We start from the raw sequence: 57,487 nt of genomic DNA on the forward strand, positions 1-57,487 counted from the left end.
GGGGCGATCAGCCCGGTCAGCCCGGTCAGCCCGACCGGCGCGGTCGATACACAGACGGACGAAAGCGGGAGGACCGTACGGTGAGGATCTGGCTCGACGGAGCACTGCGGGACGCGGACGAAGCGAAGGTGTCCGTGTTCGACCACGGCCTCACCGTCGGCGACGGGGTCTTCGAGACGCTCAAGGCGGAGCGCGGGACGACCTTCGCACTCACCCGGCACCTGGAGCGGCTGACCCGCTCGGCCCGCGGCCTCGGCCTGCCGGACCCCGACCTGGACGAGGTGCGCCGCGCCTGCGCCGCCGTCCTGGAGGCCAACCCGCTGCCGCTCGGCCGGCTGCGCGTCACTTACACCGGGGGCGTCTCCCCGCTCGGCTCCGACCGCGGCGAGGCCGGCCCGACGCTGATCGTCGCCCTCGCCGGGACCACCCGCCGCCCCGACACCACCGCCGTGGTCACCGTGCCGTGGGTGCGCAACGAGCGGTCCGCCGTGGTGGGCCTGAAGACCACCTCGTACGCCGAGAACGTGGTCGCGCTCGCCGCCGCCCACCGGGAGGGCGCCTCCGAGGCCCTCTTCGCCAACACCGTCGGGCGGCTCTGCGAGGGCACCGGATCCAACGTGTTCGTCGTCCTCGACGGTGAGCTGCACACCCCGCCCGTGGCCTCCGGCTGCCTCGCGGGCATAACCCGGGCCCTCGTCGCCGAATGGTGCGGGGCCAAGGAGACCGACCTGCCCTTCGAAGCGCTGGAACAGGCGCAAGAGGTCTTCCTGACCTCCTCCCTGCGCGACGTCCAGGCCGTCGTACGGATCGACGGGCGCGACCTGGGCTCCGCCCCCGGCCCCGTCACGGCCGAGGCCATGCGGATCTTCGACGCCCGCTCCGCCGGGGACACCGACCCCCGCTCCTGACCGGGACCGGACAAATCTGCTGTGCTTCGGGCCGCAGGGCGGGTAGAACTCGACTGATGACCACCACCCTGCGGCCGAGCGGGCCGCTTCAGCAGAGCACCGGCGGGGCGCGCTCGCGCCCGTACGAGATCCGAGTCAACAGCAGGCGCGTCGGCGCCCTGCTGCTCGCCGCCGACACCCCCTTCGGGCCGACGGTCGCCGAGATCCGCGAACTCGCCGTCGACGAGCCCGACCGGCGGCGCGGCCGCGCCACGGTCGCCGCGCTCGCCGCCGAGGAAGTGCTGCGCGGCTGGGGCTGCCGGCGGGTCCGCGCCTCGGTCCCGGCCGGTTCGGCGGGCGGCCTGCGCCTGGCCGCCGCCCTCGGGTACGCCGAGTACAGCCGCAACATGGCCAAGGAACTCCCCGCCGGGCCGCCCGACCTGTCCGAGGGGGTGGCCGGCCGCCCGATGACGCAGGCCGAGTTCGAGACCTGGCACGCCGCGGGACTGGAGCAGTACGCGCAGAACTGGATCAGCCGAGGCATGCCGGCCGACGCCGCGCACGTGAAGTCGGCGAATGACCACGCCTCCCTGCTGCCCCTGGGGTCGGCCACCCCCGGCGTCAGCTTCTCGGTGCTGGAGGCGGCAGGCGTCCCCGTGGGCACCGTATGGGTCGCGCCGAAGGGCGGGGATTCCTACGTCTACGACGTCGCGGTGGCCGAGGAGCACCGCGGCCGCGGCTACGGCCGGGACCTGATGCTCCTCGCGGAACGCACCGCCCTCGCGGCCGGCCACCGGGTGCTCGCGCTGCACGTCTTCACCGACAACGTCCCGGCCCTGCGGCTCTACGAGTCCCTCGGCTACCGGACGACCGACTTCAACTACGCCAAGGATTTGACCTAAGACTTGATCCGTTGTTCCCGCAGGGATGACGGATTGCAGCCGGGGCGGTTCCTGGGCTGTCCGGCGTGGTCGCCCGGGGGCGGCTCATCCGGGGTCGCTCAGGGCGCTGGTCCGGCATTCGGGGAGCAGAGGCACAGATCAGACGTTGTGCTGCCGCGTGATCCGTTCCGGCAAGCGGGAGACGGACACGGTGCGGTTGACTCCCACAGGGCGTCTTCTCGCCCTATCCCTTGCGGGACTTGGGCATCGTAGCGGAATTACGGAACGCCTCTCAGGCTTCCGCGGCGAGCAGCCGGTCGGCGATCTCCTCGATGCGCTCGCGCAGGCCCTCCTGGCTCTTGCCGCCGTCGAGGCGCTGTCCGTCGATCACGTACGTCGGGGTGCCGGTCACGCCGATCGCCTTGCCCTCGGCCTGGTCGGCGTCCACGATCAGGATGTGCCGGCCGTCGATCAGGGCGGTGTCGAACTCCTCGGCGTCCAGGCCCAGTTCACGCGCGACCTCGACGAGTACCGATTCGCCGGCCTTGCCGAGTTCCGCGGTGCGGGCCAGGACGGCCTCCACGTAGGGCCAGCCCTGCCCCTGCTCGGCGGCCTCCTCGGCGGCCTGCGCGGCGGCGAAGGAGTGCTTGTGCTTCTCCAGCGGGAAGTGGCGCAGCCGGATGTCCAGCCGGTCGCCGTAGCGGGCCCGCAGGGCGCGCACGTCGTCCAGAGCGCTGTGGCAGTCCGGGCACTGAAGTTCGCACCAGACGTCGAGGATCACGGAATCGGTCATGCGGACAGTCTCCCAGCCCGCGGGGAGGAGCACGGACCGGGACCTCGGGAGGAGACCGGACCCCGAGATGTCCCGGAGATCCGCCCGCGAGGGGCTCCGGCCGTGGCCAGGGCGAGGGTCGCCGGTGCAGGATGGATGGGGACAGAACGCCCGGCCCGCCGGCCGGGTCCGACCGACCGATCCGCCCCTGGAGGCCCCGCATGCTCGCCGAGACCATTTGTTCCGCGGTGTCCGCGGCGGGCCTGGGCATCGCCGCGCTGACCGCCTACCGCAAGCGCTTCCTCGCGGCCACCCGGATCGCGGCGTACTCGCTGGTGCCCGTCGGCCTGGTGATGACGGGCGTCGTGGCCTGGGCGACCGGAATCGTCTTCAAGCCGACCGTCTGGGCCGGGTTCGCCGTGCTGGGACTGGCCTGGCTGCTCTTCACGACCACCCGCGCGATAGAGCGGCGCGGGCAGGGCGCGGGAGAGGGTGAAGGGCCGGGGAAGCAGAAGAAGCCGAAGGCCGCCAAGGGTCGCCCGGCCCGGGAGGCCGTCGCCCCGGCAGCCTCCGCGCCCTCGCTGGGTGACGGTGCCCGCCCGCGGCCCACTCCGGCCGCCGCCCCCGCCGAGGACTTCTCCGACATCGAGGCGATCCTCAAGAAGCACGGCATCTGACCGGGAACCACCTGATCTGACGGGATCCGGTGAACTCGCGCGTTCCGTCTGGCGTGTTGAGCGGCGCGCGCGGGTCCGCTGGGCCATCATCGCCCCGACATGCTCGACACATCATCGGGTGAGCCGGCCGTTCCCGCGCCGGCCACCGTCCCCGTCGCCGAGGAGCCGAGAGGCTGCCTCTTCGCGCTCTCCCAGCCACCCCTGATGATCTTCCTAGCCGTGATCGGGGGCTTGCTGCTGCTCGCCGCCCTGCACGATCTCTTCCTGCTCTGAGCCCGGCTCCGTGCCCAGCTCCGATTTGCGCCGGGCCCGGTACGCCGCCACGTGCAGCCGGTTCCCGCAGGTACGGCTGTCGCAGTAGCGCCGGGAGCGGTTGCGGGACAGGTCGACGAAGGCCCGCCTGCAGTCCGGGGCCTCGCAGCGGCGCAGCCGCTCCTGCTCGCCCGAGACCACGATGAAGGCCAGCGCCATGCCGCCGTCGGCCGCCAGGTGGTCGCCCACCGAGGCGCCCGGGGCGAAGTAGTGCACGTGCCAGTCGTAGCCGTCGTGGTTGGTCAGCTGCGGGGTGGTGCCGGCCGTCGCGACCAGCTCGTTGATCAGCACGGAGGCGATGCGGGAGTTCGGCGCCGCGAAGACCTGGGCGAATTTGCCGCGCACCGCGCGCACGCCGGCGAGGTCGCGGGCGCTGAGCTCGCCGACGTCGCTGATCGCGTACTCGTGAACGAAGGCGCGCAGGGCGTTCACGTCCGCCAGCCCGTCGGGCTGCTCCGTCTCGGCCGAGGTGTTCACCAGCGCGACGACGACGTCGAGCGCGCGACGGGTGTCGTGGGGGATCTGCACGGGGTCTCCCTGGAGGGCCGGGCCTGCGGTGACGGTCTGCTGCCGCCGCCGCTGGCCGACTCTAGCGGGTCGCCCCCAAAGCGCACCGGCGCCGTCCGCGCGGGTGGCTTCCGCGTGAACAGCGCCGGCACTTCCGTATGTGGTTGTCCGCCGTGCACCGTCGCCCCGAGTCGGACGGTGTCGTGCGGCCCCCGGGCTCAGCCGGGGGAGGGTTCCCTCTGTGGGCCTGGCTCAGGATTCGGCCAGGATGTGGGAGAGCTCCTTGTCGAGGTCGAAGTGCCTGTGTTCGGTTCCTGGTGGAACCGCGGCGTCCGTCCGCTTGAGGAACGACTCCAGTGCTCGGGCGGGTGCTTCGAGCAGCGCTTCTCCCTCCGGTGAGCTCAGGGCGATGCAGACGACTCCCTGACCGTGACTGCGGGACGGCCAGACACGGACGTCGCCGGTACCGGTGGGCCGGTGAAGACCCTCGGCGAGGAGGTCGCGGGCGAATACCCATTCGACCGTCTCCTCGGCGCCGGTGTGGAAGGTGGCGTGCACGGCGTAGGGATCGGCCGTGTCATACCGCAGGCCCGCGGGAACAGGCAGTGAGGACTCGCTCGACACAACGAGGCGCAGGTGCAGCTCGCAGCTGACCGTGGTGTTCATAAGCGCCAGGGCCTTTCGCTCAGTGTGCGCTCGGGGATTCGCACGTCGGCGAAATCGACATGCCACCTACGGTGCCGTTGTAAACCCCTCTGACCGTTTTGCGGACCTCTGGGTCCCTCGGACGGCGGATCCAAACGCGCATTCACGTGTGCTGGGACCTCCGGTAGATTCGACCCCATGAACACGGGGAGTGACCGCGAGGCCAACGAGTCCGCAGCCGAGTCCGCAGCCGAATCCACCACCGGGGCGGCGTCCGAATCCGCGCCCGGGCCCACCGCCGCCGAGGAGGCGCCGCACGTCTCCAAGGCGCCTGCCTTCATCAAGGCCCGCCGGAGCCTGCACCTGAGCTGGCAGGTCGGCGTCTTCGTCGTCGGCCTCGCCGTCATCGGCGCCGGTGTCGCCATGCTGGTCCTGCCCGGACCGGGCTGGGTGGCGATCTTCGCGGGCCTCGCGATCTGGGCCACGGAATTCGCCTGGGCCCACTTCGCCCTGCGCTGGACCAAGCGCAAGGTCAGTGAAGCCGCCCAGAAGGCCCTGGACCCGAAGGTCCGCCGCCGCAACATCATCCTGACCAGCGTCGGGCTCGTGATCGCGGGCGTCCTGATCGGCTTCTACCTGTGGAAGTACGGGCTCGTGCTGCCCTGGAACCGCGAGGTGGAGTGAGCCCGCCAGACCATGGCGGAGGGCACCGCTGACATGCGGTAATGTTTGCGGTGCGTCCGGGCGATTAGCTCAGTGGGAGAGCACTTCGTTCACACCGAAGGGGTCACTGGTTCGAACCCAGTATCGCCCACCCGGACCAGAGGCCCGGAGACTTTCACAGTCTCCGGGCCTCTGGCGTTTCCCGGCCTTTTTCACCCGTCCGGCCCCCGGGTTCCGACCCCGGGCTCCGCCCCCGGGATTCCGGCCCCGAGTTCCGCCGGGCTACCTCAGCCGGCCGATGGCCTCCCGCAGCCGTCGGGCGTCGCGCAGCCGCTTCTCGTAGGTGGCCCCCACCACCAGCAGCAGCACCCCCGCCAGGGCCGGCGGCAGCCAGCGCGGCAGCGCATCCACCACCTGGACGACGTACGGGGTCAACTCGTGCAGGGCCACCGCCGCCAGCGTCGCCCCGCCCAGCAGCAGCGGCGCCCGGAGCCGGCCGCGGGCACCGGCCAGGGTCACCCCGAGCGCGGCCGTCCCCAGCAGCAGCGGCCGCAGCCAGTGCGGATCGCCCCACACCGCGAGGGTGCTCGGCAGCAGGGTCGCCGCCAGACCCGGCCCGTACGCCGTCCAGGACCCGGCCAGCGGATCACGGCGCCGCCGCAGGAATCCCACGGCCAGCGCCGCCGCCGTCACCGGCAGGGTGTACGCCTCGGGCACCGTCACCTCCGAGGCCGCGAGCCGTACCCAGGTCGCCGCGAGGAACAGCGCCCCGGCCGGCCAGCCCGCCGCCGACCGGCGCTCGGGCCGCACGGCCGCCGCCGCGCACACCACCCCGGCCAGCGCCAGGACCAGGGAAAGCACCGGAGCGTCCCCGGTGGCCAGGGCCACCGCGAGGAGGCCCGCCGCGGCCGCCGCGACCTCCGCCGGGACCCTGAGGGGGCCCAGCCGCGGCCCGAGCGCCGCCACCGCCGCCGGGACCACCAGCACCGCCGGCGCCCACCAGGCCACCGGCCGCTCCAGCAGTGCGCCCAGCGCCACCGCGAGCAGCGCCGCGTACCCGACGGTGAGCGCCGCCGCCCCCGCGCGGGCCCACGCCGGAGCGGGCCGGTACGCCGCCCCCGCCGCGCAGGCGGCCCCCAGCAGGCCGAGCACCCCGAAGGTGGCCAGTCGGCCGTCCAGGGCCGCCACGGACACGCTCAGGGCCCCTGCCAGCGCGCAGGCGCCCGCAGCGATCCCCGCGAGGCCGCGACCGGCGCCCGCGGGGGTGCCGTCGCCGGCGGGCGTGGTGCCCGCCGGGCTGCCGCCGGCCGCCGCCGTGGCCTCCTCGGGTGCACCGGCGGAAGCCGTCGCCCCGGACCGCAGCGCGAGCGCCCCCGCCGCCAGCGTCACCGCGAGCTGGGCCGCGAAGACCGCGCCCGGGGCCGGGGCCGGGTCCAGCACCACGGGCGCCGTGAACAGCGCCGCCCAGCCCAGGACCACCGCCGCCACCCCCGGCTCCCGGCGCCCCGGGAGCACCCGGACCAGCCACCACGCGGCCCCGGCCGTCAGCAGCAGCGCCACCAGCGGAGCGAGCCCCGGGCCGTTCCCGGCCGCCGCAGCGGGAGTCGCGGCGGGCGTCGTCACCGACCAGACCTCCTCCAGCACCCGCAGCCGCCCGAGCAGCACCGTCGCCACCCATGTCAGGGCGGTCACCGCCTCCAGGACGGCCACCCCCGCACCGGCCAGGGCGAGGCCGCGCCGGACCGGCTCCGGGAGCGCGGAGACCCGTAGCGTCCCCAGCAGGGGCAGGGCCACCACCAGGTACCCGACCGCGGCCCAGGGCGGGCGCAGCTCCGGGGCGGCCAGGCCACCCACCGCCGCCACCGCCGCGAGGGCGCCCGCCACGGCGAACGCCACCGGCATCAGGGAGGTGCGCCACGCCACCGCCACCGCCAGGACGGCGACCGCCGCCAGCAGCGCCGAGGGGCCCAGCGCGGCGCCCGCCGACTCCGCCGCCACCGACTCCGCCAGGCCCGTCAGCAGCGCCGCCCCGCCCGCCACCGAGCCCGCCGCCCCCGCCCAGGAGGACCAGCGCCCCGGCCGGAGCAGCGCGAGCCCCGCGTCCAGGGCCGCCGTCGCCAGCAGCGCCCAGCCCAGCTCCGGCCCGGTCGCCCCGCCGGCCAGCGCCGCGAGCGGCAACGGGAGCTGCGCCGTCAGCAGCGCCGCGGGCAGGGGGGCCCGCAGCGCCCGCGCGGCCGGCGTCCAGCCGTACGCGGCCCAGCCCGCGGCCAGTACCGCCGCCGCGCCCGCCGCGTACGCCGTGCCGTCCACCTCCGGCATGCCGACGGCATGCAGCGCGTACGCGTCGAGCACCGTCAGCAGCAGGCCGACGGCGGCCACCGCCTCGGCGGTCGAGCGCAGCCCCCGGCGCAGCAGCGCCACCGGGGCGCCCAGCGCGGCCGCCGTCACCGCGGCGAGCACCGCGCTGCGCCCGGCGATCCCGAGGGAGCCCCAGCTGACCAGCGTGAACGCCAGCGCCGCGACCGCCAGCAGCACCGCGCCAAGGGCCAGCAGCACGTTCTGCGCACCGGGAGCGGAGGCCTCCGTCCCCTGCGCGGGCGCCGACGGCCGGGCCGGCGCACCCCACGCATGGGGGGCCTGAGCGCCCAGCAGCCACGCGCGCCGACTCAGCAGGAAGTGACGCCGGGCGTCGAGTTGGATCAGTTCGCGGTCGATGAGCACGAGCTCCTCGGCCGGCGGCAGGGGGTTGTTCATGGTTCGGAGTGTGGTGCCCGTCACCCCGTCAGGACATGGGTGCGCGTACTCATCTCCGGGTGAGCTGCGGCTGAGTACCCGGTGTGCGCCCCCGCCGCGCGCAAGACTGGAGACATGAACCGAAGCAGCCGCAGCGGTCCGCCCGGCAGCGGTCGTGCCGCCCGCGCCAACCCCGGTGACCGGTGGACCCGTTACCGCTTCCGCAGCGTGTGGGACCTCGACGCGGAGCCCGACCGCGTCTACGCCGCCCTGGAACGCCCCGAGTCCTACCCCCTGTGGTGGCCCCAGATCCGCGCCGTCGCCCCCGCCGCCGACGGGAGCAGCGGCACCGCCTTCATCCGCTCCGCCCTCCCGTACACCCTGCGCGTGAGCGCGGCCGAACTCCTGCGGGACCCCGTGCGCGGCATCCTGGAGGTCGCCCTGCTCGGCGACCTGGAGGGCTGGGCGCGCTGGACCGTACGACCGCGGTCCGGCGGCACGCGGGCCCTGTACGAGCAGGAGGTCGAGGTGCGCCGCCCCCTCATGCGCCTTCTCGCGTTCCCCGGGCGGCCGGTGTTCCGGCTCAACCACACGCTGATGATGCGGGCCGGACGGCGCGGGCTCGCCGCACATCTGGCGGTCCGGCCGGAAGCGGTTTGAACCAGCCCCGGGCCTTCTGTATTGTTCACACCGTTCCCGGGCGATTAGCTCAGCGGGAGAGCACTTCGTTCACACCGAAGGGGTCACTGGTTCGATCCCAGTATCGCCCACCGGGACAGGCCGGTCCGTCTTATGACGGACCGGCCTTCCGCATGTACGGGGCCTTGCCGTACGGGTGCGGGTAACGGGTACGGGTACCGGTACGAGTACGGGCCCCCTCACGCAGCCGCGGGCAGCTCCGGCCGCAGCGGCCAGTGCGGATCCACCGACTCGGGCGTGCCCTGCCGGGCGAACCACGCCTGCAGTCCCCGCGCCTGGGCCGCGTGCCACACCTGCTGGAGCGTGTGCAGCTCCGCCGGCGACAGCCGCTCCAGCCGGCCCGCGAAGCGGCGCCCCACGGCCCGTACGAGCTCCAGGGACGCCAGCGCGTCCGCGCCCGCGTCATGGGCACCCTCCAGCTCTATCCCGTAGTGCGCGCACAGATCCGTCAGCGTCCGGCGCCCTTTGCGGTAGCGGTCCAGATGCTTGTCCAGCACCCGCGGATCCAGCACCGTCAGCGGCCGGTTGTCCAGGTACCGGGCCAGTGAGGACGCCCGGTGCCGGCGCAACTCCCGGTCCAGCAGCGTCAGATCGAACGGCGCGTTCATCACCACCACCGGCCGGCCCGCCACCTGCTGCTCACCGAGCGCGCGGGCTATCTCCTCCACCACCGGCGCGGGCCACCGCCCGTTGCGCTGGAGGTGATCGTCGGTCAGACCGTGCACTTCCGTGGCCCCCGGGGGTACCGGGATGCCGGGATTGACCAGCCAGCGCGTCGAACGGATCCGGCCGCCCGCGCACTCCTGCACGATGAGCGCGGCGGACACGATCCGGTCCCGTTCCACGTCCACCCCGGTCGTCTCCGTGTCGAATGCGGCCAGCGGGCCCTCGTACCAGCGTGTCATGGCGAACTCCTCGTCACCCGTCGGCAGATGGCCCCACCCGGGCACCGCGCCCCAGGCCCCGCCACCCTTGCCCGAAACGGTGATACCCGGGCTCTTTGTTCCGTACGCCGTTTGCGGGGCGCCGACTGCGGAGACAACTCAACTGGGGGACCGCACACATGACCGGTCGTCAACCCCGACACCCTGACACGCACCTGACGCGGCCCGGCACGGCCGCTTCGAACGGGACAGCCCGGAAGGCATGGGGAGCCGGCCATGGCGCTCGCGCAGCCCGAACCGGGCGGGGTGCTCGCGGGGCAGATCGATCCGCGGACCGACCCGCGGAGCGGACCGCTGCGCGGCACGCTCGCCACCACCGCCTGCATGGAAACCCTTCAAGTGGGATACCTGCACGCCGTCGTCGCCGCGGCGGGCTGCTCGCTGTCCCAGCCCTTTCCCGACAACGGCATCGACTGGCACGTCAGCCACGGCGCCCCCGAGCACGTCGTCGACGACGAGGTGACCATCAAGGTCCAGCTCAAGGCGACCTACCAGATACCGCCCAGACCGGCCGGGCCCACCTTCGGCTTCACCCTCGACAACGAACACCTGGTGAAGCTGGCCCGCACCCCGGTCGCCGTGCACAAGATCCTCGTCGTGATGCTCGTCCCGCGGGAACGCGACCAATGGCTGAGCGCCGGGCACGACCGGCTCGACCTGCGGCACTGCTGCTACTGGACCAATCTCGCCGGACACCCCGTGACCGGCCGGCGCCGGACCACCGTACGGATCCCGACCACGCGGATCTTCGACGACCGGGCGCTCTGCGAGATCATGACCCGGGTCGGGTCGGGAGGGACACCTTGATGAACTGGCAGTCACCGCACCTGGAGCCGCTCTCCCCACAGGAGTTCGCCGCGGGCGCCCCCGATCCCGCGCAGATCGATCCCCTCGTGCTCGGCGCGCTGCTGCACCGGCACGGCTGGCTGCGCCGCGGCGGCGCCGCCGGACGGTACGGGCGCTGGACGCCGCCCGCCCCGTACGCCACGGGCAGCGGCGGCACCAGCCTCCTCGTCCCCGAGAGCCGGGCCTTCCCCGACTGCGCCGACCTGCTCGAAGAGGCGCTCACCGCGCTCTCGCGCAGCGCGCTGCCGTCGGCGCGCGAGGTGCTGTACGGCCTCAGCGTGCCGAGCGACGAGATCCGCTGGGAGCGCGAGATCCCACGCGGGGCGTACGGGCTCCAGGGGGAGGCCGACTGGACCGTCCAGGAGCAGCTCCGCTCGGCAGCGCGCCAGCTGCTCCTCGCCGGGGCGCTCGCCGACCGGGCACGGGCCGGGTACTACGGAGCCCGGCACCGCGGCCAGGCGGAGCGGGCGCTGGACGGGGTCCTGGTCGGGCCGGCTCCGGGCGGGCGCCGGCTGACCGCGTACGTCCCCGTCGACGGGGGCCGGGGCACCATGACCCGGCTGCACCACGCGCTGCACGCCGCCCGCGAGGCCGTCGACTACCAGCGGGCCACCGGCGGCATGGAGGCCTTCGACGCGGCGGTCGAGGCCGGGGTCAGCCGGGAGCTCGCCGAGGCGCTCATCTCGCTGGTCCACGGGTCGGAGGGGGCCCGGGTGGCCCTCGCGTGGGCCCCGGCGGCGGGGGTTCCCGCCGGGTGCGCGGCCCGGCCGGAGCCGGTGGAGTTCTCGCCCGGCGACCTCCCGGTGCTCCGGGAGGCGGCCGCGCGCTACACGCGGGACGAGCCGGCGGTCCCGGTCCGGGTGGCGGGCTCGGTGGTCCGGATGCGCCGCTCGGCCCCGGGCGGCGGGGGCACGGTCCGGCTGCGGGTCCTCGCCGGGGCGGAGATCCCGTACGTCCGCGTGGTGCTCGACGAGGAGTCGTACCGGGTGGCGGGCCACGCACACCTGGTCGGACTCCCGATCCGGGTCAGCGGGCGCTTGCAGCGGCGGGGCGGCTTCCGCCGGCTGACGGACGCCGCGGATGTCCGTCCGGTCCCGCTGGACGAGGTCGAGCGGGACCGGCTGATGAAATCCCTGGACGAGTCCCTCGACGCGGGGGACGTCCTGCCGTCGGACGACTGACGCGTCGGCGCGCGCCCCGGCTGCCCTGCGGGGCCGTCCCCTACCCGCCCTTCGCCCGTTCCCCGGGCGCTGCCCGGGGAACGGGCGAAGGGCGGGTAGGGGACAGTCCCGCAGGGCCGCGTCCGTGCGCTCCGCGCGGTGGCTCGCAGAGGTCCCGGCGGGGGCCGGCCCTAACCGTTTAGCGGCGCAGCCCATCCGCTCGGTACGATTCAGGCGCGCAGTGTTCGCTAGCGCACCCCCTGAGTCAGGAGAGACCGGTGTCAGACGTCCGTGTGTTCATCCAACGCGATTCCGAGCGGGACGAGCGCGTGGTGGCCACGGGCACTACGGCGGCAGAGCTCTTCGCCGGCGAGCGCACCATCGTCGCCGCGCGCATCGCAGGTGAGCTGAAGGACCTCGCGTACGAGGTGCGGGACGGCGAGACCGTCGAGCCCGTGGAGATCTCCTCCCCGGACGGCCTGGACATCCTGCGCCACTCCACCGCCCACGTCATGGCGCAGGCCGTGCAGGAGCTGTTCCCCGAGGCCAAGCTGGGCATCGGCCCGCCGGTCCGGGACGGCTTCTACTACGACTTCGACGTCGCGAAGCCCTTCACCCCCGATGACCTCAAGGCCATCGAGAAGAAGATGCAGGAGATCCAGAAGCGCGGCCAGCGCTTCGCCCGCCGCGTCGTCACCGACGAGGCGGCCCGCGAGGAGCTCGCGAACGAGCCGTACAAGCTGGAGCTCATCGGCATCAAGGGTTCGGCCTCGACCGACGACGGCGCGAACGTCGAGGTGGGCGGCGGCGAGCTGACCATCTACGACAACTTCGACGCGAAGACCGGCGACCTGTGCTGGAAGGACCTCTGCCGAGGCCCCCACCTGCCCACCACCCGCAACATCCCCGCGTTCAAGCTCATGCGCAACGCCGCCGCCTACTGGCGCGGCAGCGAGAAGAACCCCATGCTCCAGCGCATCTACGGCACCGCGTGGCCGTCGAAGGAGGAGCTGAAGGCCCACCTCGACTTCCTCGTGGAGGCCGAGAAGCGCGACCACCGCAAGCTCGGCACCGAGCTCGACCTGTTCTCCGTACAGGACGAGATCGGCTCCGGCCTGGCCGTCTTCCACCCCCGCGGCGGCGTCATCCGCCGCACCATGGAGGACTACTCGCGCAAGCGGCACGAGGAAGAGGGCTACGAGTTCGTCTACACCCCGCACGCCACCAAGGGCACCCTCTTCGAGAAGAGCGGCCACCTGGACTGGTACGCGGAGGGCATGTACCCCCCCATGCAGCTCGACGGTGGTACCGACTACTACCTCAAGCCCATGAACTGCCCGATGCACAACCTGATCTTCGATGCGCGCGGCCGCTCCTACCGCGAACTGCCGCTGCGCCTCTTCGAGTTCGGCACGGTGTACCGCTACGAGAAGTCCGGCGTCGTGCACGGCCTGACCCGCTCGCGCGGTTTCACCCAGGACGACGCGCACATCTACTGCACCAAGGAGCAGATGGCGGAGGAGCTCGACCGCACGCTGACCTTCGTGCTGAACCTGCTCCGCGACTACGGTCTGACCGACTTCTACCTGGAGCTGTCGACCAAGGACCCGGAAAAGTTCGTCGGCTCGGACGAGATCTGGGAGGAGGCCACCGCCACCCTCCAGCAGGTCGCCGAGAAGCAGGGCCTGCCCCTGGTCCCGGACCCGGGCGGCGCCGCGTTCTACGGCCCGAAGATCTCGGTCCAGTGCCGTGACGCGATCGGCCGGACCTGGCAGATGTCGACCGTGCAGCTCGACTTCAACCTGCCGGAGCGCTTCAACCTGGAGTACACCGGCCCCGACGGCACCAAGCAGCGGCCGGTCATGATCCACCGTGCGCTGTTCGGTTCCATCGAGCGGTTCTTCGCCGTCCTGCTGGAGCACTACGCGGGCGTCATGCCGCCGTGGCTCGCCCCGGTCCAGGCGGTCGGCATCCCGATCGGCGACTCGCACATCGAGTACCTGCAGGAGTTCGCCGCCGAGGCGAAGAAGAAGGGCCTGCGCGTCGAGGTGGACGCCTCCTCCGACCGCATGCAGAAGAAGATCCGCAACCAGCAGAAGCTGAAGGTCCCCTTCATGATCATCGTCGGTGACGAGGACATGGCCGCGGGCACCGTCTCCTTCCGTTACCGCGACGGTTCGCAGGAGAACGGCGTCCCGCGCGACCAGGCGCTGGCGAAGCTCGTCGACGTCGTGGAGCGCCGCGTCCAGGTGTGACCGCGCACGGCGGCCGTGACCGCCGCGACCGCCTGACTGCGGTGATCGCCGTACCCGCGGTGACGGCCGCGTGACGGCCCGGAGCCCCCGGGGACCTCAGGTCCCCGGGGGCTCCTCCTCGTCCTGGCGCCGGAACACCTGGAGCATCCAGGACGAGAACGAGCCCGTCACCGCGCCCAGCAGCGCCAGACCGCCCGCCATCATGAACGCCGCGATGATCCGGCCCGCCGGGGTGACCGGGGCCATGTCCCCGTAGCCCACCGTGGTGAGCGTCTCGCACACCCACCACACCGCGTCGCCGAAGGTGTGGATCGTGGCCCCCGGGGCCCTGCGCTCGAAGTGGTAGACCCCGAGCGCGCCCGCGAACCCGAGCAGCCCGGCCGACAGGCCGGCGTACGACATCACCCGCGCGTGCAGCCCCTGGCGCGGGCGGCTCCGCCTGGCCTGGACCGCGTTGTGGACCTTGACCATGCGCAGCGGCCGCAGCATCGGCAGCAGCACGATCAGGGTGTCCAGCATGTGCACGCGGACGAAGTGCAGCGGCCGCATGCGGCTCAGGAACAGCCGGGCCACGTAGTCCACGATGAAGCAGGCCCAGGTCAGCGCGACCAGGCCGAGGCCGATGTCCCGCCACAGCGGGTGGGTCCGGTAGGCCAGCACGGAGGTCGCGTAGCCGGCGAGGAAGAGCAGGGAGGCGTAGAACAGCGGCAGCTCGGTCCGGCGTTCCCAGGCCTGGTCACCGGTCTCGGGTGCATCGTTCATGGGCTCAGCATCGCCGCCCGCACACCGGTGTTCGCCCCGGCGACACGCCGCTCGGGGCCAAGGTCATATGCTGCATCCCATGACGATTGAGCCGGAGCAGCAGATCGGTGTGGGCACGCAGGACGCGTTCCAGCGTCTGTGGACGCCCCACCGGATGGCCTACATCCAGGGGGAGAACAAGCCGACCGGGCCGGAGGCCGGGGACGGCTGTCCCTTCTGCGGGATTCCGGAGATGTCGGACCAGGACGGGCTGGTCGTGGCCCGGGGCAAGCACGTCTACGCCGTGCTGAACCTCTACCCGTACAACGGCGGCCACCTGATGGTCGTGCCGTACCGGCACGTCGCCGATTACACGGACCTGGACGGCGCCGAGACCATGGAACTCGCCGACCTCACGAAGCGGGCGATGGTCGCACTGCGCAAGGCCTCCGGTGCGCACGGGTTCAACATCGGCATGAACCAGGGCCAGGCCGCGGGCGCGGGCATCGCCGCGCACCTGCACCAGCACATCGTGCCCCGCTGGGGCGGGGACACGAACTTCATGCCGGTCGTCGGCCACACCAAGGTGCTGCCCCAACTGCTCGCGGAAACCCGCCAGATGCTCGCCGATTCCTGGCCCACCGGCTGAGACCCACCGGCTGAGACCCACCGGCTGAGACCGACCGGCTGAGACCGACCGGCTGAGACCCACCGGTCCCGGCCGGCCGGCCGGGGTTCAGGCGTCGTAGACGTCCGCCTTGCGCGGTGCTGCGTCCTGGACCAGGCCGCTGACGATCATCGAGCGGTTCGTGAAGCGTTCGGTGTCGACCCCGTTCTCCTCCAGGACCCGCATCGCGGCGGTGTGCACCGCCCGCAGGACCGGGGTCGCGGCGCGCATCGCGTCGTCCGCCATGAAGCGGTGTCGCCATGGCTGGCCGGCCCAGACGTGGCGGACGCCGAAGGGCTCCGGGAGGACGAGCTTGCCGCCCAGGAAGTCCAGGAGCGGCGGGTACCAGGTGAAGGGCGCGCGCACGGTGAGGCGTACGACCTCGTTCGTGTCGACCACGGGCCGCTTGAGCTCCACGGTTTCCCAGAAGCGGACGGATTTGGCGACCTCGTCGACCGGCGCCGCCGATTTGGTGGTGAACAGGCCGTGCACCGGGCCGAGCGCGTGCCCGGTGACCTCCACGCGCAGGGTCTTGTAGAGCACGGTGACCGTGACCAGCATGGTGATCACGAGCTGGCCGTCCCAGAGCGGGTACTGGATGCCGAGGTAGTGCCGGTTGCCGGCGCTGAACTGCTGCTCGTTGCAGATCCGGGTGATCTCGTGCGGCTTGACCAGGAAGGTGTCCACGTCCGCTCCGCTGGGGCGGGTCACTTCCTTGGCGCCCTCGCCGACCGGGGAGACGATCCAGTGCTGGATCGAGGCGGGCGGGAGGCCGCCGGTGTGCAGGGGGCCGCGCTCCAGCTTGCGCAGCTGGGTGTCGATCGCGCGTATGACGTCCCAGCTGCGGAACGGGTGGATCTCTGAGCCCTCGTTCTTGGGGGCGAGCTCCTCGGCCATCTGCCAGCTGCCCCAGCGCGTGCCCATGCCGAGGATGCCCTTGGGGCCCGCGTAGAAGACGGCATTGCTGCGGTCCTCGGCGGTGAGCTTGGCCAGGGAGTGGCGCAGGTCCTCGCGGGCCTTCTCGTCGGGGTTGCCGGGGACGGCCTCCGGGATCTTGGCGGCGACCCCGCCGCCGCCCGCGAGGAGCCCGTCCCAGCGGGAGCGCAGGTCTTCGGCGGTGGCCGCGCAGACCCGGCGGGCGAGGAACCAGCCGGCGACCGGGGCGATGACCATGGCGCGGACGTAGATGCCCAGGACGCCGGTCACCGGGAGCCGGAACATCAGGACGGCGACCACCACGCCGACGCCGACCAGGAGCGCCGTACCCATCCAGGAAGCCCGCTTGGCCTCCGAGGCCGCCAGCGCCTTGCGGGCCCAGAACAGGCCGAGCCACAGCAGCAGGCCGGGGAGGAACACGACCCCGCAGACGAGCATGATCAGGCGCAGCTTGCGGTCGCGCTCCTTGCGGATGCGGGAGGCGGCCAGGCAGTGCTCGACGACGGTCTGCGGGTCGGCGCCGAAGGACTGGATGAGGGGCTTGCGGGTGGGCGGGATGGTGCGGGCCTCGACGGCGCGGCAGAAGGCCTCGCCGAGGTTGGGGGCGAGCAGGGACACCTTGGCGGGTTTGACGACGGACTCGTGATACTCGTTGTTGGCCTTGAGTATCTCTTCCAGCTTGGTGTCGCGCCCGCCGTCCCGGTAGGCGGCGGAGGCGAGGGCGTTGGTCGCGGCGGTCTGGCCGCCGCCGCCCTGGAGTGGGATCTGTGCCCCGGGCCTGAAGTCGAATCCGTCGTCCGCCACCGCTGCCCCCATCGCTGTGCGTCGTACTCGTGTGCCTCGTGTGCGGGCCTGCCCGCGATGCCGCCCGCTCCGGGTGGTGTCCCCGGTGCGGCGTTCCCGCCCCTGCGCGCTTGCCCGCTTGGTCTGTCCGCTTGGTCTGTCCGTTCGGCTTGTCTGCTTGGTCTACCCGTTCGGTCTGCCCGCCTCACGCGCGGACGAGCCTATCGGCCGATTCCTCCCCGTGGTCATGGGACAGGTAAATGCCGCCCACCGCAAGCGGGTTGGATGGGCGGCCTGAGTGACGCTATGTCAGTTGACTTCCCTTCTCGGCCTGTTCGCGCATCTTGTCCGCTATCTGTGGCGGCATCGGCTCGTGCCGCGCGTACGTACGGCTGAACAGCCCCGTGCCGTGCGAGACGGAGCGCAGCTCGACGGCGTACCGGCCGATCTCGATCTCGGGGATCTCGGCGAGGACCCGGGTGCGGCCGGTGCCCGCCGCGTCGGTGCCGACGACGCGGCCCCGGCGGCCGGCCAGGTCGCTCATGACGGAGCCGACGTACTCGTCCGGAACCAGTACGGCGAGCTCGGCGACCGGTTCGAGGAGCCGGACCGAGGCCCCGGCGGCGGCTTCGCGCAGCGCGAGGGCGCCCGCGGTCTGGAAGGCGGCGTCGGAGGAGTCCACCGAGTGGGCCTTGCCGTCGAGCAGGGTGATGCGTACGTCGACCAGCGGGTAGCCGGCGGCGAGCCCCCGGGCGGCCTGCGCGCGGACCCCCTTCTCCACGGACGGGATGAACTGGCGCGGCACGGCTCCGCCGACGACCTTGTCGACGAACTCGATGCCGCTGCCCGGGGGCAGCGGCTCGACCTCGATCTCGCAGATGGCGAACTGGCCGTGCCCGCCGGACTGTTTGACGTGCCGCCCGCGGCCGCCGGCCTTGGCGCCGAAGGTCTCGCGGAGGCTGACCTTGTGCGGGACCGGGTCGACCTGGACCCCGTACCGGGTGCGCAGCCGTTCGAGGGCGAGGTCCTGATGGGCCTCGCCGAGGCACCACAGGACGAGCTGGCGGGTGTGCGGGTTCTGTTCGAGCCGCATGGTCGGGTCTTCGGCGACCAGCCGGGCCAGGCCCTGGGAGAGCTTGTCCTCGTCGGGCTTGCTGTGGGCCTCGATGGCGAGGGGGAGCAGCGGGTCGGGCATGGACCAGGGCTCCATGAGGAGCGGGTCGTCCTTGGCGGAAAGGGTGTCTCCGGTCTCGGCGCGGGTGAGTTTGGCCACGCAGGCCAGATCGCCGGCGATGCAGTGGGCGAGGGTGCGCTGCTGTTTGCCGAAGGGGGAGGTGAGCGCGCCGATGCGCTCGTCCACATCGTGATCCTCATGTCCGCGGTCGGTCAGCCCGTGCCCGCTCACGTGGACGGTCTCGTCGGGGCGCAGGGTGCCGGAGAAGACGCGGACGAGCGAGACGCGGCCGACGTACGGGTCGGAGGAGGTCTTCACCACCTCGGCGACGAGCGGCCCGTCGGGATCGCAGGTGACCGCGGGGCGGGAGGCGCCGTCGGGGGTGGTGACGCCGACGGGCGCGCGCTCCAGGGGGGTGGGGAAGCCGCCGGTGATCAGTTCGAGGAGCTCTACGGTGCCCAGGCCCTTGCGGGCGCCGTCGGCGGCGGGGGCGGCCATCAGGACGGGGTGGAAGGTGCCGCGGGCCACGGCGCGCTCCAGGTCGTCGACCAGGGTCTTGAGGTCGATGTCCTCGCCGCCGAGATAGCGGTCCATGAGGGTCTCGTCCTCGCTCTCGGCGATGATCCCCTCGATCAGCCGGGCGCGGGCGTCGGTGATCAGGGCGAGCTCGCCGGGGTCCGGGTCGCGCTCGACGCGGTCGCCGGAGGTGTAGTCGTAGACGCGCTGGGAGAGCAGTCCGAGCAGTCCGGCCACCGGGGCGTGGCCGTCGGGGCCGGCGGGGCCGTGGAGGGGCAGGTAGAGCGGGCGCACGGCATCGGGGTCGTCCGCTCCGAAGGCGTCGCCGCACACCGTGGTCATCTGCGTGTAGTCGGCGCGGGCGGCTTCCAGGTGGGTCACGACGATGGCGCGCGGCATGCCCACGGCGGCGCATTCGTCCCAGACCATCCGGGTGGCTCCGGAGAGCCCGTCACCGTCCTCGGCCGCCGAGACCACGAAGAGGGCCGCGTCGGCGGCGCGCAGTCCGGCCCGGAGCTCACCGACGAAGTCGGCGTAACCGGGGGTGTCCAAAATGTTGATCTTGATTCCGGCCCACTCCACGGGGACCAGGGAGAGCTGGATGGAGCGCTGGCGGCGGTGCTCGATCTCGTCGTAGTCGGAGACGGTGGCGCCGTCCTCGACGCGCCCGGCCCGGTTCACGGCGCCGGCGGTCAGGGCCAGCGCTTCGACCAGAGTGGTCTTGCCGGATCCGCTGTGGCCGACCAGCACGACGTTCCGTACGGAGGCCGGGTGGTCGGCCGTCGGTGCTCTGCCGGCGGCTCCGGATTGGTGTGATGCGGCTCCCACGATGCTCGTGCCTCCCGTTTGGAGGGGATGGAGGGGAAAACGCCTCCTTCGAGCTTTGCACTGCCGTCACACGGCGTCCATACGTCGTACCGGAAGCGCCGGAGGAAGCGCCGGGGGAGGCGTCGGGGAACGTGCCGGGGAGGCGCCGGGGGAGGCGCCGGGGGAGCGTCGGGGAACGTGCCGGGGGAGGAGCCGGAGGAGGCGTCCGGGAACGTGCCGGGGACGGCGCCCGGGAAACTGTCCAAAAACGTGCCCGGAAACATGCCCGGAAACATGCCCGGGGAAGGCGTCCGGAACGTGGCGAACGGCCCGAGAACGGCCCGCGTCGTGTGAACCGGTGGGTGCGCGGCGCCGATGGCCCGGGGCCCTGGCTACGATGGGCCAGCCGGTGGCCGTGGTGGCCGTGCGGCCCAGCGACCCTCCGGGAAGGCCATGCTGAACAAGTACGCGCGTGCATTCTTCACGCGTGTTCTCACGCCATTCGCCGCTCTTCTGCTCCGGATGGGAGTGAGTCCCGACGCGGTCACCCTCATCGGCACGGCCGGAGTGGTGGCCGGAGCCCTGGTCTTCTTCCCCATGGGCGAGTTCTTCTGGGGCACGATCACCATCACGCTCTTCGTCTTCTCCGACCTGGTGGACGGGAACATGGCCCGCCAGGCCGGCGTCTCCAGCCGGTGGGGCGCGTTCCTCGACTCCACCCTCGACCGGGTGGCGGACGCGGCGATCTTCGGCGGACTCGCGCTCTGGTACGCGGGTTCCGGGAACAACAACGCGCTCTGCGCGGTCGCCATCTTCTGCCTGGCCAGCGGCCAGGTGGTCTCGTACACCAAGGCCCGCGGCGAGTCGATCGGACTGCCGGTGGCCGTCAACGGGCTCATCGAGCGCGCGGAACGCCTGGTGATCACGCTGGTCGCGGCCGGTCTGTCCGGCCTGGAGACCTTCGGCGTCCCCTCGTGGATCGGCCTGCTGCTGCCGATCGCGCTGTGGGTGGTCGCGGCGGGCTCGCTCGTGACCCTCATCCAGCGCGTGGTGACCGTACGGCGCGAATCGGCCGAGGCCGACGCCGCTGCCGCGAGTGCCGCGGGTGCTCCCTCCGAAGGCGGTACGCCCTGATGGGCAAGGCACAGGACAAGCTGGTCGACGGGCTCTACGGGCTCGGCTGGGCCGGGGTCAAGAAGCTGCCCGAGCCGGCCGCGGCGGCCCTCGGCCGGCGGATCGCGGACTTCGCCTGGAAGCGGCGCGGCAAGAGCGTGCTGCGCCTGGAGTCGAACCTGGCCCGGGTGGTACCGGACGCGACGCCCGAGCGGCTGCGCGAGCTGTCCCACGCGGGCATGCGCTCCTACATGCGGTACTGGATGGAGTCCTTCCGCCTGCCCACCATGGCCAAGGAACGATTCAGCGCCGACGTGGAGATGAAGGACGACCACATCCTGCGCGAGGCCCTGGCCTCCGGGCGCGGTGTCGTGGTCGCCCTCCCGCACCTGGCCAACTGGGACCTCGCCGGCGCCTGGGCCGTCACCCACATCGGAGTCCCCTTCACCACCGTCGCCGAGCGGCTCAAGCCCGAGACGCTCTACGACCGCTTCGTCGCCTACCGCGAGAGCCTGGGCATGGAGGTGCTCCCGCACGAAGGCGGCGCCGCCTTCGGCACGCTCGCGCGGCGGCTGCGCTCCGGCGGCCTGGTCTGCCTGGTCGCGGACCGGGACCTGTCGGCCTCCGGGGTGGAAGTGGACTTCTTCGGCTCGGCCGCACGGATGCCCGCCGGGCCCGCCCTGCTGGCCCAGCAGACGGGCGCGGTCCTGCTCCCGGCCACCCTGTACTACGGGGACGCGCCGAAGATGTACGGCCGGATCCACCACCCGGTGGAGGTGCCCGGGAACGGCACCCGGCAGGAGAAGACGGCCGTCATGACGCAGGCGGTCGCCGACGCCTTCGCCGAGGGCATCGCCGAACACCCGCAGGACTGGCACATGCTCCAGCGGCTGTGGATCGGGGACCTGCGACAGACCACCGACACGGACACCGACAGCGCCACCGACAGCGCCACCGACACCGCCGGCCGGCCCGAGGAGCACCCCGCGTGAAGATCGGCATCGTCTGCCCGTACTCCTGGGACGTGCCCGGCGGGGTCCAGTTCCACATCCGGGACCTGGCGCAGCACCTGATCGGACTCGGTCACGAGGTGTCGGTCCTGGCCCCGTCGGACGACGAGACAGGGCTGCCCCCCTACGTGGTGTCGGCGGGGCGGGCGGTGCCGGTGCCGTACAACGGATCGGTGGCCCGGCTCAACTTCGGCTTCCTCTCGGCGGCCCGCGTACGGCGCTGGCTGCACGACGGAGTCTTCGACGTGGTCCACATCCACGAGCCGACCGCCCCCTCGCTGGGCCTGCTGACCTGCTGGGCGGCGCAGGGCCCGATCGTGGCCACCTTCCACACCTCCAACCCGCGCTCCCGGGCGATGCTCGCGGCGTACCCGATCCTGCAGCCGGCGCTGGAGAAGATCAGCGCCCGGATCGCGGTGAGCGAGTACGCGCGGCGCACGCTGGTCGAGCACCTCGGCGGGGACGCGGTGGTCATCCCGAACGGCGTGGACGTGGACTTCTTCGCCAAGGCCGACCCGAACCCGGCCTGGTCGGGCCAGACCCTCGGCTTCATCGGGCGGATCGACGAACCCCGCAAGGGCCTGCCGGTCCTGATGGCGGCCTTCCCGGGCATCGTGGCGGCATGCCCGGACGTACGCCTCCTGGTGGCGGGCCGCGGCGACGAGGAGGAGGCGGTCGCCTCCCTGCCGCCCGAACTCCGCTCACGGGTCGAGTTCCTCGGCATGGTCTCGGACGAGGACAAGGCGCGGCTGCTGCGCAGCGTCGACGTGTACGTGGCCCCGAACACGGGCGGCGAGAGCTTCGGCATCATCCTGGTCGAGGCCCTCTCGGCCGGGGCGGCCGTCCTGGCCGCCGACCTCGACGCCTTCGCGCAGGTCCTGGACCAGGGGGCGGCGGGGGAGCTGTTCTCGAACGAGGACCCCGACTCCCTGGCGGCATCGGCGATCGCCCTCCTGCGCGACCCCGCGCGGCGCGCGGAACTGAGCACCCGAGGCTCGGCCCACGTACGCCGCTTCGACTGGTCGACGGTGGCGGCGGACATCCTGGCCGTCTACGAAACGGTGACAGACGGCGCGACGGCGGTAGCCGAGGACGAGCGGATTCCGCTCCGTACCCGCCTGGGCCTCACCCGCGACGCGTAGCCCCTCCGGGCTCCGGCCCCGTCCGGGTCCCGGCCCCGTCCGGGCTCCGGCCCCGTCCGGGTTCCCGCCCGGGCGGGGTGCGGCCGCGGCGGCCCGTCCGCGCGGGAACCCAGCCGCGGGTGTGCCGCTGCGCGGGGCGAAGTCCCCTACCCGCCCTTCGCCCGTTCCCCGGGGCTGCGCCCCGGACCCGTTGCCGCGTGCGGCGCCGTTGCCGGGGACCAGTCCCCGGACCCCTGCGCCTCAAACGCCGGCGGGGCTGCATTTGGGCTGGCGTCGGCCCTGACCGTGTAGGCCGGTAGGGGGCGCTGGATTGCCCGGAGGGCAATTCCAGCCTCGCCGGCGTTTGAGGCGCGGGTCCGGGCGGAGCCCGGGGAACGGTGGAAGGGCGGGTAGGGGACCCAGCCCCGCAGGGCAGCCACCCGCACCCGCCCACAGGGCCGCAACACGCGGCGGTGGCCGCACCCCCGCCCGGCCACCGCCGGACGGAGTCCGGCGCAGCGGGGCGAAGCCGGGGCGGCCCGCCAGGGCCGCACCGCGCGAGGCGCGCGTTCAAAGGTAAAGTCGCCGCCCGTGATCGAAACCCTTGTCTGGATTGCCCTTGGCCTCGGCCTCGTCGGGGTGTACCTCAGTTGGACCGCCGGTCGTCTCGACCGGTTGCACTCCCGGATGGACGCCGCCCGCGCCGCCCTCGACGCGCAGCTCGTGCGCCGGGCCTCCGTGGTGGTGGAGGTCGCGACCTCCGGGGTGCTGGACCCCGCCTCGGCCCTCGTCCTGTACGAGGCCGCGCACGCGGCCCGCCAGGCGGAGGAGGAGCACCGCGAGGTCGCCGAGAGCGAGCTCAGCCAGGCGCTGCGCGCCGTCTTCGCCGACGCGGAACAGGTCGACGTGCTCAAGGCCGCCCCGGGCGGAGCGGAGGCCGCCGAGGAGCTCGCGGCGGCGGTCCGCCGGGTACCGATGGCGCGGCGGTTCCTCAACGACGCCGTACGCGCGGCCCGGGCCCTGCGCCGGCACCGCAAGGTCCGCTGGTTCCGGCTTGCGGGCCACGCACCGTTCCCGCTGGCCTTCGAGATGGACGACGAGCCTCCGGTGGATCTGGCCGAGCGGCCCTAACTTGTACCCAATGGCCAAATCGCAAGGAGCCACCGGCTGCACATTGGCCCTTGCCGTGGACTGGTCGAGAAGGTTTCCTCGGTCGAGTACCAGTCGAGTACCACCAGATCGCCCGTAGCGATCGCCAGTAGCGCCTGAATCTTCCTTTCGAGTGAGGTCAATCCGTGAGCACGCTTCCCTCCACCCCGCAGTCCGCTGAGTCGGCGATCGGCACCTCCCGCGTCAAGCGCGGCATGGCCGAGCAGCTCAAGGGCGGCGTGATCATGGATGTGGTCAACGCCGAGCAGGCGAAGATCGCCGAGGACGCCGGCGCCGTGGCCGTCATGGCCCTGGAGCGGGTTCCCGCCGACATCCGCAAGGACGGCGGCGTCGCCCGGATGTCCGACCCGAACATGATCGAAGAGATCATCGAGGCCGTCTCCATCCCGGTCATGGCGAAGTCCCGCATCGGCCACTTCGTCGAGGCCCAGGTGCTCCAGTCCCTCGGCGTCGACTACATCGACGAGTCCGAGGTCCTGACCCCGGCCGACGAGGTCAACCACTCCGACAAGTGGGCGTTCACCACCCCCTTCGTCTGTGGCGCCACCAACCTGGGCGAGGCCCTGCGCCGCATCGCCGAGGGCGCGGCCATGATCCGCTCGAAGGGCGAGGCCGGCACGGGCAACGTGGTCGAGGCCGTCCGCCACCTGCGCCAGATCAAGAACGAGATCGCCCGCCTGCGCGGCTACGACAACAACGAGCTGTTCGCCGCCGCCAAGGAGCTGCGCGCCCCGTACGAGCTCGTGAAGGAAGTCGCCGAGCTCGGCAAGCTCCCGGTCGTGCTGTTCTCCGCCGGTGGCGTCGCCACCCCGGCCGACGCCGCGCTCATGCGCCAGCTCGGTGCCGAGGGCGTCTTCGTCGGCTCCGGCATCTTCAAGTCGGGCGACCCGGCCAAGCGCGCCGCCGCCATCGTGAAGGCCACCACCTTCTACGACGACCCGAAGATCATCGCGGACGCTTCCCGCAACCTGGGCGAGGCCATGGTCGGCATCAACTGCGACACCCTCCCCGAGTCCGAGCGCTACGCCAACCGCGGCTGGTAGTCATCACCATGACCACCCCCGTGATTGGTGTCCTGGCACTCCAGGGCGACGTACGGGAGCACCTGATCGCCCTGGCCTCGGCTGACGCCGTGGCCAGGCCGGTCCGGCGTCCCGAGGAGCTCGCCGAGGTCGACGCCCTGGTGATCCCCGGCGGCGAGTCCACGACCATGTCGAAGCTCGCCGTGCTGTTCGGCATGCTGGAGCCGCTGCGCGAGCGCGTGCGGGCCGGGATGCCGGTCTACGGCACCTGCGCCGGCATGATCATGCTCGCCGACAAGCTGCTGGACGGCCGCGAGGACCAGGAGACCCTGGGCGGCATCGACATGATCGTGCGCCGCAACGCCTTCGGCCGGCAGAACGAGTCCTTCGAGGCGCAGGTCGACTTCGCGGGCATCGAGGGCGGCCCCGTCGAGGGCGTCTTCATCCGCGCTCCCTGGGTCGAGTCCGTCGGCGGCGCCGCCGAGGTGCTCGCCAGGTACGACGGCCACACCGTCGCCGTGCGCCAGGGCAATGTCCTCGCCACCTCGTTCCACCCGGAGCTCACGGGTGACGACCGGGTCCACGCGTACTTCGTCGACATGGTGCGCGCGGGGCTGTAACGGCGTCCCGGTAGGATCTGAGGCGAACATTGTTGGTGACGCGAAGGAGACAGGCAGATGTCCGGCCACTCTAAATGGGCTACGACGAAGCACAAGAAGGCCGTGGTTGACGCCAAGCGCGGCAAGCTCTTCGCGAAGCTGATCAAGAACATCGAGGTCGCGGCCCGTATGGGCGGCGCCGACATCGATGGCAACCCGACCCTTTTCGACGCCATCCAGAAGGCGAAGAAGAGCTCGGTCCCGAACAAGAACATCGACTCCGCGGTCAAGCGCGGCGGCGGCCTCGAGGCCGGCGGCGCCGACTACGAGACGATCATGTACGAAGGCTACGGTCCTAACGGCGTCGCGGTGCTCATCGAGTGCCTCACCGACAACCGCAACCGTGCCGCGTCCGACGTCCGTGTCGCCATGACCCGCAACGGCGGTTCGATGGCCGACCCGGGCTCGGTCTCGTACCTGTTCAACCGCAAGGGCGTCGTCCTGCTGCCCAAGGGCGAGCTGTCCGAGGACGACGTGCTCGAGACGGTGCTGGAGGCGGGCGCCGAAGAGGTCAACGACCTCGGCGAGCAGTTCGAGATCATCAGCGAGGCCACCGACATGGTCGCGGTCCGCACCGCGCTCCAGCAGGCGGGCATCGACTACGACTCGGCCGACTCCAACTTCCTGCCGACCATGCAGGTCGAGCTGGACGAAGAGGGCGCGCGCAAGATCTTCAAGCTGATCGACGCGCTGGAGGACAGCGACGACGTGCAGAACGTCTTCGCCAACTTCGACGTCTCGGACGAGGTCATGGAGAAGGTCGACGCCTGAGTGGCGTAGACCGCTCACAGCGTGGAGCAGCGGGCCGACGGGGGACACACCCCGTCGGCCCGCTGCGTTGTCAGAGGCAGCGATTAGTCTGGCGACCGCAACCATCAATTGAGCAGCCACGACGGCGAGGCACCATCTCCGCGAGAGCGGCGGCGGTTTAGCCGCAAAGGGGGAGGGGGCGCGGTGCGCGTACTCGGTGTTGACCCGGGGCTGACGCGGTGCGGTGTCGGTGTGGTCGAGGGGGTGGCGGGCCGCCCCCTGACGATGCTGGGCGTGGGGGTCGTACGGACGCCCGCGGACGCCGAGTTGGGCCACCGGCTCGTCGCGATCGAGCAGGGCATCGAGGAATGGCTCGACGAGCACCGGCCCGAAGTCGTCGCCGTGGAGCGGGTGTTCAGCCAGCACAACGTCAGCACGGTGATGGGCACGGCCCAGGCCAGTGCCGTCGCCATGCTGTGCGCCGCGCGCCGCGGCATACCGGTCGCGCTGCACACGCCGAGCGAGGTCAAGGCCGCCGTCACCGGCAGCGGTCGCGCCGACAAGGCACAGGTCGGAGCCATGGTCACCCGGCTGCTCCGGCTGTCCGCCCCGCCCAAGCCCGCCGACGCCGCGGACGCCCTCGCCCTCGCCATCTGCCACATCTGGCGCGCCCCCGCGCAGAACCGCCTCCAGCAGGCCGTCAACCGGCATGCCAGCGCCCTGAAAGGCCGCACCACATGATCGCCTTCGTCAGCGGCCCGGTCGCCGCCCTCGCCCCCACCCTGGCCGTCATCGAGGTCGGGGGAGTGGGCATGGCCGTGCACTGCGCGCCCAACACCATCGCGGGCCTGCGGACCGGCGAGCCGGCCCGGCTGGCGACGTCCCTGGTCGTACGGGAGGACTCGCTGACGCTGTACGGCTTCGCCGACGACGACGAGCGCCAGGTCTTCGAGCTCCTGCAGACCGCGAGCGGGGTCGGGCCGAAGCTCGCGCAGGCGATGCTGGCGGTGCACAGCCCGGACGCGTTGCGCATCGCCGTCTCCGTGGGGGACGAGAAGGCGCTGATGGCCGTCTCCGGCATCGGGAAGAAGGGCGCACAGAAGCTGCTGCTGGACCTGAAGGACAAGCTGGGCGCTCCGCTGGGGTCGAGCGGGATGGTCGGCGCGCAGCGCGCGGCCGCCTCCGGGCCGGCCCCGTGGTCGGAGCAGCTCTCCGCCGCGCTGATCGGCCTGGGCTATGCCCCCCGGGACGCGGAGGACGCGGTCTCGGCCGTCACCCCGCAGGCGGAGGCCGCGATCGCCGCCGGCGGTTCCGCCCCCGTGCCGCAGCTGCTGCGCGCGGCCCTGCAGTCCCTGAACCGGGCCCGATGATTCCGGCGCGGCGCCGTTGCCGGGGCTCCGCCCCGGGCCCCGCGCCTCAAACGCCGGCGGGGCTGGATTTTGGCCGGTGGTGGCCCGCGTGTGCGCGCAGCGCACCGTGCGGCCCGGCGGGCCGGCGGGCCGGCTGCCCGCAGCGCAGTCCCAGCCCCGCCGGCGTTTGAGGCGCGGGTCCGGGCGGAGCCCGGGAAACGGAGAAAGGGCGGGGCGGGGAGAATGCCCCGCAGGGCGCCCGCACGCGACACACCACCGTTCCACCGAGAAGGCAGACTGACACCGTGAACTGGGATGACGAGAGCGACGACCGGATCGTCGCAGCCGCGGCGGACGGCGAGGACACCGCCGTCGAGGCGGCCCTGAGGCCCAAGGACCTCGGTGAGTTCGTCGGGCAGGAGAAGGTCCGCCAGCAGTTGGACCTCGTCCTGAAGGCGGCCCGCCAGCGCGGCGCCACCGCCGATCACGTGCTGCTGTCGGGCGCCCCGGGCCTGGGGAAGACCACCCTGTCCATGATCATCGCGGCCGAGATGGGCGCCCCCATCCGGATCACCTCCGGCCCCGCCATCCAGCACGCGGGCGACCTCGCCGCCATCCTCTCCTCCCTCCAGGAGGGCGAGGTCCTCTTCCTCGACGAGATCCACCGCATGTCCCGGCCCGCCGAGGAAATGCTCTACATGGCCATGGAGGACTTCCGCGTCGACGTGATCGTGGGCAAGGGCCCGGGAGCGACCGCCATCCCGCTGGAACTGCCCCCGTTCACCCTCGTCGGGGCCACGACCCGGGCCGGTCTGCTGCCGCCCCCGCTGCGCGACCGCTTCGGCTTCACCGGGCACATGGAGTTCTACGCCCCCGAGGAGCTGGAGCGCGTCATCCACCGCTCCGCCGGGCTCCTCGACGTGGAGATCGACACCGCGGGCGCCGCCGAGATCGCTGGCCGCTCGCGCGGAACCCCCCGTATCGCCAACCGGCTGCTGCGCCGTGTCCGCGACTACGCCCAGGTCAGGGCCGATGGTGTGATCAACCGCGAGGTCGCCGGCACCGCCCTGAAGGTCTACGAGGTCGACGAGCGCGGGCTCGACCGGCTGGACCGGGCCGTTCTGGAGGCGCTCCTGAAGCTCTTCGGCGGGGGACCCGTCGGCCTGTCGACGCTCGCCGTCGCCGTCGGCGAGGAGCGGGAGACCGTGGAGGAAGTGGCCGAGCCGTTCCTCGTCCGGGAAGGGCTCCTGGCCAGGACCCCGCGGGGACGGGTCGCGACCCCGGCCGCATGGGCTCACCTGGGACTTGTCCCGCCACAGCAGGGCGTGAACGGATCAAGCGGACAACAGGGCCTCTTCGGGACCTGACGGCGCGGACGTTCGCCCCGTCAGGAACTGCGGTGACATGCTGGGCGTTGTTCCATCGGTGCGGACTCGCCTAGACTCCGCCGATGCCGACCCTTACGGTCGGCGTACCCACCCCCCGTACAAAGGCCGTGCGCTTGTGCGGTCGATGCGAAGGACCTGCGTCCCGTGAATATCATGTCCCTCCTTCCGTTCGTGCTGATCATCGGGGCGATGTTCCTGCTGACCCGCAGCCAGAAGAAGAAGCAGCAGGCGGCCGTGCAGATGCGCGACCAGCTGACCGCCGGCACCGGCGTCCGCACCATCGGCGGCATGTACGCCACGGTGAAGGAGATCGGCGAGGACACCGTCACCCTCGAGGTGGCCCCCGGCGTCCACGCGATCTACGCGAAGAACTCCATCGGCGCCGTGCTGGAGGACGCGGAGTACAACCGCATCGTCCACGGCATCACCGATGATCTGACGATCGACACGCCGGTCGTCCCGGACGACGCTTCCTCCCTGACCGGGGACGAGGCCCCCAAGCTCGACCTGGGCAAGAAGGACGAGCCCAAGGCCGACGAGCCCGCGGCGCAGGAGCCCAAGGGCGACGAGCCCAAGGACGGCAAGACCGACGGCGACGCCGGCGCGAAGTAGCGCTGGGCCGGGGACCGTGCGGGGCGCCTGACCGGCAGCCCCGGCGGTCCCCGCCAGTGACCCTTCTGCGGGGGGCAGGGGTCCCCACACACATTTCGGTGGCCGTCCACGCGCTGACCCGGCGCGGGACGGTTGGACAGGGAGATACGACAAGGTGGCAGCACCGAAGAAGGGCCGGCGGCCCACGGGGGCTCAGGGGAGGCCGGGGCGTGCCCTGGCCATCATCCTGATCGCGATGGTGGCGCTCACCGCGGGGATGTTCCTCACGAAGCAGACGACGCCGCGACTCGGCATCGACCTCGCCGGCGGTACGAGCATCACGCTCAAGGCCAAGAGCGAGCCGGGCAAGCCGGACGCGATCAACGAGACCAACATGAACACGGCGGTCGGCATCATCGAGCGCCGCGTCAACGGTCTCGGTGTGTCGGAGGCCGAGGTCCAGACCCAGGGCCGCGACCACATCATCGTGAACATCCCCAAGGGGACGAACGAGCAGCAGGCGCGCGACCAGGTCGGTACCACCGCCCAGCTGTACTTCCGCCCCGTGCTCGCCACGGCGGAGGGTGCCCCGGCAGCCCCCGAGGCCAAGCCGAGCGGCACCCCGAGCGGCTCTCCGAGCGCCGCCCCGAGCGGCTCCGGCAGCCCGTCTGCCAGTGCGCCCACCCCGTCGTCCAGCGCCACTTCCCAGGGCCGTGCGGTCAGCGAGGCCCTCAAGGCCCCGAACGCACCCTCTCCCTCGCCCTCGGCGAGCGGGTCGAAGAAGGCAGACGACAAGGCCACCCCGTCCACGTCGCCGTCCGCGCCGACCGCCGACCAGGCCGCAGCCGCGGACCTGCAGGCGAAGTTCGCCGCGCTGGACTGCAGCAACGAGGCGCAGCGCACCGCCGTCAGCAAGAACGTCAAGCCCGAGGACCCGACGCTCGCCTGCGGCAAGCGCGGCGACGTCTGGTACAAGTGGGTGCTCGGTCCGGCCCAGGTCAACGGCCAGGACGTGAAGGACGCCAAGGGCATCATCGACACGCAGCGTGGCATCTGGATCGTCACGATGCAGTTCACCGACAGCGGCGCCGACAAGTTCGCCAAGATCACCGGTGAGCTCGCGGCCAAGCAGACCCCGCAGAACCAGTTCGCCATCGTGCTCGACGGCGAGGTCATCTCCGACCCGTCCGTCAGCCAGGCGCTGACCGGCGGCAACGCCGAGATCTCCGGCGGCTTCAACCAGCAGTCCGCGCAGGACCTGGGCAACATGCTCTCGTACGGCGCCCTGCCGCTGTCCTTCCAGGAGGACAGCGTCACCACCGTCACCGCCGCGCTCGGCAGCGAGCAGCTGAAGGCCGGCCTCATCGCCGGTGCCATCGGCCTCGCCCTCGTGGTGATCTACCTGTTGGCGTACTACCGGGGCCTGGCGTTCGTCGCCATCATCAGCCTCATCGTCTCCGGCATCCTCACCTACACGATCATGGTGCTGCTCGGAAAGGGCATCGGCTTCGCGCTGAACCTGCCGGCCGTCTGTGGTGCGATCGTCGCGATCGGTATCACCGCGGACTCGTTCATCGTGTACTTCGAACGCATCCGGGACGAGATCCGCGAGGGCCGCACCCTGCGTCCGGCCGTCGAGCGCGCCTGGCCGCGTGCCCGTCGCACCATCCTGGTCTCCGACTTCGTGTCGTTCCTGGCCGCCGCGGTGCTGTTCATCGTCACCGTCGGCAAGGTGCAGGGCTTCGCCTTCACCCTCGGTCTGACCACCCTGCTCGACGTGGTCGTGGTGTTCCTCTTCACCAAGCCCGTCATGACGCTGCTGGCCCGTACGAACTTCTTCGCCAGCGGTCACCCGTGGTCCGGGCTGGACCCGAAGCGACTGGGCGCGAAGCCGCCGCTGCGACGCTCGCGTCGTACCGGCTCCGACGCGGCCGCCGTGACCGTCTCCGTTCCCGTCGACGCAAAGGAGGCGTGAGAGATGTCGAAGCTCGGAGATCTCGGCGCCAAGCTGTACCGGGGTGAGGTCGGCTACGACTTCGTCGGCAAGCGCTTCGTCTGGTACGGCGTTTCCATCCTGATCACCATCACGGCGATCGTGGCCGTGGCCGTCTCGGGCCTGAACATGGGCATCGAGTTCAAGGGCGGTGCCGTCTTCACCACCCCGAAGACCTCCGTCTCGGAGGCCCAGGCCCGCGAGGACGCGGAAGAGGCCTCCGGCCACGCCGCGATCGTCCAGAAGCTCGGTACCGGTGGCCTGCGCATCCAGATCTCGGAACTGGGCACCGATGCCGCGGCCGACGTGAAGGCCAAGCTCGCCACCGACCTCAAGGTCGACGCGGCTCAGATCAACGCGGACCTGGTCGGCCCCAGCTGGGGCGAGCAGATCGCCAACAAGGCCTGGACCGGCCTCGGCGTCTTCATGGTCCTCGTGGTGATCTACCTGGCCATCGCCTTCGAGTGGCGGATGGCGGTCGCGGCGCTGATCGCGCTGATCCACGACCTCACGATCACCGTCGGCGTGTACGCGCTGGTCGGCTTCGAGGTCACCCCGGGTACGGTCATCGGTCTGCTGACCATCCTCGGTTACTCCCTCTACGACACCGTCGTCGTCTTCGACGGTCTCAAGGAGGGCTCGAAGGACATCACCAAGCAGACCCGCTACACGTACAGCGAGATCGCCAACCGCAGCATCAACGGCACCCTGGTCCGCTCGATCAACACCACCGTCGTGGCACTGCTCCCGGTCGGCGCGCTGCTCTTCATCGGTGGCGGCATCCTCGACGCCGGCATGCTCAACGACATCTCGCTGTCGCTGTTCGTCGGCCTCGCGGCCGGCGCCTACTCGTCGATCTTCATCGCGACCCCGCTGGTCGTGGACCTGAAGGAGCGCGAGCCGGCGATGAAGGCCCTGAAGAAGCGGGTGCTCGCGAAGCGGGCGTCGGCCGAGGCCAGGGGCGAATCGCCCGAGGACGCCGGGACCGAAGGCGCGCCCGAGGTAGTGGCGCAGGGCCGCGCGGGACGGCGCCGGTGACCGCGGAGCTGCCCTCCGGCGTACGGGACCTGCTGCTCAGCCGGATCACGGACGTCGCGGACTACCCGAAGCCGGGCGTGATGTTCAAGGACATCACTCCGCTGCTGGCCGACCCGAAGGCGTTCGGCGCCCTCACGGACGCGCTGGTGGCCCTGGCCGGGCAGTACGGAGCGACGAAGATCGTCGGGCTGGAGGCGCGGGGATTCATCCTGGCGGCTCCGGTGGCCGTGCAGGCGGGCATCGGCTTCGTGCCGGTCCGCAAGGCCGGGAAGCTGCCCGGGGCGACGCTCCTGCAGTCCTACGACCTGGAGTACGGGTCGGCGGAGATCGAGATCCACGCGGAGGCGCTGTGCGCCGACGACCGGGTCATGGTCATCGACGACGTGCTGGCCACCGGTGGCACCGCGGCCGCCTCGCTGGAGCTGATCCGGCGGGCCGGGGCGGAGGTCGCGGGGGTCGCGGTCCTGATGGAACTCTCGTTCCTGCCGGGCCGTGAGCGGCTGGCGCCGACGCTGGGCGATGCTCCGCTCGACGCGCTGATCGTGGTCTGACCTCGCTGTTTCACGAAGCGGGCGTGCACCGGGAATCCCCGGAGCGCGCCCGCTTCGGCGTGTGCGGGGGGCCGCTGCGCGGGGCGAAGTCCCCTACCCGCCCTTCCACCGTTCCCCGGGGCTCCGGCCCTGGACCCCGTCCCTTGGGGCTCCGCCCCGGACGCCGTTCCCCGGGGCTCCGCCCCGGACCCCGGTCCTCGAACGCCGGGCGGGCTGATTCGCGCAGGCTAGGGGAACGGGGTGGCGCAACCCTCGCTACGATGGGTTATCCGGACCGGACACGGGCACCGGATCCGCTGAGGAGCGCTCTTGCCAGACGAGGTCCAGCCAATCTCCGCCGCGCAGCCCGACCCGGAGGCCGAGCAGCCGGCCGCGGCGGCCGCCGCCACGCCCCCGCCGGCTCCGCCGGCCCCGCCGGTCAAGCCCGCGCCCGCGAAGTCGGCCGGGTCCTCCAATCGGGTGCGCGCCCGGCTGGCCCGCCTCGGCGTCCAGCGTTCCAACCCGTACAACCCGGTCCTGGAACCGCTGCTCCGCATAGTCCGCAGCAACGACCCGAAGATCGAGACGGCCACGCTGCGCCAGATCGAGCAGGCCTACCAGGTCGCCGAGCGCTGGCACCGCGGCCAGAAGCGCAAGAGCGGCGACCCGTACATCACCCACCCGCTCGCGGTGACCACGATCCTCGCCGAGCTGGGCATGGACCCGGCCACGCTGATGGCGGGACTGCTCCACGACACCGTCGAGGACACCGAGTACGGGCTGGAGGACCTGCGGCGCGACTTCGGCGACGCGGTGACCCTGCTCGTCGACGGAGTCACCAAGCTCGACCGCGTCAAGTTCGGCGAGGCCGCCCAGGCCGAGACCGTCCGCAAGATGGTCGTGGCGATGGCCAAGGACCCCCGGGTTCTCGTGATCAAGCTCGCCGACCGGCTGCACAACATGCGCACCATGCGCTACCTCAAGCGGGAGAAGCAGGAGAAGAAGGCCCGCGAGACCCTTGAGATCTACGCCCCGCTGGCGCACCGGCTGGGCATGAACACCATCAAGTGGGAGCTGGAGGACCTCGCCTTCGCGATCCTCTACCCCAAGATGTACGACGAGATCGTGCGGCTGGTGGCCGAAAGGGCACCCAAGCGGGACGAGTACCTCACCGTCGTCACCGACGAGGTGCAGGCCGACCTCCGGGCCGCCCGCATCAAGGCCACCGTCACCGGGCGCCCCAAGCACTACTACAGCGTCTACCAGAAGATGATCGTGCGCGGCCGCGACTTCGCCGAGATCTACGACCTGGTCGGCATCCGGGTCCTCGTCGACACCGTCCGGGACTGCTACGCCGCCCTCGGCACCGTGCACGCGCGATGGAACCCGGTCCCCGGCCGGTTCAAGGACTACATCGCGATGCCGAAGTTCAACATGTACCAGTCGCTCCACACGACGGTCATCGGCCCCAGCGGCAAGCCCGTAGAGCTCCAGATCCGCACTTTCGACATGCACCGCCGTGCCGAGTACGGCATCGCCGCGCACTGGAAGTACAAGCAGCAGACCGTCGCCGGCACCTCGAAGGTACGCACCGACGTGCCGCAGGCGGCCAAGGGCAGCGCGGGCCACGACACCGTCAACGACATGGCGTGGCTGCGCCAGCTGCTGGACTGGCAGAAGGAGACCGAGGACCCGAGCGAGTTCCTCGACTCGCTGCGCTTCGACCTCTCGCGCAACGAGGTCTTCGTCTTCACGCCCAAGGGCGACGTCATCGCCCTGCCGGCCGGAGCCACCCCCGTCGACTTCGCGTACGCCGTCCACACCGAGGTCGGCCACCGGACCATAGGAGCGCGGGTCAACGGGCGGCTGGTACCGCTCGAATCGACCCTCGACAACGGCGACCTGGTCGAGGTCTTCACCTCCAAGGCCGAGGGCGCCGGGCCGTCCCGCGACTGGCTGGGCTTCGTCAAGTCCCCCCGGGCCCGCAACAAGATCCGCGCCTGGTTCTCCAAGGAGCGCCGCGACGAGGCGATCGAACACGGCAAGGACGCCATCGCGCGGGCCATGCGCAAGCAGAACCTGCCGATCCAGCGCATCCTGACCGGGGACTCCCTCGTCACCCTCGCGCACGAGATGCGGTACCCCGACATCTCCTCGCTCTACGCGGCGATCGGCGAGGGCCACGTCACCGCGCAGAACGTGGTCCAGAAGCTGGTCCAGGCCCTCGGCGGCGAGGACGCGGCCAACGAGGACATCGAGGACACCATCCCGCCGGCCCGCGGCCGCAGCTCGCGCCGTGGCAAGGCCGACCCCGGCGTGGTGGTCAAGGGCGTCGAGGACGTGTGGGTCAAGCTGGCCCGCTGCTGCACCCCGGTGCCGGGCGACCCGATCGTCGGTTTCGTCACGCGCGGCAGCGGCGTATCGGTCCACCGCGCGGACTGCGTCAACGTGGACTCGCTCTCCCAGGAGCCCGAGCGGATGCTCGAGGTCGAATGGGCGCCCACCCAGTCCTCCGTCTTCCTGGTCGCCATCCAGGTCGAGGCGCTGGACCGGTCCCGGCTGCTCTCGGACGTCACCCGGGTCCTGTCGGACCAGCACGTGAACATCCTGTCGGCGGCCGTGCAGACCTCCCGCGACCGGGTGGCGACCTCCCGGTTCACCTTCGAGATGGGCGACCCGAAGCACCTGGGCCACGTCCTGAAGGCCGTGCGGGGCGTCGAGGGCGTCTACGACGTCTACCGCGTGACCTCGGCCCGCAGGCCTTAGCACCGCACATGTGAAAGGGCCCCGGTACGCAGTGCGTACCGGGGCCCTTTCACATGCCGGGCGGCCGGGAAATCAGCCGCCGAATTCCTCCAGGCCCTTCAGCGCCTGGTCCAGCAGGGCCTGACGGCCCTCCAGCTCCCGGGACAGCTTGTCGGCCCTGGAGTTGTTGCCCTGCGCGCGCGCCGTGTCGATCTGGCCACGCAGCTTGTCGACCGCCGCCTGCAGCTGACCCGTCAGGCCGGCCGCACGGGCCCGCGCCTCCGGGTTCGTACGGCGCCACTCGCCTTCCTCGGCCTCCTGGATGGCCCGCTCGACGGTGTGCATCCGGCCCTCGACCTTGGGACGCGCGTCCCGCGGTACGTGGCCGATGGCCTCCCAGCGCTCGTTCAGGGAGCGGAACGCGGCACGGGCCGCCTTCAGGTCCGTGATCGGGACGAGCTTCTCGGCCTCGTCGGCCAGCTCCTCCTTCAGCTTCAGGTTCTCCACCTGCTCGGCGTCGCGCTCCGCGAAGACCTCGCTGCGCGCCGCGAAGAACACGTCCTGGGCACCGCGGAAACGGTTCCACAGGTCGTCCTCGGACTCGCGCTGCGCGCGGCCCGCGGCCTTCCAGTTCTCCATCAGCTCGCGGTAGCGCGCGGCCGTCGGACCCCAGTCGGTCGACTTCGACAGCGACTCGGCCTCCGCGACCAGCTTCTCCTTGACCTTGCGGGCGTCCTCGCGCTGCGCGTCCAGCGAGGCGAAGTGGGCCTTGCGGCGCTTGGAGAAGGCGGAGCGGGCGTGCGAGAAGCGGTGCCACAGCTCGTCGTCCGACTTGCGGTCGAGGCGGGGCAGACCCTTCCAGATGTCCACCAGGGCCCGCAGCCGCTCGCCGGCGCTGCGCCACTGGTCGCTCTGCGCCAGCTCCTCGGCCTCGGCCACCAGCGCGTCCTTGGCCGTACGGGCCTCGTCCGTCTGCTTGGCCTTCTGGACCTTGCGCTCCTCGCGGCGCGAGTCGACGGTCGACACCAGCTTGTCCAGCCGGACGCGCAACGCGTCGAGGTCGCCGACGGCGTGGTGCTCGTCCACCTGCGTGCGCAAGTGCTCGATGGCCGTCTGGGCGTCCTTGGCGGCCAGATCGGTGGTCCGCACCCGTCGTTCGAGGAGGCCGATCTCGACCACCAGGCCCTCGTACTTGCGCTCGAAGTAGGCCAGGGCCTCCTCCGGGGTGCCGGCCTGCCACGAGCCGACGACCTTCTCGCCATCGGCAGTACGCACGTACACGGTGCCGGTCTCGTCGACTCGGCCCCACGGGTCGCTGCTCACAGCGCCTCCTCCACCTGATGCCTTGCGAGGGGTTCACCCCCTGGGCATCGTCCACAGTTTCCTGGGGCGGGCCGCGCCCGCCCTGCACAACGCCAACATAGGCGACCGCCGGGCCGGCTGTCCGCATCCAGCACGACGGAATATCGCCGTACCGGAGCGCCTTCGAGGAATTCGAGGAGACAGCCCGGGCCCGGGGCGCCCGGTCCCGGTCAGTTCTGGGTGACGGTGCCCTTCTCGATGGTCACGGGGGTCTTGGGGGCCCCGTCCTGGCCGCCGTCGGCCGTACCGGCCTTGGCCACCTCTTCGAGCACCTTCAGACCGGCAGCGTCGATCTTGCCGAAGGGGGTGTACGAGGGGGCGAGCGGGCTGTCCTTGTAGACCAGGAAGAACTGGCTGCCGCCCGAGCCGGGCTGGCCGGTGTTGGCCATCGCCACCGTGCCCGCCGGGTAGACGACCTGGCCCGTCGCGTTGGGCTTGCCCAGAGAGTCGAGGTTCTCGTCGGCGATGGTGTAGCCGGGGCCGCCCATGCCGGTGCCCTGCGGGTCACCGCACTGCAGGACGAAGATGCCGCCCGTCGTCAGGCGGTGGCACTTGGTGTTGTCGAAGAACTTCTTGTCGGCGAGCGACTTGAACGAGTTGACCGTCTGCGGGGTCTTCGCCGCGTCCATCTCGAACTTGACGTCGCCCGCGCTGGTCTTCAGGTCGAAGGTGTACTTCGCCTTGGCGTCGATCGCCATCGCCGGGGAGGGGGACTGCTGCGGGGTGGGCGAGGCCGGGGCCGAGGGGGTCGCGGCCGGGTCGGCCGCCTCGTCCTTCTTGTCCTTGTCGAACACACCGCCGGCCACCAGGCCGACCAGCGCCGCGACGACCACGGCCACCGCCGCGCCGATCACGGCGAGCCGCTTGCGCGACTTCTGCCGCGCCTCGGCACGCCGCTGCTGCTGGCGTTCGTACTTTTCCCTGGCGAGCTGGCGCCGCCGCTGATCGCTCGTGACCACCGGGTCGTCTCCTTGTGCGTATCTGGTACCACTGTCCGGGCTGGGTTAGGCCGTACCGTATATGGGTTCGCTGTGTAATGAGCGGCGCCGGTACCCTCTGAGCAGCAGCATTCCGATCTGCAGCCTCCCGCCGGACGACGATTGAGGACGAACGTGCTGATTGCCGGATTCCCCGCCGGGGCCTGGGGGACCAACTGTTACGTGGTCGCCCCCGCCGCCGGTGAGGAGTGCGTCATCATCGACCCGGGCCACCAGGCCACCCAGGGTGTCGAGGAGACGTTGAAGAAGCATCGGCTCAAGCCCGTCGCGGTCGTCCTCACCCATGGCCACATCGATCATGTGGCCTCGGTGGTCCCGGTGTGCGGAGCACACGACGTACCGGCCTGGATCCACCCCGAGGACCGCTTCATGATGAGCGACCCGGAGAAGGCCCTCGGCCGTTCCCTCGGAGCCCAGCTCATGGGCGAGCTCACGGTGGGGGAGCCCTCCGACGTCAAGGAGCTCACCGACGGCGCCCAGCTCACCCTGGCCGGGATGGAGCTCACCGTGGCGCACGCCCCCGGCCATACCAGGGGGTCGGTGACCTTCGGGATGCCCGCGGCGGCGGACATCCCGCCGCTGCTGTTCTCGGGCGACCTGCTCTTCGCCGGCTCCATCGGGCGTACCGACCTCCCCGGCGGCAGCCACGCCGACATGCTCGAGTCGCTGGCCCGCGTGTGCCTGCCGCTCGACGATTCGACCGTGGTGCTGCCCGGACACAACGAGCACACGACCATGGGCCGTGAGCGAGCCACCAACCCGTACCTGCGGCAGGTGGCCGCCGGCCTGGGAGACGGCCTCACGTCTCCACGACGAGGAATGTGACGAGAGTTTCGTGAGTACTTTTCAGGCCCCCAAGGGCACGTACGACCTGCTGCCGCCCCGCTCCGCCACCTTCCTGGCGGTGCGCGAGGCGATCTCCGCGCCCCTGAAGAACTCCGGCTACGGGTACGTCGAGACCCCCGGCTTCGAGAACGTCGAGCTGTTCTCGCGCGGCGTCGGCGAGTCCACCGACATCGTCAGCAAGGAGATGTACACCCTCACCACGAAGGGCGGCGACCAGCTCGCCCTGCGCCCCGAGGGCACCGCCTCCGTGCTCCGCGCCGCCCTGCAGGGCAACCTGCACAAGCTCGGCGGCCTGCCCGTCAAGCTCTGGTACTCCGGCTCCTACTACCGCTACGAGCGGGCGCAGGCGGGCCGCTACCGCCACTTCTCCCAGGTCGGCGCCGAGGCGATCGGAGCCGAGGACCCGGCGCTGGACGCCGAGCTGATCATCCTGGCCGACCAGGCGTACCGCTCGCTGGGCCTGCGCAACTTCCGCATCCTGCTGAACTCGCTCGGCGACAAGGAGTGCCGCCCGGTGTACCGGGAGGCACTCCAGGACTTCCTGCGCGGGCTCGACCTCGACGCGGATACCGTGCGCCGGGCCGAGATCAACCCGCTGCGCGTGCTCGACGACAAGCGGGCCGACGTGCAGAAGCAGCTCGTCGGCGCCCCGATGCTGCGCGACTACCTCTGCGACGCCTGCAAGGCGTACCACGAGGAGGTGCGGGCGCTGGTGACGGCGGCCGGGGTCGTCTTCGAGGACGACGAGAAGCTCGTGCGCGGCCTGGACTACTACACCCGCACCACCTTCGAGTTCGTCCACGACGGTCTGGGCTCCCAGTCCGCGGTGGGCGGCGGCGGCCGCTACGACGGCCTCTCCGAGATGATCGGCGGGCCGGCGCTGCCTTCGGTGGGCTGGGCGCTGGGCGTGGACCGCACGGTGCTGGCGCTCGAGGCGGAGGGCGTCGAACTGGACATCCCGTCCGCGACCTCCGTCTTCGCGGTGGCGCTCGGCGCGGCGAAGCCGGTGCTGTTCGGTCTGGTGACCGAGCTGCGGCGGGCCGGTGTGGCCGCGGACATCTCCTACGGGGGCAAGGGCCTCAAGGGTGCGATGAAGGACGCGAACCGGAGCGGGGCCCGCTTCGCGGTGGTCGCGGGGGACCGTGACCTCGAGGAGGGCGTGGTCCAGCTGAAGGACATGCAGTCCGGGGAGCAGACCCCGGTGGCCGTCGCCGACGTGGTCGCCACCGTCCAGGCCCGCCTGGCCTGACGTTCGCCGGGGCTCCGCCCCGGACCCCGCGCCTCAAACGCCGGCGGGGCTGAGATATGCCGCTGCGCGGCATTCTCAGCCCGTCCGGCGTTTGAGGACACGTGCGCGGAGCGCACGTACGGGTCCGGGCGGAGCCCGGTTTCGGGAAGGGGCGGGGTGGGGGAAGGCCCCGCGCAGCGGACGCCGCTACAGCAGGCCGTGCCGCATGGCCGTGGTCACGGCGGCGGTGCGGTCCGCGACCTCCAGCTTCCCGAAGATGCGCAGCATGTGCGTCTTGACCGTGGACTCCGCCACGAACAGCCGCCGGCCGATCTCCGCATTGGTCGCCCCCTCCGCGACCAGCCGGAGCACCGCCACCTCCCGCTCGGAGAGCCGCGGCAGCGACGGCCGGCTCCGCAGCCGGTCCACCAGCCGGCCCGCCACCGTCGGAGCGAGGACCGTCTCGCCCCGCACGGCCGCCCGGATCGCGGCCGCCAGCTCCGCCCGCGCCATGTCCTTCAGCAGGTAGCCCGCAGCTCCGGCCTCCACCGCGCGCAGGATGTCCCGGTCCTCCTCGTATGTGGTCAGCACCACCACCCGTACCGGCAGCCGGGCCGCCGTGATGCGGGCGATCGACTCGACCCCGTCGCCGCCCGGCATCCGCAGGTCCATCAGGATCAGGTCCAGGCCGCCTTCGGGGGCCAGCCGCGCGGCCAGCGCCTCCGCCTGCGGGCCGTTCGAGGCCTCGGCGACGACCTCCAGGTCCGGTTCGGCGGCGAGCATGCCGCGCAGGCCCTCCCGTACCACCGGGTGGTCGTCGGCCAGCAGGATGCGGATCATGTCGTACGGCTCCTCAGCGGCTCAGCGGCTCAGCGGATCAGCGGATCGGGAGGGTGACGGTGACGGTGGTACCGGCCGAGGCGGTGCTGTCGACCGCCGCGGCGCCGCCCACCTCCGCCGCGCGGGCGAACAGCCCCCGCAGTCCGTAGCCCGGTGCGGGGGCCGCCGGGTCGAAGCCCCGCCCGGTGTCCCGGACCGTGAGGGTCAGCTCGCAGGCGCCGTAGGCGAGGGACACCGCGCAACGTGCCTGCGGTCCGGCGTGCTTGGCCGCGTTCGACAGGGACTCCTGACAGGACCGCAGGGCCACCACCTCCAGTACCGCGGCCAGCGGCCGGACCTCCCCGGTCACCGAGACGGCCGCCGGCGGATCGTGCCGGGCCGCGAGCCGCCGTACCGCGTCGGGCAGCGAACCGCCGTCGAGATCGGCGGGCGCGCCGCCCGCGACCAGGGCGCGGGCCTCGGCCAGGTTCTGCCGGGCGGTGACGGCCATCAGCTCCAGGTGGCGCCTGGCCCGCTCCGGATCGGTGTCCAGCTCCGACTGCACGGCCTGTACGAGCATCAGCAGACTGGTGAAGCCCTGGGCGAGGGTGTCGTGGATCTCGCGGGACATGCGTTCCCTCTCGGTATGGGCGCCGCGTTCGGCGGAGAGCCGGGCCACCTCCTCCCGGCTGGCGTCGAGTTCCGCGATGAGGGAGGCCCGGTGCCCGCTCTGCTCGATGATCCGGACGATCCAGGCACCGAAGAAGGCGGAGAAGAAGAAGGCGACGAGCGCGCCGAGCGCGCTCGCGAAGACGGAGTGCCCCTCCGGCCGCCACACCAGCGCCCAGCCCGCCACCGGCAGCAGGCACAGCAGGCCCGCCGCGCCGACCGCGCGCCGCAGGGGCAGCGGCATGAAGCACTGCGGGGCGAGGGCGAAGGTGATCAGCCGGGCCTCGCCGGCCAGGGAGGCGGCCGGCAGGAAGAGGGCCAGCGCCACGCCCACGTAGCGGGCGGAGCGCCGGGGTGCGGCGTCCGGCGCCAGCAGGAGCAGCCGGCGTCCGGCGCCGAGGTAGCAGGGGACCATGAGGGCGAGCAGGGCGACGGCGGTGATCCGGTACGCCGGCCCGGGGGAGTCCGCGCCGAGGACGAAGGCCGCGGTCGCGATCCACACGACCCCGAAGTAGAGGTCCCACGGGCCGAACGCGCGGTCCCACACGTGGGACTCGCGCGCTCCGGCCGCCCCGGCGAAGGCGCTCAGCCGTCGCGCCGGTTCTTCCACGTGAAGGTCAGCAGGCACAGCACCAGCCCCCCGAGCACCCAGGCCCCCAGGACCAGGGCGATCCGCCCATACTCCCAGGAACCGGTCTGCTCGAGAACGGCCGCGGACTCGGGAAGGAACACCCCGCGCAGTCCCTGGCACATCCACTTGAGCGGGAACAGCGCACCGATGTTCAGCAGCCAGTCGGGAATCTGGTGGACCGGGATGAAGACGCCGGAGATGAACTGCAGGATCAGGAACGGCAGCACCACGACCGAGCTGGCGCTCTTGCCGGACTTGGGCAGGCTGCTGATCGCGATGCCGAGCAGGGCGCAGCCCGTCAGGCCCAGGGTGAAGATCCAGGCGAAGGTCAGCCATTTGACGGCTGACGCCGGCAGATCGAGGTCGAAGAGGGAGGCGCCGACGAACAGCAGGACCGCGGTCTCGGCGAGGCCGGTGAGCAGCACCAGCCAGACCTTGCCGAGGAAGTACGCGGCCGGGGGCATCGGGGTCCCGCGCAGGCGGCGCAGCACCTTCTCGTCGCGTTCGACGGCGATGGAGATGCCGAGGGACTGGAAGCTGGTGGACATGATCCCGGCGGCGACCATGCCGGCCGCGTACAGCTGGGAGGCGGTGACCCCGGTGCCCTCCACGCTGCCGCCGAAGATCGAGGCGAAGAGCGCGAGGAAGACGATGGGGAAGGCGAAGGTGAAGATCACCGCGTCGCGCTGGCGGGCGAACTGCTTGATCTCCACGGCCCCGCGGGACAGACCCACGGCCCAGGCGCCGGGCAGCGCCGGGGCCGGCTTGGTGACGACGGTGCTCATCGGGAGTCCTCCGGCTGCTGAACGGCGCTCTGGGTGGTCTGGGTGCTCCGGGTGGTTCGGGCGCTCTGGGCGCTCTGGGCGCTCTGGGCGCTCTGGGCCGGCAGGGCCGCCCCGTCGAGCTGGCCCGTGAGGCGCAGGTACACGTCCTCCAGGGTGGGGCGGGCGATCTTCAGCCCCGGGATCTCCCCGTCGAAGCGGGCCATCAGCTCCCGGACCGTGCGGGTGGGGGTCTCGGTGGCGATGCTGCGCCCGGTGCCGTCCGGGTCGGTCCACGCGACGGTCGCGCCGGAGCCGAAGCGGGTGCGGAGCTCGGCCGGTACCCCTTCGGCGACCACCCGGCCCCGGGCGATCACCGCGAGGCGGTCGGCGAGGGCCTCGGCCTCCTCCAGGTAGTGCGTGGTGAGGACGACCGTGGTGCCGCCGTCGGCGAGCTGCCGGATCAGTTCCCAGAACCGCCGCCGGGCCGCCGGGTCGAAGCCGGTGGTCGGCTCGTCCAGGAGCAGCAGCTCCGGGTCGCCGATGACGCCGAGCGCCACGTCCAGGCGCCGCCGCTGGCCGCCGGACAGGCCCTTCACCCGTTCGTCGCGCTTGTGCTCCAGGCCCACGAGGGCGATGACCTCGGCCGGGTCCCGCGGGGCCGGGTAGTAGCGGGCGAAGTGCCCGACCGTCTCCCGTACGGTGAGTTCGGCGGGCGCCGACTCGTCCTGCCAGACGATCCCGACGCGCGAGCGCCAGGCCCGCCCGGCCCGCGCCGGGTCCGCCCCCAGGACGGAGACATCGCCGCCGTCCCGCGCCCGGTGGCCCTGCAGGATCTCCACCGTCGTGCTCTTGCCGGCGCCGTTGGGCCCCAGGAGGCCGAAGACCTCGCCCCGCCGGATCGTCAGGTCCAGTCCGTCCACCGCGGTGACTTCGCCGTACTGCTTGCGGAGCCCCCGTACTTCCACCGCGTTCTGTGTCATGTTTTCCATGGTGTGGCGGAAGCCCGCCCACCGGTCCCCCCGTGCGTACCTCCTCCTGTCCGTCGAACGACGGACAGTCGGGCCGGGTACGGCACAATGGCCGGTGCTTGTTGACCTTGCAGATGTGGAGCGGGCCGGATGACGACACGAGGGACCGATACGGACACCGCCGAGCCGCGTACGGCCGTCGGCGGCAGCCGGGCGCTCGCCCTGCTGCTGGTGATCACGGGAGCCGCGGGGCTGTTCGCCGCGTGGGTCATCACGATCGACAAGTTCAAGCTGCTGGAGGACCCGGACTTCGTTCCGGGCTGCAGCCTCAACCCGATCGTCTCCTGCGGCAACATCATGACCAGCGACCAGGCATCGGTCTTCGGCTTCCCGAACCCGATGCTCGGACTGGTCACCTACGGCATGGTCGTGTGCGTCGGCATGAGCCTGCTCGCACGGGCGCGCTTCCCGCGCTGGTACTGGCTCACCCTGAACGCCGGGATGCTCTTCGGCGTCGGCTTCTGCACCTGGCTGATGTACCAGTCGCTCTACACCATCAACTCCCTGTGCCTGTGGTGCTGCCTGGCCTGGGTCGCCACCATCGTCATGTTCTGGTACGTCACCTCCCACAACGTCCGCAGCCGCCTGCTGCCGGCCCCCGGCTGGCTGCGCGCCTTCTTCGACGAGTTCACCTGGGTGCTGCCCGTCCTGCACATCGGGATCATCGGCATGCTGATCCTGACCCGCTGGTGGGACTTCTGGACCTCCTGAGCCGTCCCTCGGGTTGCGTGACCTTGCCGGGTTGGGCTCGTTTCGTATGTGGGTCCGATGATCGGACAGTAGGTCGCGAGCGGAGCGGGGGTGTGGGTGTGCGGCGGAAGATTGCGCTCGGTGAGGGCGAGACGGGCCGGGTGGCGTGCGCGTCCGCGACCGCGTTCCGGGGAATGGACACCGTCTCTGGTGAGGTGCTGAATACTGCCGCGCTGGGTGAGCGGGTGCGCTGGCTGACGACGTTGGTGGAGTCGATGGCTGCCGGGGTGATCGGCGGGCACTGGTCCCGGGCCGAGCTGGACCTGCTTGCTTCGGGCGTCGGGCCGTCGGGTGAGCGGCTGCCGTCGAACGCCTGGATGGCGTTGCGGACTCTGGGCTGGACGGCGACCGTGCCGGAGGGCCTGTATGTGCCCGACCGGGTCCGGCGGGTCGCCGAGGAACAGGCTGGGCGGGTACTGCGCTCAGCCGAATGGCGGGCCGAGCTGGTGGATGCGGTCCTGACCACCTGGTCGGTCGGCGGTGACCCGATGAAACGCACCGACGAGGAATGGGCGGCGCTGCGGGAGGCCTGTCCGCAGGGGACGGCGGTGCCCGCTTCCGTCTTCCGTTCCCGGACCCGGCAGGTGCTCCGTTTCCTCACTGGGTACCGGCGTCTGCCGGTTGGTCTGTGTGAGCTGGAGGCGGCGCCGGGCGGCGGCCATCAGGTGGTGCTGGCCGCCGCCGACAAACAGCTCGCCACCCTCGTCCGGTGCGAGGACGAGCCCGCACGCTACGCGGTGCTGACCGTACGGCTCCCGGCACGTCCAGACCCACGTACCCGTTCCGACTGGTGTCCGGTGCGGATCCGGTTCCGGCTACCGCCCACCATCGACGCCACCGCTGCCCTGCACGCACCGACCCTGCGCCTGCGCGCCGGGCGGCTGCGTCTGGATGTCGCCCACACCACCGGCGTGCCCAAGACGCTGCGTTCTGGGCACGGTCGGGCGGTGGCCTTCGACTACGGACTGAACACCCTGCTCACCGGCGGCACCCTCACCCTGACCGGCGGCATCCAATCGGCCGTCCTGACCGACGGACAGCCCGTCTTCCTCCGCATGGACGGGGTGCTGGCCAAGGCCGACCGGCTCCGCGTCCACGCCGAACACCTGTGGGCCAAGGCCGCGCACCTGGAATGTCTCCTGGACGGCCAGCGCGCCCTGGGCCGCTGCCCGGACCCGCCGACGGTCGCCAAGCTCGCGGTGCTGCGCACCGAGCATGCCTGGGTCAGTAGGCGCCGTGAACGGCTGAACGGGCAGATCGCCAAGGCGGCCGCACGGTTCATGGTGGATCACGCCCGTGCCACCGGGGCGTCGGTGATCTATCTGGAGGATCTGCGGGACATGGAGTCCCGCGGCAAGGGCCGCACCCTCAACACCCGCCTCTCCGGCTCGGTGCGCGGACAGATCGTGGCCGATGCACGGCATCAGGCCGCCCGGCACGGCATCGCCGTGGTCATCGTCCCCGCGCGCGGCACCTCCAAGTACTGCCCCCGCTGCCTGACCGCCTTCCGCCACCACGCCGCCCCCGACAACACCCGGCCGGGCTGGAAATGGGCCACCTGCCCCCACCCCGACTGCGGGTACAGCGCGGACCGGGACGTCGCCGCCTGGCAGCGCATCGGCGCCCGCGGCCTGCAACACCAGCACCTGACCGTCCTGGACCGGACCACCGGCACCTACCTGCTCCGGCGCACCGTCCAGGAACTGGACCGCCCCGTCCGGCATCCCAAGCCAACCCATCCCGACCCGCCCTTCTCCGACCCGCAGGATCCCTGTGCGGACCGGACGAAGGCGGGCCCGACGAGAAACCGCCCTGTGCCCAGGCAGCGGCGCAGGGTCCCCGCCCCACCCGCAACACCGGTATCGACCGGCCCGGGTGGAAAGCGTCCGGCGGGGCGGCAGCCCCAGTCACCCACCCACCGCATCCGGCGGCGACGTGGGCGGCAGGCACCGCACACGATGAGCACCCCCAACCGGCACCAGCCGACCGGGGCCAGACTCGGAGCAGGCTTCCACCTGCACACCCACGCCACTCCACTCAAAGGACCACGGCGAATCCGAGACTCTTTTCCCACCGGGCCGAACACCCACCCCCACCCGGGAAAACCTAAGCTCATCTGAGACGCTTCCGGTGTGGAACCAGATCTCTTCACCGCCGCCGCCGAAGACCGCCAGGCGAAGGACCCCTCCAGTTCTCCGCTCGCCGTCCGGATGCGCCCGCGCACCCTGGACGAGGTCGTCGGCCAGCAGCACCTGCTGAAGCCCGGCTCCCCGCTGCGGCGGCTCGTCGGGGACGGGGCGGGCGGTCCCGCCGGTGCCTCCTCGGTGATCCTCTGGGGCCCGCCGGGCATCGGGAAGACCACGCTCGCGTACGTGGTGAGCCAGGCGACGAAGAAGCGGTTCGTCGAGCTGTCCGCGATCACCGCCGGCGTGAAGGAAGTACGGGCCGTCATCGAAGGCGCCAAGCGGGCGGCCGGCGGATACGGCAAGGACACCGTCCTCTTCCTCGACGAGATCCACCGCTTCAGCAAGGCGCAGCAGGACTCGCTGCTGCCGGCCGTGGAGAACCGCTGGGTCACCCTGATCGCCGCGACCACGGAGAACCCGTACTTCTCGATCATCTCCCCGCTGCTGTCCCGCTCGCTGCTGCTGACGCTGGAACCGCTGACGGACGAGGACCTGAGCGCCCTGATGCACCGGGCGCTGACGGAGAAGCGGGGCCTCGGCGGCGCGGTCACCCTGCCGCCGGACGCGGAGGCCCACCTGCTGCGGATCGCCGGCGGAGACGCGCGGCGCGCGCTGACGGCTCTGGAGGCGGGCGCGGGCTCGGCGATCGCCAAGGGCGAGCCGGAGATCAGCCTCCAGACGGTGGAGGAGGCCGTCGACCGGGCCGCGGTGAAGTACGACCGGGACGGCGACCAGCACTACGACGTGGCGAGCGCGCTGATCAAGTCGATCCGGGGCTCGGACGTGGACGCGGCGCTGCACTATCTGGCGCGCATGATCGAAGCGGGGGAGGACCCCCGGTTCATCGCGCGCCGGCTGATGATCTCGGCGAGCGAGGACATCGGGCTGGCCGACCCGACGGCGCTGCCGCTCGCGGTGGCCGCCGCCCAGGCGGTGGCGATGATCGGCTTCCCGGAGGCCTCGCTCACGCTGTCGCACGTGACGATCGCGCTGGCGCTGGCCCCGAAGTCGAACACCGCGACGACGGCCATCGGGGCTGCGCTGGCCGACGTCCGGGCGGGGCTGGCGGGGTCCGTGCCGGCGCACTTGCGTGACGGGCACTACAAGGGGGCGGCGAAGCTGGGGCACGCCGTGGGATACGTCTACCCGCACGACGTGCCCGGAGCGATTGCTGCGCAGCAGTACGCGCCGGATGCCGTGCACGGCAAGCGGTACTACGAACCGACCCGGTACGGGGCCGAAGCCCGCTACGCGGACGTGGTGGAGAAGGTCCGCGAGCGGCTCCGCGGCGCCGGGTCCTGACCCGCGGCGCCGTTCCCGGGGGCGCCGCCCCCGGACCCCTGCGCCTCAAACGCCGGCGGGGCTGGATTTTGGCTGGCGTCGGCACCGAAGCGCGCTTAGTGCGAACCTTGCGCCCCGGCGGGGCTGAGGTGGCCTCAAACGCCGGCCGGGCTGGGTTTGGCCGGCGTAGGCCCGCAGGTGAACGCCGGTGGACGGGATAATCCATCCCCTCCGGCGTTTGAGGAGCGGGGGCTGGGGCGGAGCCCCAGGGCACGGTGGAAGGGCGGGTAGGGGACACCGCTCCGCGCAGCGGCGTCGTGTCGGCGTCGCGGGGCGCAGAGCCCCGGCCTAGGCTCCGTCGCATGGGACGCTCCGCTCCGCTCATCGCCGTCGCGGCCGCGCTGCTGCTCAGTGGGTGTCACCACGGAGACGGCGAAAGGCCGCAGGCCAGCGCCGCCGCACTTGTCGCCCAGGTCCCCCTCGCGAGCGCCGGGTTCCCGCCGGCCGCAGGCACCGCCAAGACCGAGCTGGGCAAGCTCAAGGTCGAGTGGGGCAAGAACTGGGAGACGTACAAGCGCGAGAACTTCGGCAAGTACTGGTCCGACGAGACCGACGCCATCGGCGGCCGCAACGGCTGCGACACCCGCGACGACGTCCTGCGCAGGGACCTGCGGGAGCTGCGCGAGGGCGACAGGAACCCGTGCGTCGTGCTGTCCGGGGTGCTGAAGGACCCGTACACGGGGAAGGAGCTCCCCTATACCCACCGCCGCGCCTCGCAGATCCAGACCGACCACGTCGTCGCCCTCGGCGCCGCCTGGCGCGGGGGCGCGTACGCCTGGACCCCGCAGCGGCGCCTGGAGTACGCCAACGACCTGGACGTGCTGCTCGCCGTGGACAAGCAGACGAACTACGAGAAGAGCAGCAAGACCGCGGACAAGTGGAAGCCGCCCCAGAAGGGCTACTGGTGCGAGTACGCGCGGCGGTACACCGGGATCAAGGCGAAGTACGGGCTCTCCGTGACCCCGCCGGAGAAGCAGGCCCTCCAGGAGATGCTCGGCACCTGCCCGGCCTAGGTCGGGCTAGCCGGCGAACAGCGTGTTCATCGCCCGGCGCAGGCCGCAGACGTCCGTCACCGGCTCCGGGAAGTCGAAGCGGGCGTCGAAGGCGGCGCGGCCGCGGGTGAAGCGCACCCGCAGGCCCAGCCGGTCCAGGGCGAGCGGGACCGCGGTCAGGTCCGCGGTGTCCCGGGTGCCCAGCAGGGCGCACAGGTCACCCATCCGGTCACCGTGCGACGAGGCCAGGTGCTGGAGGAGCTCCGTCTCGTGGGCCACCATCGGGTCGGGCTCGGCCCCGGCCAGCAGCTCCGGATCCACGTGCTCGGCGCCCCACAGGTCGTCCACCGAGATCTCGCCGACCTCCAGGCGCAGCAGCATCCACGCGGGCCGGCCGGCGGGCGGGGCGTCGAGCGACTCGGTCAGGCCGAGGAGCTCGCCGACCGGATGCCGCTCGGCCAGCAGCGCCGCGCAGGCCGCCCGGTCGGCGGCCCCGCGCACCGGGGTGAGCCACCCGGCGAGCCAGGCGCGGCCTCGGATACGATGGGGCACGGACACCGGCGCCACATCCGTGATCTCGATCACGGCGGTGAGGTCGTCGTCCTGGGCGTGAGCGGCTGCCCTGGCAGCCGCGGATTCCCCTGATACCAGGAGAATCACGTCCCCGTCCGGGGTGACGGTCCTAGCGGCCGGCACCCCTGTCCCGAGCTCCTCCCGGTCATAAGCACCCGGGAGCGTGAGGGATACTGAGGCGTTGGACTCTACGAGGGTTCGTACGCGTTCGGCTCCGGTGAGCTGCCGAACGCCTTCCCTGGGACGCGGCTGACCTTGCCTATCGTCGCCGAAAGCAGATCCTGTTTCGTTTGGATCTGAACTTCGGTGCGCACTGGGCAGGGGGATCCCATGTGGTCGAGACATTACGTCCTCCTCGCTAAGGTAAGCCTCACCTAACTTACATGGAGGTAGGTTCCACGTGAACCAGAAGCGACCCAAGGTCAAGAAGTCGCGTGCCCTCGGCATTGCGCTGACCCCGAAGGCCGTCAAGTACTTCGAGGCCCGCCCCTACCCGCCGGGCGAGCACGGCCGTGGCCGCAAGCAGAACTCGGACTACAAGGTTCGTCTGCTGGAGAAGCAGCGTCTGCGCGCTCAGTACGACATCTCTGAGCGTCAGATGGCCCGCGCGTACGACCGCGCCAAGAAGGCCGAAGGCAAGACGGGCGAGGCGCTGGTCGTCGAGCTCGAGCGTCGCCTCGACGCCCTGGTCCTGCGTTCGGGCATCGCCCGCACCATCTACCAGAGCCGTCAGATGGTCGTTCACGGCCACATCGAGGTCAACGGCGACAAGGTCGACAAGCCGTCGTTCCGCGTCCGTCCGGACGACGTCATCACGGTGCGCGAGCGCAGCCGCGAGAAGGTTCCGTTCCAGGTTGCCCGTGAGGGTGGCTACGCAGGCGAGGGCGAGACCCCCCGTTACCTGCAGGTCAACCTGAAGGCCCTGGCCTTCCGCCTGGACCGCGACCCGAACCGCAAGGAAATCCCGGTCATCTGCGACGAGCAGCTCGTCGTCGAGTACTACGCCCGCTGATCAAGCAGTACCAGCGGACGTAGCCCTCACAGGCTGGTTCAGCCCGCCGGTTCCCCCTTGGGGGAGCCGGCGGGTTTCCTGCTTTTCGGCTCCGGGTGGCCCATCGGCCGCTCCGCGGTGGCGCGCGGCCTCGGCAGCGGCCCCGCCGGCACGGGCGCCGGCTCCGGTCCCCGCAGGGCCCGCTCCACCAGAACGTCCAGGGGCAGGGTCCGGCCGTGCCGGGCGCAGGACGCGTACCGCTCGGCGCCCAGCAGTTCGCCCGCCCGCTCCTGGCACATCAGCCGCGGGGCGTTGAAGTACCCCGAGCCGAACAGCCGCAGCCCCACCCCGTCCCACAGGGGCTCCGCCGCGCCCTGCAGGACGGCAGCCTCCGCCGGATGCCCCTCGGCCACCGTGACCAGCGCCAGCAGCTCCACCGCCAGCACCAGCCCCACCAGATCGCGGAACGTGTGGTTGATGGCCACGCACTCGGCCAGCAGCCGCCGCGCCTCGGCCGTGCCCCCGGCGTCCAGCGCCGCGTACGCCAGGACGTACAGGGCGTACGCCTTGGTCCAGCGCTCCCCGCGCTCCTCGCAGATGTCACGGACCTCCCGGCACAAGGTGAGCGCGCCCGCCAGCTCCCCCTGGAAGGCCAGCGTCATCGCCAGCTCCACCTGGCACATCAGGACGTTGCTGTTGAGCTCCCCGGCCTCCCGGTAGCGCTCCAGCGCCGAGCCCAGCAGCTCCCCGGCCCGGGCCATGTCGTCCGAGACCAGTGCCAGACAGCCCATCCGGTGCACGGCGTACGCCCCCGCCACCGGGTTCTCGCTCCGCGCGGCCCCGTCCCGGCACTCGTACAGCGCGCTCATCGAGGCCACCGAGTCGCCCTGCAGCGCCGCGACGTACCCGAGCACCCACAGCGCCTTCAGCCGGGAGCTCTCGTACTCCCCTCCCGCGAGCCCGAGGTCGCCCTCCAGGGTCCGGTCCAGCCAGTGCCGGCCCTCGGTGAGCCGGCCGCAGCCCGCCCAGTAGAACCAGAGGGTCCCCGCCAGGTACTGGCCCAGGTGGATCTCCTCCGGCTCGTCCAGGCAGCACTCCAGCGCGAGCCGCAGGTTCGGCAGTTCCGCCTCCACCAGCGCGGCCACCTCCTCCTGGCGCGGGCTGAACCAGTCCAGCTCGCACCAGGTCGCCAGGCCCATGTACCAGTCCCGGTGCCGGCGCCGCAGCCGCCGGGCGTCGCCCAGCGACTCCAGCCAGCCCGCCCCGTAGATCCGTACGCTCTCCAGCATCCGGTAGCGGACCCCGGCCGCCGTCTCCTCCCGGACCAGGAGCGACTGCCCCAGCAGCTCCCCGACCAGGTCCAGCACCGAATCCACCGGCAGGTCCGGCCCCGCGCACACGTACTCGGCGGCGTCCAGGTCGAACTGCCCGGCGAACACCGAGAGCCGCGCCCACAGCAGCCGCTCCCCGGACGTGCACAGCTCGTGGCTCCAGCCGATCGCCGTGCGCAGCGCCCGGTGCCGGGGCAGCGCGCCGCGCGAGCCGCCCGTCAGCAGGGCGAAGCGATCCTCCAGCCGGGACAGCACCTGCTCCGGCGACAGCGTGCGCAGCCGGCCCGCCGCCAGCTCCAGCGCCAGCGGCAGGCCGTCGAGGCGGGCGCACAGCTCGGCCAGCACCGCCCGGTTGGCCTCCGTCAGGGCGAAGGCCGGATCGGCCGCCGAGGTCCGCTCGATCAGCAGGGCCAGGGCCTCCTCCGGACCCAGCGGGGCCAGCGGCCAGGACAGCTCCCCGTCGAGGGTCAGCGGGCGCCGGCCCGCGGCGAGCACGCGCAGGCCGGGGGAGCGGCGCAGGAGGTCCCGTACCAGGTCGGCGGTCTCGTCGACCAGTTGCTCGAAGCCGTCCAGGACCAGCAGCAGCCGCCGCTCGGCCACATGTTCGGCAAGTACCGTCCGGGGCGGACGCGTGGTGTGGTCGGTCAGCCCGAGCGCCTCGGCGAGCGTCAGCTCCAGCAGCGCCGGATCCCGTACGGAGGCCAGCTCGGCCAGCCACACACCGTCGCAGTAGCGTTCCTGCGCCGGATCGGCGTGACCGCTCCCGTCGGCGGGGCCGGCGGGACCGGCCGCCGCGTCGGCGGCCGCCCTGGCCGCCGCCAGCACCAGGCGGGTCTTGCCCACGCCGCCCGCGCAGGTCACGGTGACCAGCCGCGAGGCGTCCAGCAGCCGCCCCAGCTCGGAAAGTTCCCCGCCCCGCCCGACAAAGCCGCTCAGGTCCGAGGGAAGATTGCCCGGCGTCCTTCGTGGAATGGGTCTTTGTCGCATGGGACACGGAGCGTACTGGTCCGCATGCGCTGCGTACAAGGCGAGCCGTTTCCCGGCGCCCGGCAGGCGCGGCGCCCCGGAATTCCGGTACTGCGGCGGATCTCCGGCGCGATAGGGTCGGAGGACGACTTTTTCGCTTGGTGATCAATCTGTAGAGAGCGGTGTGAACGTGTCCGGTGGAGAGGTGGCCGGGATCCTCGTGGCCGTCTTCTGGGCCATCCTGGTCTCCTTCCTCGCCGTGGTGCTGGTGAGGCTGGCCCAGGTGCTCAAGGCGACCACCAAGCTGGTGGCCGACGTGACCGAGCAGGCCGTCCCGCTGCTCGCGGACGCCTCCACCACCGTCCGCTCCGCCCGCACCCAGCTCGACCGGGTCGACGCCATCGCGAGCGACGTACAGGAAGTCACCTCCAACGCCTCCGCACTGTCCTCCACCGTCGCGTCCACCTTCGGCGGCCCGCTCGTCAAGGTCGCGGCCTTCGGCTACGGCGTCCGCAAGGCGCTGGGCAAGGGCGGCGCGAACGCGCAGGACGCGCCGGGCACGACCTCCCGACGGACCGTGATCGTCGGCCGTACGGTGCCGGCGGCCCGGCGCCGGAAGCAGAAGGGCTGAGATCTCCGATGTTCCGCCGAGCCTTCTGGTTCACCGCCGGCGCGGCCGCCGGCGTGTGGGCCACCACCAAGGTCAACCGGCAGCTCAAGAAGCTGACGCCGGAGAGCCTCGCCGCCCAGGCCGCCGACAAGGCGATCGAGGCGGGCCACCGCCTCAAGGACTTCGCCCTCGACGTCAGGTCGGGAATGTCGCAGCGCGAGGACGAGCTGAACGACGCACTGGGACTCCACCAGGATCCCGACCTGCCCGCCAACGTCACCGCCCTTCCCGGGCCGAGGCGGCTGCGGGCCATCGAGCACGACCAGACCACACAGTTTTCGTACAACCGGAATGAGGACCACTGATGGAGTCGGCTGAAATTCGCCGCCGCTGGCTGAGCTTCTTCGAGGAGCGCGGTCACACCGTTGTCCCTTCGGCGTCGCTCATCGCGGACGACCCGACTCTGCTGCTGGTCAACGCGGGCATGGTGCCCTTCAAGCCGTACTTCCTCGGCGAGGTCAAGCCGCCCGGGTCGACGCTCACCAGCGTGCAGAAGTGCGTCCGTACGCCGGACATCGAAGAGGTCGGCAAGACCACCCGCCACGGCACGTTCTTCCAGATGTGCGGCAACTTCTCCTTCGGCGAGTACTTCAAGGAAGGCGCCATCAAGTACGCCTGGGAGCTCCTCACCAGCTCCGTGGCGGACGGCGGCTACGGCCTCGAGCCGGAGAAGCTCTGGATCACCGTCTACCTCGACGACGACGAGGCCGAGACCATCTGGCGCGACGTCGTCGGCGTCCCCTCCGAGCGCATCCAGCGCCTGGGCAAGAAGGACAACTTCTGGTCCATGGGCGTCCCGGGTCCCTGCGGTCCCTGCTCCGAGATCAACTACGACCGCGGCCCGGAGTTCGGCGTCGAGGGCGGCCCCGCCGTCAACGACGAGCGCTACGTGGAGATCTGGAACCTGGTCTTCATGCAGTACGAGCGCGGCGCCGGCGACGGGAAGGAAGACTTCCCGATCCTCGGCGACCTGCCGTCGAAGAACATCGACACCGGTCTCGGTCTCGAGCGCCTCGCCATGATCCTGCAGGGCGTACAGAACATGTACGAGACCGACACCCTGCAGGTGGTGATGGACAAGGCCACCGAGCTGACCGGCGTGCGGTACGGCGCCGCGAAGGGCACCGACGTCTCGATGCGCGTGGTCGCCGACCACATCCGCACCTCCGTCATGCTCATCGGCGACGGCGTGACCCCCGGCAACGAGGGCCGCGGCTACGTGCTGCGCCGCATCATGCGCCGCGCCATCCGCAACATGCGCCTCATGGGCGCCACCGGCCCGGTGGTCCAGGAGCTCGTCGACGTCGTGATCAACACGATGGGGCAGCAGTACCCGGAGCTCGTGACCGACCGCAAGCGCATCGAGACCGTCGCGCTCGCCGAAGAGGCCGCCTTCGTGAAGGCCCTGCGCGGCGGCACGAACATCCTCGACACCGCCATCACCGAGACCAAGGCCACCGGTGGCTCGATCCTGGCCGGCGACAAGGCGTTCCTGCTCCACGACACCTGGGGCTTCCCGATCGACCTGACCCTGGAGATGGCCGCCGAACAGGGCCTCTCCGTGGACCAGGACGGCTTCCGCCGCCTGATGCAGGAGCAGAAGGACAAGGCCAAGGCCGACGCCAAGGCCAAGAAGACCGGTCACGCGGACATGTCCGCCTACCGGGAGATCGCCGACGGCTCCGGCGCCACCGAGTTCACCGGCTACGCCACCAACCAGGGCGAGTCCACCATCGTCGGCCTCCTGGTCAACGGCGTCTCCTCGCCCGCCGCCTCCGAGGGCGACGAGGTCGAGGTCGTCCTCGACCGCACCCCCTTCTACGCCGAGGGCGGCGGCCAGCTCGCCGACCAGGGCCGGATCAAGCTCGACTCGGGCGCGATCATCAACGTCCGCGACGTGCAGCAGCCGGTCCCGGGCGTCTCCGTGCACAAGGGCTCCGTCCAGGTCGGCGAGGTGACGGTGGGCGCCTCCGCGTACGCCGCCATCGACGTGAACCGCCGCCGGGCCATCGCCCGCGCCCACTCGGCCACGCACCTCACCCACCAGGCGCTGCGCGACGCGCTCGGCCCGACGGCCGCCCAGGCCGGCTCCGAGAACTCGCCCGGGCGCTTCCGCTTCGACTTCGGCTCGCCGAACGCCGTCCCCGGCTCGGTCCTCACCGACGTGGAGCAGAAGATCAACGACGTGCTCTCCCGCGAGCTCGACGTCACCGCCGAGATCCTGAGCATCGACGAGGCGAAGAAGCAGGGCGCCATCGCCGAGTTCGGCGAGAAGTACGGCGAGCGCGTGCGCGTCGTCACCATCGGCGACTTCTCCAAGGAGCTGTGCGGCGGCACCCACGTGGCGAACACCAGCCAGCTCGGCCTGGTGAAGCTGCTCGGCGAGTCCTCCATCGGCTCCGGCGTGCGCCGCGTCGAGGCCCTGGTCGGCGTGGACGCGTACAACTTCCTCGCCAAGGAGCACACGGTCGTCGCCCAGCTCCAGGAGCTGGTCAAGGGCCGTCCGGAGGAGCTGCCGGAGAAGATCGCCTCCATGCTCGGCAAGCTGAAGGACGCCGAGAAGGAGATCGAGAAGTTCCGCGCGGAGAAGGTCCTCCAGGCCGCCGCCGGCCTCGCCGCCAACGCCCAGAACATCCACGGCGTCGCCCTCGTCGTGGGCACCGTGCCGGACGGCACCGGCGCCGACGACCTGCGCAAGCTGGTCCTCGACGTCCGCGGCCGCATCCAGGGTGACCGCCCGGCCGTCGTGGCCCTGTTCACCACGGCGAACGACCGCCCGCTGACCGTCATCGCGACCAACGAGGCCGCCCGCGAGCGCGGCCTCAAGGCCGGCGACCTGGTCCGTACGGCCGCCAAGACCCTCGGCGGCGGCGGTGGCGGCAAGCCGGACGTGGCCCAGGGCGGTGGCCAGAACCCGGCCGCCATCCCGCAGGCCATCAGCGCCGTCGAGCGCCTCGTCGTAGAGACGGCCTGAAGGTAACGGGATCCCCCTCCTGAAGGAGGGGGCTTTCAGCCGCACTGGCTGAGGGCCGCCGTTACCAGCACCAGCCAACGACACACGTGTGGAGGTGAACGAAGTTGGCTACGTACCGCGTAGGACGGAAGACCGACCAAGCTGTGCTTCCTCAGCAGCTTGCTCTCGAATTCGCGTCAGCAGACACCCCCCGGATCGGGGACGAAACGGGACTCGAACGCCGCAAGGCACCCGGCGCGGTACATGTGCGAGGGGAGATGCCCGACGCTTCACCTGGCGCCGGG

Annotated in this window: 52 protein-coding genes and 2 tRNA genes (2 of these 54 only partly in view); 38 read left to right on the plus strand and 16 right to left on the minus strand. The window is 71.8% G+C overall.

Annotated elements, in window-relative coordinates; translation table 11 throughout:
* The 3 genes in view from MTF69_RS14195 to MTF69_RS14205 are tightly spaced (at most 56 nt apart) and all read left to right on the plus strand, a layout consistent with a single transcriptional unit that may run on beyond the window.
* Positions 1–84: the end of a chorismate-binding protein gene (locus tag MTF69_RS14195; protein WP_243334205.1), read on the plus strand. Its footprint begins 1,056 nt before the window's first position; 84 of the gene's 1,140 nt are visible here — the last part of the coding sequence; the start codon falls outside the window, past its left edge; it ends in the stop codon at positions 82–84.
* Complete coding sequence (locus tag MTF69_RS14200) at positions 81–908, plus strand: aminotransferase class IV (protein ID WP_243334207.1); 828 nt, start codon at positions 81–83, stop codon at positions 906–908. Before MTF69_RS14195 ends, MTF69_RS14200 begins: the two co-directional genes overlap by 4 nt.
* A 56-nt stretch (positions 909–964) precedes the next feature.
* Positions 965–1,789 (plus strand): GNAT family N-acetyltransferase, encoded by an 825-nt coding sequence (locus MTF69_RS14205; protein WP_243334209.1) that lies wholly within the window; start codon positions 965–967, stop codon positions 1,787–1,789.
* 271 nt (positions 1,790–2,060) lie between these two features.
* On the opposite strand, the gene MTF69_RS14210 is transcribed toward MTF69_RS14205, so the two are convergent.
* Complete coding sequence (locus tag MTF69_RS14210; protein ID WP_243334211.1) at positions 2,061–2,561, minus strand: DsbA family protein; 501 nt, start codon at positions 2,559–2,561, stop codon at positions 2,061–2,063.
* A 200-nt stretch (positions 2,562–2,761) separates the two neighbouring features.
* Between MTF69_RS14210 and MTF69_RS14215 the strand changes: the two genes are divergently transcribed.
* Positions 2,762–3,217, plus strand: a complete 456-nt coding sequence (locus MTF69_RS14215) for a hypothetical protein (protein WP_243334212.1) — start codon at positions 2,762–2,764, stop codon at positions 3,215–3,217.
* 213 nt (positions 3,218–3,430) lie between these two features.
* Here MTF69_RS14215 and MTF69_RS14220 read toward each other — a convergent pair whose 3' ends face one another.
* Positions 3,431–4,057, minus strand: a complete 627-nt coding sequence (locus MTF69_RS14220) for a CGNR zinc finger domain-containing protein (protein WP_243334214.1) — start codon at positions 4,055–4,057, stop codon at positions 3,431–3,433.
* A 231-nt stretch (positions 4,058–4,288) separates the two neighbouring features.
* Positions 4,289–4,702: an SsgA family sporulation/cell division regulator gene (locus tag MTF69_RS14225; protein WP_030011909.1), complete on the minus strand. Its 414-nt coding sequence runs from the start codon at positions 4,700–4,702 to the stop codon at positions 4,289–4,291.
* Between the two features lie 177 nt (positions 4,703–4,879).
* On the opposite strand from MTF69_RS14225, the gene MTF69_RS14230 reads away from it, so the two are divergent.
* Together MTF69_RS14230 and MTF69_RS14235 are read left to right on the plus strand one after the other, a co-directional pair.
* Positions 4,880–5,365, plus strand: a complete 486-nt coding sequence (locus tag MTF69_RS14230; protein WP_243334216.1) for a TIGR02611 family protein — start codon at positions 4,880–4,882, stop codon at positions 5,363–5,365.
* Positions 5,366–5,423: 58 nt separating this feature from the next.
* Positions 5,424–5,495 (plus strand) — tRNA-Val (locus MTF69_RS14235).
* Positions 5,496–5,626: 131 nt separating this feature from the next.
* Here MTF69_RS14235 and MTF69_RS14240 read toward each other — a convergent pair.
* On the minus strand, positions 5,627–8,098 hold the full coding sequence (locus MTF69_RS14240; RefSeq protein ID WP_243334218.1) for an SCO7613 C-terminal domain-containing membrane protein: 2,472 nt from the start codon (positions 8,096–8,098) through the stop codon (positions 5,627–5,629).
* Positions 8,099–8,212: 114 nt separating this feature from the next.
* Between MTF69_RS14240 and MTF69_RS14245 the strand changes: the two genes are divergently transcribed.
* Both MTF69_RS14245 and MTF69_RS14250 read left to right on the plus strand, forming a co-directional pair.
* Positions 8,213–8,737: an SRPBCC family protein gene (locus MTF69_RS14245; protein ID WP_243334219.1), complete on the plus strand. Its 525-nt coding sequence runs from the start codon at positions 8,213–8,215 to the stop codon at positions 8,735–8,737.
* A 38-nt stretch (positions 8,738–8,775) separates the two neighbouring features.
* Positions 8,776–8,847 (plus strand) — tRNA-Val (locus tag MTF69_RS14250).
* Positions 8,848–8,955: 108 nt separating this feature from the next.
* Here the strand turns inward: MTF69_RS14250 and MTF69_RS14255 are convergent.
* Positions 8,956–9,681: a 3'-5' exonuclease gene (locus tag MTF69_RS14255; RefSeq protein ID WP_243334222.1), complete on the minus strand. Its 726-nt coding sequence runs from the start codon at positions 9,679–9,681 to the stop codon at positions 8,956–8,958.
* A gap of 255 nt (positions 9,682–9,936) precedes the next feature.
* On the opposite strand from MTF69_RS14255, the gene MTF69_RS14260 reads away from it, so the two are divergent.
* From MTF69_RS14260 to thrS, 3 genes are all read left to right on the plus strand, one after another.
* Positions 9,937–10,527 carry a DUF4365 domain-containing protein gene (locus tag MTF69_RS14260; RefSeq protein ID WP_243334223.1) on the plus strand — a complete coding sequence of 197 codons (591 nt, stop codon included), beginning with the start codon at positions 9,937–9,939 and terminating at the stop codon, positions 10,525–10,527.
* On the plus strand, positions 10,527–11,747 hold the full coding sequence (locus MTF69_RS14265) for a hypothetical protein (protein ID WP_243334225.1): 1,221 nt from the start codon (positions 10,527–10,529) through the stop codon (positions 11,745–11,747). The genes MTF69_RS14260 and MTF69_RS14265 overlap by 1 nt, the downstream gene beginning before the upstream one ends.
* Positions 11,748–12,004: 257 nt before the next feature.
* On the plus strand, positions 12,005–13,981 hold the full coding sequence (thrS, locus tag MTF69_RS14270; protein ID WP_243334227.1) for a threonine--tRNA ligase: 1,977 nt from the start codon (positions 12,005–12,007) through the stop codon (positions 13,979–13,981).
* A gap of 96 nt (positions 13,982–14,077) precedes the next feature.
* On the opposite strand, the gene MTF69_RS14275 is transcribed toward thrS, so the two are convergent.
* Positions 14,078–14,743 (minus strand): potassium channel family protein, encoded by a 666-nt coding sequence (locus MTF69_RS14275; protein WP_243334229.1) that lies wholly within the window; start codon positions 14,741–14,743, stop codon positions 14,078–14,080.
* Positions 14,744–14,810: 67 nt separating this feature from the next.
* Between MTF69_RS14275 and MTF69_RS14280 the strand changes: the two genes are divergently transcribed.
* Positions 14,811–15,371 carry an HIT domain-containing protein gene (locus tag MTF69_RS14280; RefSeq protein ID WP_243334231.1) on the plus strand — a complete coding sequence of 187 codons (561 nt, stop codon included), beginning with the start codon at positions 14,811–14,813 and terminating at the stop codon, positions 15,369–15,371.
* 87 nt (positions 15,372–15,458) lie between these two features.
* Here MTF69_RS14280 and MTF69_RS14285 read toward each other — a convergent pair whose 3' ends face one another.
* Both MTF69_RS14285 and MTF69_RS14290 read right to left on the minus strand, forming a co-directional pair.
* Entirely contained in the window at positions 15,459–17,129 is a 1,671-nt protein-coding gene (locus MTF69_RS14285) for a hypothetical protein (RefSeq protein WP_243334233.1), read from the minus strand.
* 283 nt (positions 17,130–17,412) lie between these two features.
* On the minus strand, positions 17,413–19,626 hold the full coding sequence (locus tag MTF69_RS14290) for an elongation factor G-like protein EF-G2 (protein WP_243334235.1): 2,214 nt from the start codon (positions 19,624–19,626) through the stop codon (positions 17,413–17,415).
* 432 nt (positions 19,627–20,058) lie between these two features.
* Here MTF69_RS14290 and pgsA point away from each other — a divergent pair, with 432 nt between their 5' ends.
* The 15 genes from pgsA to MTF69_RS14365 all read left to right on the plus strand — a co-directional run bounded on the left by pgsA (position 20,059) and on the right by MTF69_RS14365 (position 36,105).
* Entirely contained in the window at positions 20,059–20,739 is a 681-nt protein-coding gene (gene pgsA, locus MTF69_RS14295; protein WP_243334237.1) for a phosphatidylinositol phosphate synthase, read from the plus strand.
* On the plus strand, positions 20,739–21,710 hold the full coding sequence (locus MTF69_RS14300) for a phosphatidylinositol mannoside acyltransferase (protein WP_243334239.1): 972 nt from the start codon (positions 20,739–20,741) through the stop codon (positions 21,708–21,710). Before pgsA ends, MTF69_RS14300 begins: the two co-directional genes overlap by 1 nt.
* Positions 21,707–22,870: a glycosyltransferase family 4 protein gene (locus tag MTF69_RS14305; protein WP_243334241.1), complete on the plus strand. Its 1,164-nt coding sequence runs from the start codon at positions 21,707–21,709 to the stop codon at positions 22,868–22,870. The genes MTF69_RS14300 and MTF69_RS14305 overlap by 4 nt, the downstream gene beginning before the upstream one ends.
* 570 nt (positions 22,871–23,440) lie before the next feature.
* Positions 23,441–23,980, plus strand: coding sequence for a hypothetical protein (locus tag MTF69_RS14310; RefSeq protein WP_243334242.1), 540 nt, complete (start codon positions 23,441–23,443; stop codon positions 23,978–23,980).
* 164 nt (positions 23,981–24,144) lie between these two features.
* Positions 24,145–25,062, plus strand: coding sequence for a pyridoxal 5'-phosphate synthase lyase subunit PdxS (gene pdxS, locus MTF69_RS14315; RefSeq protein ID WP_030294529.1), 918 nt, complete (start codon positions 24,145–24,147; stop codon positions 25,060–25,062).
* A gap of 8 nt (positions 25,063–25,070) precedes the next feature.
* Positions 25,071–25,661, plus strand: coding sequence for a pyridoxal 5'-phosphate synthase glutaminase subunit PdxT (pdxT, locus tag MTF69_RS14320; protein ID WP_243334243.1), 591 nt, complete (start codon positions 25,071–25,073; stop codon positions 25,659–25,661).
* A 57-nt stretch (positions 25,662–25,718) separates the two neighbouring features.
* Positions 25,719–26,471, plus strand: a complete 753-nt coding sequence (locus MTF69_RS14325) for a YebC/PmpR family DNA-binding transcriptional regulator (protein WP_243334244.1) — start codon at positions 25,719–25,721, stop codon at positions 26,469–26,471.
* A 183-nt stretch (positions 26,472–26,654) separates the two neighbouring features.
* Positions 26,655–27,191, plus strand: a complete 537-nt coding sequence (gene ruvC / locus MTF69_RS14330; protein ID WP_243334246.1) for a crossover junction endodeoxyribonuclease RuvC — start codon at positions 26,655–26,657, stop codon at positions 27,189–27,191.
* Positions 27,188–27,820, plus strand: coding sequence for a Holliday junction branch migration protein RuvA (gene ruvA, locus MTF69_RS14335; protein WP_243334248.1), 633 nt, complete (start codon positions 27,188–27,190; stop codon positions 27,818–27,820). The genes ruvC and ruvA overlap by 4 nt, the downstream gene beginning before the upstream one ends.
* 284 nt (positions 27,821–28,104) lie before the next feature.
* A complete protein-coding gene (gene ruvB, locus MTF69_RS14340; RefSeq protein WP_243334250.1) occupies positions 28,105–29,166 on the plus strand; it encodes a Holliday junction branch migration DNA helicase RuvB in 1,062 nt (353 codons plus the stop codon).
* 165 nt (positions 29,167–29,331) lie between these two features.
* Positions 29,332–29,799, plus strand: a complete 468-nt coding sequence (gene yajC, locus MTF69_RS14345; protein ID WP_243334252.1) for a preprotein translocase subunit YajC — start codon at positions 29,332–29,334, stop codon at positions 29,797–29,799.
* Between the two features lie 154 nt (positions 29,800–29,953).
* The gene (secD, locus tag MTF69_RS14350; protein WP_243334253.1) at positions 29,954–31,753 is read left to right on the plus strand and encodes a protein translocase subunit SecD; all 1,800 of its coding nucleotides are present in this window, start codon (positions 29,954–29,956) and stop codon (positions 31,751–31,753) included.
* A gap of 3 nt (positions 31,754–31,756) precedes the next feature.
* The gene (gene secF, locus MTF69_RS14355) at positions 31,757–32,809 is read left to right on the plus strand and encodes a protein translocase subunit SecF (RefSeq protein WP_243334254.1); all 1,053 of its coding nucleotides are present in this window, start codon (positions 31,757–31,759) and stop codon (positions 32,807–32,809) included.
* A complete protein-coding gene (locus MTF69_RS14360; protein ID WP_243334256.1) occupies positions 32,806–33,360 on the plus strand; it encodes an adenine phosphoribosyltransferase in 555 nt (184 codons plus the stop codon). The genes secF and MTF69_RS14360 overlap by 4 nt, the downstream gene beginning before the upstream one ends.
* 309 nt (positions 33,361–33,669) lie before the next feature.
* Positions 33,670–36,105, plus strand: a complete 2,436-nt coding sequence (locus MTF69_RS14365) for a bifunctional (p)ppGpp synthetase/guanosine-3',5'-bis(diphosphate) 3'-pyrophosphohydrolase (RefSeq protein WP_243334258.1) — start codon at positions 33,670–33,672, stop codon at positions 36,103–36,105.
* 72 nt (positions 36,106–36,177) lie between these two features.
* Here the strand turns inward: MTF69_RS14365 and MTF69_RS14370 are convergent, their stop codons facing one another.
* Both MTF69_RS14370 and MTF69_RS14375 read right to left on the minus strand, forming a co-directional pair.
* Complete coding sequence (locus tag MTF69_RS14370) at positions 36,178–37,407, minus strand: DUF349 domain-containing protein (protein ID WP_243334260.1); 1,230 nt, start codon at positions 37,405–37,407, stop codon at positions 36,178–36,180.
* A 209-nt stretch (positions 37,408–37,616) separates the two neighbouring features.
* Positions 37,617–38,405, minus strand: coding sequence for a peptidylprolyl isomerase (locus MTF69_RS14375; RefSeq protein WP_243334261.1), 789 nt, complete (start codon positions 38,403–38,405; stop codon positions 37,617–37,619).
* Between the two features lie 153 nt (positions 38,406–38,558).
* On the opposite strand from MTF69_RS14375, the gene MTF69_RS14380 reads away from it, so the two are divergent.
* Entirely contained in the window at positions 38,559–39,269 is a 711-nt protein-coding gene (locus MTF69_RS14380) for an MBL fold metallo-hydrolase (RefSeq protein ID WP_243334263.1), read from the plus strand.
* 10 nt (positions 39,270–39,279) lie between these two features.
* Positions 39,280–40,539 (plus strand): histidine--tRNA ligase, encoded by a 1,260-nt coding sequence (gene hisS / locus MTF69_RS14385; protein WP_243334265.1) that lies wholly within the window; start codon positions 39,280–39,282, stop codon positions 40,537–40,539.
* A 186-nt stretch (positions 40,540–40,725) separates the two neighbouring features.
* Here hisS and MTF69_RS14390 read toward each other — a convergent pair whose 3' ends face one another.
* Genes MTF69_RS14390 through MTF69_RS14405 form a run of 4 tightly spaced genes read right to left on the minus strand, consistent with a single transcriptional unit; the run spans position 40,726 to position 44,381 of the window.
* Positions 40,726–41,358, minus strand: coding sequence for a response regulator transcription factor (locus MTF69_RS14390; protein ID WP_243334267.1), 633 nt, complete (start codon positions 41,356–41,358; stop codon positions 40,726–40,728).
* 37 nt (positions 41,359–41,395) lie between these two features.
* Positions 41,396–42,634, minus strand: coding sequence for a sensor histidine kinase (locus MTF69_RS14395; RefSeq protein ID WP_243334268.1), 1,239 nt, complete (start codon positions 42,632–42,634; stop codon positions 41,396–41,398).
* Positions 42,592–43,422, minus strand: coding sequence for an ABC transporter permease (locus MTF69_RS14400; RefSeq protein WP_243334277.1), 831 nt, complete (start codon positions 43,420–43,422; stop codon positions 42,592–42,594). Before MTF69_RS14400 ends, MTF69_RS14395 begins: the two co-directional genes overlap by 43 nt.
* Positions 43,419–44,381, minus strand: coding sequence for an ABC transporter ATP-binding protein (locus tag MTF69_RS14405; protein WP_243334279.1), 963 nt, complete (start codon positions 44,379–44,381; stop codon positions 43,419–43,421). The genes MTF69_RS14400 and MTF69_RS14405 overlap by 4 nt, the downstream gene beginning before the upstream one ends.
* 138 nt (positions 44,382–44,519) lie before the next feature.
* On the opposite strand from MTF69_RS14405, the gene MTF69_RS14410 reads away from it, so the two are divergent.
* The 4 genes from MTF69_RS14410 (at position 44,520) to MTF69_RS14425 (ending at position 49,719) form a co-directional block, all read left to right on the plus strand.
* Entirely contained in the window at positions 44,520–45,140 is a 621-nt protein-coding gene (locus MTF69_RS14410) for a vitamin K epoxide reductase family protein (RefSeq protein WP_243334280.1), read from the plus strand.
* Between the two features lie 173 nt (positions 45,141–45,313).
* Positions 45,314–47,299: a zinc ribbon domain-containing protein gene (locus MTF69_RS14415; protein WP_243334282.1), complete on the plus strand. Its 1,986-nt coding sequence runs from the start codon at positions 45,314–45,316 to the stop codon at positions 47,297–47,299.
* Positions 47,300–47,311: 12 nt separating this feature from the next.
* The gene (locus MTF69_RS14420; protein WP_243334285.1) at positions 47,312–48,667 is read left to right on the plus strand and encodes a replication-associated recombination protein A; all 1,356 of its coding nucleotides are present in this window, start codon (positions 47,312–47,314) and stop codon (positions 48,665–48,667) included.
* Between the two features lie 341 nt (positions 48,668–49,008).
* Positions 49,009–49,719, plus strand: coding sequence for an HNH endonuclease family protein (locus MTF69_RS14425; protein WP_243334296.1), 711 nt, complete (start codon positions 49,009–49,011; stop codon positions 49,717–49,719).
* A 6-nt stretch (positions 49,720–49,725) separates the two neighbouring features.
* Here the strand turns inward: MTF69_RS14425 and MTF69_RS14430 are convergent, their stop codons facing one another.
* The gene (locus tag MTF69_RS14430; protein WP_243334298.1) at positions 49,726–50,616 is read right to left on the minus strand and encodes a DUF2470 domain-containing protein; all 891 of its coding nucleotides are present in this window, start codon (positions 50,614–50,616) and stop codon (positions 49,726–49,728) included.
* A 55-nt stretch (positions 50,617–50,671) separates the two neighbouring features.
* Between MTF69_RS14430 and rpsD the strand changes: the two genes are divergently transcribed.
* Complete coding sequence (rpsD, locus tag MTF69_RS14435; RefSeq protein ID WP_112446798.1) at positions 50,672–51,283, plus strand: 30S ribosomal protein S4; 612 nt, start codon at positions 50,672–50,674, stop codon at positions 51,281–51,283.
* A 38-nt stretch (positions 51,284–51,321) separates the two neighbouring features.
* Here the strand turns inward: rpsD and MTF69_RS14440 are convergent, their stop codons facing one another.
* Positions 51,322–53,580, minus strand: a complete 2,259-nt coding sequence (locus MTF69_RS14440; RefSeq protein WP_243334300.1) for a regulator — start codon at positions 53,578–53,580, stop codon at positions 51,322–51,324.
* 169 nt (positions 53,581–53,749) lie between these two features.
* Here MTF69_RS14440 and MTF69_RS14445 point away from each other — a divergent pair, with 169 nt between their 5' ends.
* The 4 genes from MTF69_RS14445 to iscB form a co-directional block, all read left to right on the plus strand.
* On the plus strand, positions 53,750–54,190 hold the full coding sequence (locus MTF69_RS14445) for a DUF948 domain-containing protein (RefSeq protein ID WP_243334301.1): 441 nt from the start codon (positions 53,750–53,752) through the stop codon (positions 54,188–54,190).
* Positions 54,191–54,198: 8 nt separating this feature from the next.
* The gene (locus MTF69_RS14450) at positions 54,199–54,534 is read left to right on the plus strand and encodes a DUF6167 family protein (RefSeq protein ID WP_243334303.1); all 336 of its coding nucleotides are present in this window, start codon (positions 54,199–54,201) and stop codon (positions 54,532–54,534) included.
* A complete protein-coding gene (alaS, locus tag MTF69_RS14455) occupies positions 54,534–57,203 on the plus strand; it encodes an alanine--tRNA ligase (protein WP_243334304.1) in 2,670 nt (889 codons plus the stop codon). Before MTF69_RS14450 ends, alaS begins: the two co-directional genes overlap by 1 nt.
* Before the next feature lie 257 nt (positions 57,204–57,460).
* Positions 57,461–57,487: the start of an RNA-guided endonuclease IscB gene (gene iscB / locus MTF69_RS14460; RefSeq protein WP_243334306.1), read on the plus strand. It continues 1,365 nt past the right edge of the window; 27 of the gene's 1,392 nt are visible here — the first part of the coding sequence; it begins with the start codon at positions 57,461–57,463; the stop codon falls past the right edge of the window.

The sequence above is a fragment of the Streptomyces sp. AP-93 genome (genome assembly GCF_022808175.1).
Lineage (GTDB): Bacteria > Actinomycetota > Actinomycetes > Streptomycetales > Streptomycetaceae > Streptomyces.

Coding starts and splice junctions, on each gene's coding strand:
- MTF69_RS14205 (WP_243334209.1), top strand. CDS start 965: ATGACCACCACCCTGCGGCCGAGCGGGCCGCTTCAGCAGAGCACCGGC.
- MTF69_RS14210 (WP_243334211.1), bottom strand. CDS start 2,561: ATGACCGATTCCGTGATCCTCGACGTCTGGTGCGAACTTCAGTGCCCG.
- MTF69_RS14215 (WP_243334212.1), top strand. CDS start 2,762: ATGCTCGCCGAGACCATTTGTTCCGCGGTGTCCGCGGCGGGCCTGGGC.
- MTF69_RS14225 (WP_030011909.1), bottom strand. CDS start 4,702: ATGAACACCACGGTCAGCTGCGAGCTGCACCTGCGCCTCGTTGTGTCG.
- MTF69_RS14230 (WP_243334216.1), top strand. CDS start 4,880: ATGAACACGGGGAGTGACCGCGAGGCCAACGAGTCCGCAGCCGAGTCC.
- MTF69_RS14240 (WP_243334218.1), bottom strand. CDS start 8,098: ATGAACAACCCCCTGCCGCCGGCCGAGGAGCTCGTGCTCATCGACCGC.
- MTF69_RS14245 (WP_243334219.1), top strand. CDS start 8,213: ATGAACCGAAGCAGCCGCAGCGGTCCGCCCGGCAGCGGTCGTGCCGCC.
- MTF69_RS14255 (WP_243334222.1), bottom strand. CDS start 9,681: ATGACACGCTGGTACGAGGGCCCGCTGGCCGCATTCGACACGGAGACG.
- MTF69_RS14260 (WP_243334223.1), top strand. CDS start 9,937: ATGGCGCTCGCGCAGCCCGAACCGGGCGGGGTGCTCGCGGGGCAGATC.
- MTF69_RS14265 (WP_243334225.1), top strand. CDS start 10,527: ATGAACTGGCAGTCACCGCACCTGGAGCCGCTCTCCCCACAGGAGTTC.
- MTF69_RS14275 (WP_243334229.1), bottom strand. CDS start 14,743: ATGAACGATGCACCCGAGACCGGTGACCAGGCCTGGGAACGCCGGACC.
- MTF69_RS14280 (WP_243334231.1), top strand. CDS start 14,811: ATGCTGCATCCCATGACGATTGAGCCGGAGCAGCAGATCGGTGTGGGC.
- pgsA (WP_243334237.1), top strand. CDS start 20,059: ATGCTGAACAAGTACGCGCGTGCATTCTTCACGCGTGTTCTCACGCCA.
- MTF69_RS14300 (WP_243334239.1), top strand. CDS start 20,739: ATGGGCAAGGCACAGGACAAGCTGGTCGACGGGCTCTACGGGCTCGGC.
- pdxT (WP_243334243.1), top strand. CDS start 25,071: ATGACCACCCCCGTGATTGGTGTCCTGGCACTCCAGGGCGACGTACGG.
- MTF69_RS14325 (WP_243334244.1), top strand. CDS start 25,719: ATGTCCGGCCACTCTAAATGGGCTACGACGAAGCACAAGAAGGCCGTG.
- ruvA (WP_243334248.1), top strand. CDS start 27,188: ATGATCGCCTTCGTCAGCGGCCCGGTCGCCGCCCTCGCCCCCACCCTG.
- secF (WP_243334254.1), top strand. CDS start 31,757: ATGTCGAAGCTCGGAGATCTCGGCGCCAAGCTGTACCGGGGTGAGGTC.
- MTF69_RS14390 (WP_243334267.1), bottom strand. CDS start 41,358: ATGATCCGCATCCTGCTGGCCGACGACCACCCGGTGGTACGGGAGGGC.
- MTF69_RS14400 (WP_243334277.1), bottom strand. CDS start 43,422: ATGAGCACCGTCGTCACCAAGCCGGCCCCGGCGCTGCCCGGCGCCTGG.
- MTF69_RS14405 (WP_243334279.1), bottom strand. CDS start 44,381: ATGACACAGAACGCGGTGGAAGTACGGGGGCTCCGCAAGCAGTACGGC.
- MTF69_RS14410 (WP_243334280.1), top strand. CDS start 44,520: ATGACGACACGAGGGACCGATACGGACACCGCCGAGCCGCGTACGGCC.
- MTF69_RS14415 (WP_243334282.1), top strand. CDS start 45,314: ATGGACACCGTCTCTGGTGAGGTGCTGAATACTGCCGCGCTGGGTGAG.
- MTF69_RS14425 (WP_243334296.1), top strand. CDS start 49,009: ATGGGACGCTCCGCTCCGCTCATCGCCGTCGCGGCCGCGCTGCTGCTC.
- MTF69_RS14430 (WP_243334298.1), bottom strand. CDS start 50,616: ATGTCTCGACCACATGGGATCCCCCTGCCCAGTGCGCACCGAAGTTCA.
- MTF69_RS14440 (WP_243334300.1), bottom strand. CDS start 53,580: ATGCGACAAAGACCCATTCCACGAAGGACGCCGGGCAATCTTCCCTCG.
- MTF69_RS14450 (WP_243334303.1), top strand. CDS start 54,199: ATGTTCCGCCGAGCCTTCTGGTTCACCGCCGGCGCGGCCGCCGGCGTG.
- alaS (WP_243334304.1), top strand. CDS start 54,534: ATGGAGTCGGCTGAAATTCGCCGCCGCTGGCTGAGCTTCTTCGAGGAG.